Below are 57,671 nucleotides of genomic sequence, written 5' to 3'. Positions count from 1 at the left end.
CGCGCAGGATGGAAATGGTGTCCTCCACGCTAGGCTCTTCGATGAGTACTTCCTGGAAGCGGCGCACCAGGGCCTTGTCTTTTTCGAAGTACTTTTGGTATTCATCCAGGGTAGTGGCACCGATGGTGCGCAGTTCCCCACGCGCCAGGGCCGGTTTGAGGATGTTGGCGGCGTCCATGGCACCATTGCCACCACCTGCACCAATGAGGGTATGGATCTCATCCACAAACAGGATGATGGTGTCGTTGGAGTCGGTGACCTCCTGAATAACTCCCTTAAGGCGTTCTTCAAATTCCCCTTTGTACTTCGCTCCAGCAATCAGTGCGGCAATATCCAGGACGAAGATTTTTTTGCTCTGCAAACTTTCGGGTACATCCCCTTTCACGATGCGCCAGGCCAGACCTTCCACAATGGCGGTTTTACCTACCCCCGCTTCCCCGATGAGGATGGGGTTGTTCTTTTTGCGGCGCGAAAGGATGTGCAGTACGCGGCGAATTTCTTCATCGCGACCCACGATAGGGTCGAGTTTCCCGGTTTCCGCGCGTTCGTTGAGGTTGATGGCGTATTTGGCCAGGGCGTTGTAGCTGTCATCCGAACTTTGGTCGGTCACTTTGCGGCCTTTGCGTAGCTCAGTGATGGCACCGCGCATCAATTGTTCGTTGGCACCGAGTTCTTTGAGCAATTTGGCACCGGAGTCCTCTCCTTGCAAGACGCCCATCAACACCAGTTCCACGGAGATGTATTGATCTCCAAATTCTTTGAGCAGGACTTTGGCTCTGCTGAGGGATTTGTTGGCGTCGTTGGTCAAAAACTGTTTGTCCGAACCTTCTACCTTGGGATACTTGAGCACTGCCTCGTCCAACTTGCGGCGCAGCATGTCGAGGTTTACGTCGGATTTCCCGAGTAAAAATCCGGCTACACTCTCGTCGGTTTCAAGGATACCCTTGATGAGGTGCACGGTATCCACCTGCTGCTGGTCCAATCCTGCTGCGATTTGCTGGGCTTTCAGGATGGATTCCTGCGCTTTTATGGTGAAATTGTCGTAGGTCATTTCGTTTTGTGCTTTTTATTTGGCTAATATCTGATGTTTTTGTCAGTATCGGGTAGAATAGCAAAAGATTTGCCAAGGTGATTTTAGGAAAATTTGGCAGAGCGCATTTAAAAAAACCGACAAAATGACTTAGGAATAAGACTTATTCCATTTTTGGCAAAAAATCCCTAGCTTAGCTCCTCATTCAATACCGCAAAACAATGCAGACCACCCATACCTCCACCAAAGCCGAACTCCTCGCCAAGCAACAACAATACCTCTGGCCAAATCACCTCCTTTATTACACCGAGCCGCTCCCACTTGAGCGTGGCGAAGGCCTGCGCGTATGGGATGTAGAGGGCAAAGAATACCTCGATTTTTTTGGCGGCATCCTCACCACTAGTGTAGGGCACAATCGCCCAGAAATTGTGGAAGCCGTAAAAAACCAAACGGAGAAGATGATTCATTCTTCTACGCTTTACCCCAATGAAGCCCATGTCAACTTGGCGGAAAAAATGGCGCAAATCACTCCTGGCAAATTGCAGGTCTCTTTTTTCACTCCCTCGGGTACTGATGCGGATGAAACGGCGGTTTTTTTAGCCAAAATTTATACAGGTCGACAAGAAATAGTGGCACTTCGACATGGTTACAGTGGGCGCTCGGCCATCGGCATGACGCTTACCGGGCATAGCTCCTGGCGCTTGACAGGCGCGCAAGTACCGGGCATCACTCATGCGGTGAACCCATACTGCTACCGCTGCCCTTACAAAATGACCTATCCTTCCTGTGGGGTAGCCTGTGCGCAGGACATTGAGGACGTGATCAGAACGACCACGAGTGGGAAAATCGCCGCCTTTATTGCCGAGCCCATCCAAGGTGTGGGTGGATTCATCACGGCCCCGAAGGAATACTTCAAAATTGCGCAAGAGATTGTCAAACACTACGGTGGTTTGATGATCATTGATGAGGTGCAAACTGCTTTTGGCCGGACGGGAGACAAGTGGTTTGGCATCGAACATTATGACATCGAGCCAGATGTGATCACCATGGCCAAAGGCATCGCCAATGGGTTCCCCTTGGGCAATACGATCACCACCATGGAAATTGCCCAAAGCACCGTGGAGGCAGGCCTGAGCCTAAGTACTTTTGGTGGCAACCCCGTAGCCTGTGCTGCGTCGCTGGCCACCCTGGAAGTTTTGGAAAACTACGCCGACCCGCAGCATGTAGGCAGAGTAGGTAAATTGTTGCGCGAAGGACTGGAACGTTTGCAGGAAAAATACCCAGTCATCGGCGATGTACGCGGGATGGGTTTGATGCAAGGTTTGGAGCTAGTGAAAGACCGCCAAAGCAAAGAACCTTCAACCGAGGCGACCCGCCAGTTGTTTGAAGCTACAAAGGAACTGGGCTTGCTGATTGGCAAAGGGGGCTTGTACGGCAACGTGATCCGCATTGCTCCACCGCTTACGGCTCAAGAAGAGGATATTGCGGAAGCGCTGGATATTTTGGATCGGGCGTTTGCAAAAGTGAAGATTTAGGGTATATATTTGTAAAAACCGGATCAACATGCAGGCCGAACCACATACAATGAGTAATCTTCAATTGGAGTTGCTCAAACTTTATGCACACAATGTCGATGAACAAGATCTTCTCGCAATACGCCAACTCATTGGCCTGTATTTTGCTGAAAAAGCCAGTGCTGCAATGGATGCATTTATCGAAGAAAAAGAATTTACGCCTATAGACATCGCAAATTGGGCATATGAGCACTGGCGGAGTGAAACTCGTTCTTGATACCAATGTGATCGTTTCGATGATTGGTCGACGTTCTCCCAATCGTTGGATATTTGACAAAGTTCTTACTGGAGAATTTCGTCTATGTATATCCAATGAAATCTTGTTTGAGTACGAAGAAATTCTTGCCGCCAAAACCACACCTGAAGTAGCCTCTAATTTTACTGATTTTCTAATCTCCTTTCCCGGAGTTGAACACATTGAGATCTATTTTAAATGGGACCTAATTGCAGAGGATGTTGATGACAATAAATTTGTCGATTGTGCGGTAGCGGCGCAGGCAATTATTGTTTCTGAAGATCGTCATTTTCGCCCATATCGAACGAATGAACATCCTCCCTTGTTGGTTCTAACGATTGAAGAATTGAAAGCCAAGTATCAAAAAGGTTAACCATGTCAAACCATCAAAAACACGCCGCCATTACCCGTCCCACCTACGGTCACTTTGCCCGTCAGGAATGGGCCTTCATCGGCGCACCTTGTGGAGTGATCAAAAAACTGGCTTTTGCGCTGATTGGTCGCCTGAAATCCGATTACCAGCTTGGTTACGTGGATGCCGACCACGCGGGTGCAGATGCTGAAACGGAAGCTGGACGCGATGCCCAAAGTGCCATGGCGCATGGTGCCCGTCAGGAATATACCGATAAGATCAGTTTCCACCGTTTTGACCAGGAAGGGACGCTCAATCCCTTCTTTTTCCGCCAGCACTTCAATGCTCAGGATGCTGTGTTGGTCAATGGCAATCATTTTGAGGCCAAAAAGCAGATTGTCTTGATTGATCCTCGCAAGGAAGCTTCCCTACAAAAAAAGCTAGATCGACTTAAAGATGTCGCCTGTATTGTGCTGATGGATGATACAACGGCCATTTACTCCTTCTTGTTGGAGCATTTGGGAGGCGTTTTGCCACCAGTATTCCAACTGGAAGATGAAGCGGGAATTGCAGATTTTTTACTGGAAGAGCTGCAAAAAAAACAAGCTCCCCTTTACGGACTTGTACTTGCGGGCGGGCGCAGCACCCGAATGGGGCAAGACAAAAGTTTGATCAACTACCATGGCAAAGCGCAGCGCGAGTACATGGCCGACCTGTTGGGTCAGTGGTGCAGCCGTACCTTTATTTCTTGTCGGGGCGATCAGGTTGAAGAAATTGGAGGGGTTTATGCGCCGATACCAGATACTTTTTTAGGGTTGGGGCCTTATGGCGCAATCTTATCGGCTTTTCGGGAGCACCCGGATGCGGCATGGCTGGTGGTGGCTTGTGATTTGCCCCATTTGGATGAGCATACCTTGGAGCAATTGGTAGCGCAGCGGAATCCTTCCAAAGTGGCGACTACTTTCCGCAGCCCTTTTGACCAGTTTCCAGAGCCGCTGGTGACCATTTGGGAGCCGCGGAGCTATCCGGTTTTGTTGCAGTTTATGGCACAGGGTTATACTTGTCCACGCAAGGTGTTGCTCAATGCACCCATTGAATTATTGCTGGCAGAAAAAGAAGAGGCCTTGGAGAATGTGAATAAACCGGAGGAGTTGGAGAAGGCCTTGGGGAAACTCAAAAGCTGAGGCTAATGAATTAAATCATAAGTTAATGCACTAGCCTCAGCTTTTGCAGTAAGACTCCGTTCCTAAGATCAATTTGAATTTTTGGCCAGTTTGTTCCATTCCTTTGGCGAAAAATCAATGGAATACAAATCCTCGATCCTTTTGCCATCCTTTTCTTCTGTTCGACTGAAATACAGTTTTTTGCCCTTGGGCTGCATAAAAGGGCAAAAATCGCCTTGTTTGGAATTGATGTTGGGGCCAAGATTAAGAGGCTTGGTCCAGTTGCCTTTTTGTTTAAAACTGATGTACAAATCTGAATCACCATACCCGCTGGACTCTCGTCCCCAAAAAATGATGTAATCTTCCTTGGGCGAAATGAAAGGGTTGCTGTCGTGGTTTTCGGTATTGAGCAGGGCTCCCAGGTTTTTGGGGCTTTGATAAACGCCATTCTGGTATTCGCTCACATACAAGTCGAGTTTACCTTGGCCACCTGCCCGATTGGAGGAAAAATAGATGTTCCCGGATTTGGCAATGGTCGCATAAATATCGGAGCTATCGGTGTTGATGGCGGCCCCGAGGTGGAAGGGCTCACCCCAGCTGTTGCCATCGCGTTTTACGCCCCAAATGTCAAAATCTTCCTTAGCAGGACCCATACTTAGAGGCCGGGTCGAGTTAAAAAGCAACAGTTTTCCATCCGGTGAAAAGGCCGGATCGATGTCTTTCCAACTGGTACCTCGGGTAGAAAAGGGCGCAACTATGGGTTTGGTCCAGTTTCCATTCATCAGAGATGAAGTAAGAAGATGCAAACTATCCCGGCCACCGTAAGCTTTTACAAAAACCGCAGTTTGCCCGTCGGGAGAAAGGGTTAAACCAAAAACTTGCCCATCGGAGAGGATGCCTGGTGCGAAAATTGCAGCAGTTTGAGCGTGCAGATGAAGCTGAAAAGCCAAAAAGAGGATACATACAGTTAAAAAACGTGTAGTAAAAAGCGTGTACTTTTGCATGGTGATTGATCGTTTTGGAGCTTGTTTGAGCTTTTTAGGTGCAAAAATGCAGCTCGTTTTTGACCCTGTCTACCTGATTTATAAATCCATCAGTACAACTATGTATCAATTCGACAGTTTATTTGCGGCATTGAGCGGTTTGGGCATCGCCAATGGGATTTTGTTTGGCTTGTATCTCTTGCGCAAGGGGCAAGGGGAGGCTCAAACCACGAATCAGTACCTCGGCTACTTCATGCTTTTGTTGAGTTTGCGCTTTGCCATTACTACCATATCCTATTTTTACCGCAGCGCTGAGTGGTATGTAGTTGATGTGGGTTTGGTGCTCAATTTGGCGTTGGGACCTTGTTTTTTGGCTTATGTGTACAGTGTTTTTAGGGCTCCACTTCCCACTTTCTTTTGGCAGAAGCATTTTTTGCCCGCAATTTGCCTAGGTGCCCTGGCTTTGTTGGCCCGAACAGTCCTCCCATTGGGCACCTTTTTTGAGCCTTTTAAAAACGGCTGGTTTATGACCAATCAGCTGACTTTGTTGCACTGGATTCTGTATCTGGTGTATGCCTACCGATGGTCGAAGCTAAGGTTGGTCGAAAAAAAGGCACAAGGATGGAGTGTACAAAAAATACAGGAATGGTTGTCCGGCTTGTTGTTGTTCATGGGCATCTTGATTTTGGGCTACAGCTTCAACAATGCCAAGGTCCTTTGTGTGATTTTTTGCCCCTTGTTTTACACCATTATTGTTTACCTGATTCTGGCTTATTTTATCAAAAATTATACGTTGCTCCAAAAAACTCAGGTATGGGAAAAAGGCAAACCCTCAGCCATTAAACCCGAGCAAATTTCTCAACTCAAAGTGCAATTGCAAAGATTGATGGAGGAAGAGCAGGGTTTTCGCGACTCGGAACTGAGTCTGGATAAACTGGCTCAACAAATAGGCAGCAGTTCACACGCCCTTTCACACTACATCAATACCTATGAAGGTTGCAACTTCCCTGACTGGCTCAACCGTTTTCGGGTGGAGTATGCTTGTCAGTTGTTGCTCGATCCCCAATATGCCCAGTTAAAGATCGCAGCATTGGCATTTGAAAGTGGGTTCAATACCTTGTCGGTGTTTAATGGAGCGTTTAAGAAGGTGGTGGGGTGCACGCCGTCGGAGTTTAGGAAGCAGATGCTCAACTGTTAATCCTCCGCCAACAAATTAAACTCATACGCCACTCTCACCAGCCCCGCCGTATTCTTTACATTCAACTTGCGCAACAAACTCTTCCGGTGTGAAATCACCGTGGTGTCGCTGATGAACAACTTCGCGGCAATCTCATCGGTATTGCACTCGTCGATGATCAAGCGCAGGATCTCCTTTTCTCGGCGGGTAATTTTGGGGATGTACTGTGAGCGAGAAGTTTTTTTGGCCTGCATCCCTTCCAGAAGGCTATTGGTGACGGCTTTGCTGAAGTATTTTTCCCCTTGTTGAATGCTTTGAATGGCAGTGACGAGCTCGTCCTTACCCGCATTTTTCAGCACATAGCCATCTGCACCCGCTTTGACCATCTTGGTGATGAAGCCCGCTTCGCTGTGCATGGTCAGGCTGAGCACTTTTTTATCCGGAAAACGTTTTTTGATTTCCAGACAAACTTCAAAACCATTCATATCCGGCATGTTGATGTCCAGCAAAATGAGGTCGATCTCCGTGTGGTGCTTTTCCAGGGCCTCCAGAGCACCTTTGCCATTTAGGGCCTGGTGAACGATGCGGATGCCTTCAGCTTTCTCCAGCAGCGCCATGATGCCATCAATCAGCACCTGATGATCATCTACTACGAGGAGTTTAATGGTGTTTGGTGTGTCCATACTAGTTTTTAGGTGTTAATGGGATATCGATGGTAAAAGTTGCACCAGCCTGAGCAGAGGATTCCACCTCCATTTTACCATCCAATAAAGCTAAGCGGGACTGGATGCTTTGTAACCCAATCCCGGGGTTTTGCAATTTTTCAGCAGGATCAAAGCCCTGACCATTGTCTTCAACTACGATGTTTAAGGCATCATCTTCAACGCTGAGTTGTACAATCAATTCACTGGCTTCGGCATGTCTTAAGGTGTTTTTAACCAACTCCTGCACGATCCGGTAAACCGATATCGCCGTTTGATCATCAAAAGTATAATCCAGCCCGAAAGGAATAAAACTAACTTCGAGTCGTCCAGATCGATTGATGCCTTCGCATAAATCTTGTAAAGCGTATTCCAGCCCGTATTGCTGTAAAATAGCTGGCATCAAGTTGTACGAAATTTTGCGTACCTCCGTGCAGGCTTCATCCAGTAGGCTGTCTGCTTTTTGGTAGGATTTGACGGTGTCGATGTCTGGTCTTTCATTTTGCACCGCATTGAATTGCAACTTCACAGTAGCCAATAAAGTCCCCAATCCATCGTGCAACTCCTGGGCTATTCGCTTGCGTTCTTGCTCTTCCCCATTGATCATGGAGCGCAATTGCTCGGCCTCTCTTTGTTTCTCTAGGGCAGCCATGCGCTCCGCTTGAACCCGTTGTTCCACCCCTGAACGGTAGTTTCGAAACAACAAAAAAGCAATAAACGCGCCTGCCAACAGTGCGCCACCCAAAAGGTAATTGAGCAGGTTTTTCTGGCGCAACTCCGCCCGATTGCGGGCTATTTCGGTTTGTTGTAAACTGTCCCGCAAGGCCACATTGTCGAAACGAGCATTCATTTCGCTGATGATGCGGGATTGCTCCAGGTTGAAAATGGAATCTTTTAAGTGTTGGTGGCGCTCGGCAAAGGAATAGGCGGCATTAAAATTGCCTTGCAGGGCATGGGCCCGGGCCAGATTGTCCCATATGGCCAACAAGTGTTCGCGGCTGCCCGCAGTTTGGGCGAGTGTTACACTGGGCTGTAAACTGCGTAGTGCTCCGGCGGCATCCTTCAGGTCAATTTGGATCCTGGCCATGTCCAAACGAGTCTCTACTTCACCCAGGATTTCCCCGTTGCTAATTTTGGATTGTAGTGCTTTGCCAAAATAGCTCAGTGCTTTACGGGAGGAATCCACCTGTTGAAATAAAACCAAGGTGCGGCCAATTTCCAGGTCGTTGCCGATACTGGAGAAGCCATGCCGCGCTTTTTGATACCATTTTTGTGCTTGAGCTGGATTACCAACTTGAGCTTGATTGTCCCCCAAACTACGTTGAATTTCCGCCGCTTTGAAGGTGTTGTTTTTCATCAAGGCCAGCTTCAAACTTCGGTTGAGATAGGCATTGGAACTTTGGATTTGATTTTGCTGGCGGTAAGCCAGGCCAAGGCTATACAACAATTCCATTTGCTGCAAGGAATCTTGAATTGACTCCGCCAATTTTAAAGCCTTGAGTCGATGAGCTTGAGCTGTGGGGTAATCACCGGTTTGTTGCAACAATTCCGCCAACTCCTGGTGGTCGCCGATCAAATTGCGTTGATCCTGGGTTTTAGCGCGCAGGGCAATCAGTTCTTCCAGGTAAAGCTGTGCCTGAACGAGGGCTCCATCCTGGTTTTTATAATTGGTTGCCAATTGAGTGAGCAATTCAATCACCAGGGTTTTGTCGGGCAATTGCTGGGCGAGGTTTTTTCCTTTTTTTAGATAAAAATTGGCTTGATTCAATTGGCCTTGCTGACTGTATACTTTTGCCCACAAGTTGTAGGCGCGGGCAAGAACGGCCTGATCCTGGGCGGGGTTCGCCTTTTTTTCCAATTTAGCCAATAGTGCTTCGGCCTCTGGCCAACTGCCTTCAATAAAATGGACCTCTGCATGTTTCAACCAGGCCAGGAGCAAATGAGGGCGGTCGGCACGGGATTGAGCCAAGTTTGCACAGATTTCCAGTTGATCTTTGGTTCGGGCGTAATCCCCGATGTAAAAGCAGGACTCAGCCAAACCAAGTCCTGCATCGAGCTGCAACTGGTGCTGTCGCTTTAGTTTTGCTTGCTGAATGGCTTTATTAAAAAACCATTGCGCGGAATCGGGCTGATCCTGATCCAGGTGGGCTTGGGCTTTTTTAATGAGTTCAGGTGTAGACAGGGCAAGCGCAGGACATAGGTTGGGCAAAACCGCCAGAAGCAGTGCAAAAAGCGGCATTTTTATCCGGGCTTCTGGTCGCATCATTTGATTAAAAATATAAAGTCAAAGTGGTTCGCCAGGCATTAAAGCCCGTTTGGTTGCTATTTTGAACGGATTGAAAGCAATAGGCGCTGCGTAAGAGGATAAAATCTTTGATTTTAGCCCCTATTACCAAGGAATTGCGTAACACGCCCTGATCCCAATCATTCGAAAATTGTAGCGTTTCTATTCGCCAAGCTGCATAGGTGCCTACCAAAAAGGGAAATTCATATTTGGTGTCCAGCCAGGCGGAAAAAGCATTAAAGTTTTGATTTTGAATATATCGTTCGCTCAATGGGTTATACTTGGGTACTCGATAAAAACCAGCCGTCAATTCACCCGACCACTCAAAATGCCCGGTTCCGAGCACAAAATCGGTGCCTATTAGAGCTTGTCGATAGCCGCTTCGATCATTTAGTCGGTCATTCAAAGGGTGATTTTGTAAAAATTTACCGAAGCTAGCCGAAAAACCTTGTTTCCAAAAATATTTCGGTTGCAACTTAAGGCGAGCCATTGCGCCGTAGTTCAGGGGATTAAAATTGAAATTCCGTGGCAGGTTGGGGGATGCGGTAGTCAATGCGAATTCAAGCGAGGTTTTCCCAGGTTTGAGGTTCCAGCGCGCTTTAAGGCCGTTGGAATAGCCGTTGTAGTATTGGAGGGGCATGCCCCATTCATTGCGGCCATTGATGGGGATTTGGGTGCCGTTGCCAAGTCGGTCTACCTGCCCCAATTGTTCTGAAATATTGATAAAATACCCATAAGCCAAGGGAACATCTACAAAAGTGCGCGCGGTGGAAAGCTGCTGATTGGCAAACAAACCAAAGGGTGAAACAAAGCGCCCGACGGTGAACAACCAAGGGCTTTCTTTGGGTGCCCATTGTACATTGGCTTGTGCCAAGCGGACTTGATTGAATTTGAGCCCTTCGTCGCGTTCCATTTGCAGGCGAAAGTTGGCACTCCATTGGGGATTAAAACGGATTTTGGACAAGAGGTTCAATTCCAAAGGTCGTACCGCCCCGCTTTGGAGGTCTTTGTGCACTCCATTGAGGTAATAATGGGAACTCTGGCCACCTTGCAGGTACTCCAGGTCAGCAGTCCCATTGATCTCAATTTGGGGTTTCTCCTGTGCGGATAGTTTTACGAGGGTAAATAGGAGCAAAAAAACAAAGGTAATCGTGCGTTTCATACTTACCGTTTAAGGTTTGACCAGTGCAAGGTTTTTTGTAATCACACCACCACCTTTAATACTAATGTTGTCTTCTACCACACCCAAACTAAAATGGTAAACCTGTACGCGGTAATTGCCGTCGGGCAGACCATCTACTTCGTAGTTGCCACTGGTATTGGCTTTGGTGAAATAGGGGGTGTCCAGGCTTAAAATGGAGGCATTCATGCCGCAATGGATGTCGCATTTGAGATCAACTACCCCTGCTTTTTCGATCAATTGAGGCACCGATTTCCCGGGTTGCCTCCGACCGATGTTGAACGTCGCCCGAGGGGTCATGCTGAAGATGTTGTGTACTTCGGTATCACTGTTCAAAAACGCTACTGAACTGCCTTTGGTAATGGGCAATACTTTGGGCACAAAGGTTTTTTCCATCTGATTCATAATGGCATTGGCAGAAGGTTTTAATTCAGGGGTAAAATCAGTAGGGTGAAAACTGACTACGATGTGCCGATTGGGATGATTTTCTTGATCAATTTGTTTTTTGCGGGCACTGAGAGGTTCTTCTTCGCAGTACTTTTGGTTGCTGCCCCGTTTGAGCAGTGGTACATTTTCAGGAATGGTGATTTTGCCGACAACTTTGCCTTTGTTGAATGCAACATCTGCTTTAGTAGACAGTAGCAGGGTCGCAAAAAATAAAACAGACAGGATTCTCATTTTTCAGGGTTTTTAGGATAATTCTACAAATATACTCAACTTTCAAACAAGCACCAAGTGGCTAATAATTCACCCTGAGAATTCGTTATCTTACGGCAAAACCAAAGTCTATGTTGCGCCATATCTTGCTCTTTTACCTTGTATTGGCTTCTTTTGGAGGGATTAATGCCCAGACAAAAGACTACGCGGCCATAGACACCTACGCCCTAAATGCCCCAGTGGAAGCTTGCCAAAGCCCCAACGCTTTGGCCTATTACCTCAAAGGTGCCGGAAAATTCAGCGAGCGGGAGAAGGCCCGAGCCATCTACACTTGGATTACCCACAATATTCGCTACAACCACAGCATCATCGAACAAAACCTGTTGGGTACCAGGGAAAACACCTTGATGCAACAGGCCGAAAATGTGCTGGCCCAACGCAGCGGAGTATGTGAAGGGTATGCCAATTTGTACAAAACACTTGCCAATTCAATGGGCCTCAACGCCGAAATTGTCACGGGCAAAGTACGCCGGGAAGATGGTCAAATCCCCGAAATTGGCCATGCCTGGGTCTCCATCAAAATTGGTGGAGAATGGTCGCTCAGTGATCCAACCTGGGGCGCCGGGTATTTCGATCCAGATGCAGGTGTTCACTTTCCCCCCAGTGATGATTTGTACTTTCTGGTGCCTCCTGCCGAGATGATCCGCGACCACTATCCCTTTGACCCCATTTGGCAACTCAACCGTTACCCGATGACGCAGGCGCAATGGGAAGATTGGGATTTAAATTCCCCAGCACCTAAAAATGCCAGTACAATCGCTTTTTTTTATGCAGATTCCATTGCCCAAATGAGCATGTTGGACACTTTGCAGCGCACCCTGCGCACCTGTTCGCGCATCTTGCGCTTCAATCCCAACGACGATTACGCGCTGACTCAGTTGGGGTTAAAAATGTACGAACAGGGTTTAGTCGCCCTGGTGGATATTTACGAAAGTTTGTTTGTGCTGGAAGGTTCACCCAAACAAGCCATTGATACCTTGCGCTACAACCGTCAACTGCAATCCATTGAGCAGTATTTCAGCCAGGCCTGGGCTTACTTAAGCGCAGTAAAAACGGATCGTTTGCAGGTGGTTCAGCAGCAGGTTCAGCCCCTGGAGTACATGCAAGCCGAGCTTGTTTTTGTTCGTGGCCACATTCATTATACTTTGTTGAGCCGTTACAGCCGCGAAAACTTCAATCAATTCAACAATTCCAATCTTCAACTGTTCCTGCGCCGCATCAACCAGGAATGTGAACAAGCTGGCACTTACTACCAGCAAGCGCTGGATTTGTACGCCCAGGATACTACAGAAGCTATTGTGCAAAAACGCGGCGAGATCATTTTCTTTTGGGCCCGTAGCATGTACCTCAGCGCGATCAGTCACCTCAATGCCAGTGCCAACCGCAACAATGCCAATGAAGAGGCCTTAAATGCCAATCTTAACTTGATTTTGCGGGGCAAAAGTAACTTGCTGAACATGAAAAAGGCCTTGGATATGGGCAAGGCTACAAGTGCTGGGCTTAGTGGGTTTAGCGAAATGGGCAAGGACTATCCACTACTGATGGCGAAATTGTTGGCGAATGAAAGTCTAACCCGTTACGATTTGGTCAATCAGCGCTATCGCCTGGTTTTTGACAATCCCCTCCCTTTTTTGAACGGTAATTTTAGTACTGCTTTGGATGGCTATCGTGAAAGTGAACGTCGAGCCGTTGAAGGTTTAAAAGTGATCGGTGGCAGTAGCAACAACACGGAACGCCAAACCATCGTACAATTCCTAAATGCCGGGGGAGGATTGGCCAATGTACAAATAGGGGCGTATCAGGCACAAGTGGCCTATAAATTGCACGAAAAGCTGGTCAAAAACCCCAACCTGGGACCAAAAGACAAGTCCGAAGCCCTCTTGCGCATTCAACAAGCCAAGGCAGCTTACGTACGTGCCAAACCTTTCTTGGAACAATCGGGATCCAGCAGTCGCAACATGTTAAGTGACTTACAATCGCGGGAGAATAGGTTGGAAGAACTAAAAAAATGGTGGGACTTGCGGTAAATCAGTCGCGAGCTTGATTATTGTTCGTGCGGAGATTAGGTGAAAAGGTTTTATCTTGCTTTGAATTGAGCAAAATTTGTATCCATGTCGCCATTGTTATTTGACCTGAGTAAAAGTCCAAGCGTTGCGAGCCAATTTGTGGCAGAAATGCGCAACATCAATACCCAAAACGATCGAATGCGTTTTCGGCGCAATATGGAGCGTGTCGGCGAAATTTTGGCGTACGAACTAAGCAAACATTTGCCTTACGATACGGTAGAAGTGGAAACACCAATGGGGATAGCGAGCAGCAAAGCAGTGGCCAAACCCATTGTATTGGCTACTATCCTGCGCGCAGGTTTGCCTCTGCATCAGGGGCTGTTGAATTATTTTGACAATGCTGAAAATGCTTTTGTCTCCGCTTACCGCAAACACCACAAGGATGGTACTTTTGAAATCAAGTTGGAGTATTTATCCTGCCCCAATTTGGAGGGTAAAATCCTGGTGATTGCCGATCCGATGATGGCTACCGGAGCATCCATGGTGATTGCTGCCAAGCAGTTGATGGAACATGGCACTCCTGCCGAATTGCATTTTGTGACAGCTATTGCCGCTGTACCCGGATTGGAGTATGTACGGAGGATGTATCCCAAGGCGGGGATTTGGATGGGGGCTCTGGATGAGGAGTTGACTGCGAAATCTTATATCGTGCCGGGTTTGGGGGATGCGGGGGATTTGGCTTATGGGGAGAAGACGCAGTACTGAGGGGCATGGACATCATCCCACGGATTTATCCGTGGGTTGGCGGGGTACTTGAGGGAATGGAAGGCCAACACACCCACACGATCACACTTCACACCCACACCCATTCTTGCGGGCCAACACACCCACACGATCACACTTCACACCCACACCCATTCTTGCGGGCCCACACGATCACACTTCACACCCACACCCATTCTTGCGGATAAATCCGTGGGTTGGCGAGGTTTTTAGGCGATGGAAGCCTAGCATACCCACACGATCACACACCACTCTTCATACTTTAAAGAATATCCTTTCTTGCTGATCGATTTTCACAACCATCATTTGTCTTCTTCACCGGATGTTTTGAGCATACGCTCATTTCATCAGCGGGAGCAGGAGTTGTTTGCGCAGTGGGCAGGCCCTTGTTCGGTGGGCCTGCATCCCTGGTTTGTATCTGAGGTGGATGGGGTGCAGGATGAGCAGTGGGATTGGCTGGTGAGGGTGGCTCGGGAAGAAAAAGTGTTGTTGCTAGGCGAATGTGGGCTGGATAAATTGCAGGGGCCGGATTTGGTTTACCAGCAGTTTGTTTTTGAGCATTGTTTGTCTTTGGCAGAGCAATTGCAAAAGCCAATGGTCATTCACTGTGTACGTGCTTATGAGGAATTGTTTACTTCCGTTCAAAAAATAAAACCTACGGTTCCGCTCGTCATTCACGGATTTGCCCGCAAAGTTACTGTGTTGAAACCGCTGCTGGAACGGGGTTTTTATGTTTCTTACGGTGCGGCCATTTTACATCCCAACAGCGCCGCCGCCCAAAGTTTGGCCCAAACCCCGTTGGAAAAGCTTTTTTTGGAAAGCGATGATAAAATGCTGCCAATTGCCGACCTTTACGCCCGCGCCGCCCAAATCAAAGGCATGTCAATCCAGGAACTGGAAATCGCGCTGCAAAACAACTTAAATAGACTTTTAAGGCAATCAAAACAATGAGCACAGACAATTGGCTGATCAGAACTGAATTGTTGATCGGGACGGAAAAAATTGAAAGTTTGCGCCAGGCCAACGTTTTGGTGGTCGGATTAGGCGGGGTTGGGAGTTTTGCTGCCGAGTTTTTGTGTCGGGCTGGAATAGGAAGGATGACCATTGTTGATGGCGATGTGGTAGATGTGAGCAACAAAAATCGCCAGTTGCCAGCGCTCAATTCTACCCTTGGTCAGCCCAAAGCAGAGGTGATGGCACAACGCATGTTGGACATCAATCCTGAACTAGAACTACGGGTAGTCCAGGCTTTTCAGCAACCCGATTTTATGGAAGAGCTGGTTCGAGGTGGCTTCGATTATGTCCTGGATTGTATTGACAGTTTTCAACCCAAAATCAATCTGCTGGTGCAATGCCTGGATGCCAAGGTAAACCTGATCAGTTCGATGGGGGCAGGTGGAAGGGTGGATCCTTCTAAAGTGAAAATTGACGACGTTTTCCGCTCTTACAATTGCCCTTTTGCCCAACAAACCCGCAAATTTTTGCGCCAAAGAGGCATCAAAAAAGGATTCCCGGTGGTGTTTTCAAGCGAACTCGTCATGCCCAATTCCCTGCAACTCACCGCAGGAAGTGCCTATAAAAAATCCTATTACGGCACTATTTCGTATCTGCCAGCACTGTTTGGCATCCACATGGCGAGTTATGTCATTCGGAAATTGAGCGGCCTGCTTTAATCTTCGTCGGAATATCCTCCAAACAAGCGGCTGATGTTGAACCAACTTTGGAAGTAAGGTCCAAAATAGGGAATAATGGTACGGTAGCTTTGTACCGCCCCCATAAATCCAACCACCCACAAAAAGAAACAGAGGATCAGGCCCATTAGCCAAAGCAACCAACCCATGTAGGGAATGGTGCTCAAAAACAACAATAGTGCCAAGGTAAGGTAAATGCCTCCTGCCTGGCGAAGATGAAATGCAGCATACTCTTCTTTGCGCACAATGTGAATCACAAAAGCCAATACCCACCCAATCGGCGTGAGGTAAGCGAGTACACCCGTTAGAGCAGCTAGTGTAGTAATCGAATGACTTCGATGGTCCATGAACGATTGTATTTGGTGATTTTGGAGTTTCAGGGCGTAAATATACCGGATATTTTGTAGTCCGATGCGCTAATGCGTTCAAGAATCTACAAAATAAAATTTCGCTACTCGCCTTCATTCAGAATTTACTCCCTAGATTGGCTTATACACCTAACCTAATGCCTAATTAAATAAGGAAGGCAGAATAAAACCTTTTTTCGATCAAAAAAAGACCTTGGTCGGATAAATAATCATGTTAGTCGATAAAAATAAGCGTTTGGTCGATGTCAAATCGATCGTCGGTCGACCATTTGATCTAGCCCATTGCTTTTGTGGATCAGAAGGGGGCACTTTTGCGTTGTATTTGAGGATCTAAAAACAAATCAGTCCTAGACCCAAATTAAATTTTAATCGCAATCCCTGATATCATGAAACACAAAATCAAATTTGGATTTTCAACTCTACTCGTTTTGGCCATTTCAATGAATTTTGCCTTGGCACAACAATCCAACCAACCAGAAAAACCAAATGCTTCCAGTGCTTCGGAAGAATACCAGGCTTTGAAAAAGGATTGGGACAGCTTCCAGGCTAAGGCTGAAGTTAAAGCGGTTGACCCTGCTCAAAAACCAGCGCTGGAAAAAGCGTACAATGGCTTGGTAGAAAGATTGGAGTACATCTGTGAAGGCATCAAACCCGCTCCAAACAAGGCTCCAGTAAAAGTCGCTACTTCAGCCACGCCAAGTGACAAACCTAAAAAAGAACAGGTTTCAGCGATGAAATAATGGTTCTTTGCGGGTTTCCCACTGGGATCAATTCGAAAGGGTGCAAAGATCAAATAAAGTACATTCAGTAATTTCCTGGTTTTTAATGATCTTTGCGCCCCAACCCACGGATAAACTCCTGGGATCACCAACTCATGCGCGAACGTTACCTCATCATCGCTGCCTTTGCCACGGTATACCTCGTGTGGGGCTCCACTTATTTGGTCAACTACCTGGCCATCCTCGAGATTCCACCTTTTTTGATGTCGGGCACTCGCTTTTTGACGGCGGGACTGCTTTTGTTGGGCGTAGCCGCCTTGCGCAAAATCCCTTTGCCTACTCTGGCACAATGGAAAAATGCGGCCTGGATCGGTTTGATGTTTATGGCGCTCGGCACTGGCTTAGTGGTATGGGCGGAACAATGGGTGGACAGTGGCATGGCCGCGCTATTGGTATCCTTTGAACCGCTCATTGTGGTGCTGCTGTTGTGGATCATGCGAGGACAAAATCCTCAGTTGCACAGCCTGCTGGGAGTTGCTTTGGGCGTAGTGGGTATGTTTTTGTTGGTCGGGCAGCCTCAAATCTCGGCAGATCGTGAAACCCTCATTGGCGTAGGGGTGATTGCCATTGCGCTGTTTGCCTGGGGTTATGCGTCTATTTACATCGGTCGTGCCAATTTGCCCAATTCCAAAATGCAATCGGCAGGTATGCAAATGACCTGTGGCGGGATTTGGTTGCTGATCATGAGTTTAATTTTTGGCGATTACAAGCAATTCGTGTGGGAAAAACTAACTGCACAAGGCATTTTTTCCTTCTTCTACCTGATCGTGATGGGCTCTCTGCTCGCTTTTTCGGCGTTTAATTATTTGTTGACCAAAGTTTCACCCGAAAAAGTCGCGACCACCAATTATGTCAACCCAGTGGTGGCAATGTTCCTCGGCTGGAGTTTGAACAATGAACAAGTGACCACCCGCTCCCTCATCGCTGCCGCGATTATGCTAACCGGGGTGTTTTTTATCAATGGGAACTTTGGGAAAAAGAACGTTTAGCTCCTCTTTTTTCCTTACACTTGTTGTCTAAAATACACCTACATGCACATCAGATACCAAATACTGAGTGGCATTCTGCTGCTCTTTTCCCTCAGCCTGCAAGCCCAAATCCAGTGCTGGACGACCCACCCGGCTAGCCGACAATTTTTACAACAATCTACCATCACGAGCAGCCCGGCTCAAGGCAGCGAAACCCTGCCCGCCATCTTTATCGATAGCCTCAAAATCTACCAATCCATGGATGGTTTTGGTTGCACCCTCACGGGTGGCAGCACCCAATTATTGGCCAAAATGAGTGCCGAAAAACGGGGGGCTTTGCTCAAGGAATTATTCGACCCCAGAGCACCTGGCAGCATTGGCATCAGCTATTTGCGCATCAGTGTTGGTGCTTCGGATTTGAGCGATCGGGTGTTCTCTTACAACGATCTTCCGAAGGGTCAAATCGACACACTCCTGGAAAAATTCAGTCTCGACCCCGAGCGCAAAGATTTTTTGCCGATGCTCAAAGAAATCCTGCGCATCAACCCGACCATCAAAATCATGGCTTCACCCTGGTCGCCACCTACCTGGATGAAAACGAACGGCAACTCCAAAGGCGGCGGCCTCAAACCAGAATACTACGCAGCCTATGCCCTCTACCTGGTCAAATACATCCAAGCGATGCAGAGTGAGGGCATCGTCATCGACGCCCTCACCATACAAAACGAACCCTTACACCCCGGCAATAACCCCTCCTTATTGATGTACCCGCACGAACAGGCGAATTTTGTCAAAAACCACCTGGGCCCGACTTTTGGCGAAAACTGCCTTAAAACCAAAATCATCATTTACGACCACAATGCGGATCGCCCTGATTATCCCATTGCCATCCTGAATGATACAGCGGCCAAAAAATTCATCGATGGTTCGGCTTTTCACTTGTACGGCGGCACTATTGATGCCCTGTCGGAAGTACACGCGGCCCACCCCGATAAAAACCTCTACTTCACCGAACAGTGGATTGGCGCCCCCGGCAACATGGAGGGCGACCTCAAATGGCACATCAAAAACCTGATGATTGGCGCCTCCCGCAACTGGGCCAAAACGGTGCTGGAATGGAACCTGGCCGCCGATCCCCAACAGAACCCACATACGGATGGAGGTTGCACCGAATGTTTAGGGGTAATTACCCTGAATCAGGATGAAGTGAAGCGCAACCCGGCCTATTACATTATTGCTCATGCTTCCAAATTTGTGAAGCCGGGGGCAAAACGGATTTATTCGAATACTACCCTGTCCCTGGCGAATGTGGCTTTTAAAAACCCGGATGGCAAAACGGTGCTGCTGGTGGTGAATGAAGGTGGGAATGAAGTGCGCTTTAGAGTGAATGTGGGAACAAAGGGGTTTACACATACTTTGGCGGCGGGGGCAGTGGCGACGCTGGTGTGGTGATGTGATTTCGATCACACTATTGTACATTTTGCTCGGAGGACATCAATTGCCCCTGGCTTCAGCCTGGGGGTATAGGAATACCCTCGGATTTGGGCTTTAGCCCTGTCTTGGAAATTAAGGCTTGGGCTAAAGCCCGAACAAAATGAAAATCCTAACCACGCGCTAAAGCACGTGGCAATTGATGTCCTCCGAATCTCTAAACAAAAATGTCCATTAGCATAGATTTCGATCTATGCCAAAAAAATTCACTTCAATTCTGCGCCACCCGTGCCATGTTGAAATAATTATAATCCGTCATCGGTGCATCCGTCAACCCTAGTACCCGCCCAATGGTAACGACCTGCCCCCGATGGTAAGTGCTGTGATTGAGCACATGCTGAAGGAACTCAAAGCGGGGCATTTCACCCGACACCCAAGGCGTCTCCAAATGTACTTTTTGCAATAGATCTGCTTCAGAAAGGTTACTCACATAGTGGTGCAAAACCTGAGACTCGATGATGATCCCAGCACAAACGGCATCAATTTCCAGATTTTCATTGCCATAGCGGCTGCCATTGGGTGCTTCTTCGGCAACCACCGAGTGCCAAAACTCTTCGACCGCCCAAATGTGGTTCAAAGTTTTTAAAATGCTGGGGAAACTGGAAGGAACTTCTGCCTGAAAAATGTCTTGAGGTTTGGTTTTTAGCCAGTCTACCAGGGTTTGATTGGCCCATACATTGTACGCTGCGTAATTGGTCACTAAGTGTTGTAAGCTCATCGGTGTTGATGTTTTTAATGTACATCAAAGTTAAGGGTGGGCTGTGTCAACAGTATGTCAGGGGTAGAAAGCGCTTGTGATTTTTTATCAAAATAAACTAAGCATAAGCAAAAAACCATACTCCAGGATATTTTTGTATTCTGGAAGCGAAGGACATGAATTGCCTCCAGCTTCAGCTGGTGGATACGAGGATACCCTTTGTTTTGGGCTTTAGCCCCAGCCTTAATCTTTAAGCTAGGGCTAAAGCCCAAAACTAGAGTCCACTACTTATCCACCAGCTGAAGCTGGAGGCAATTCATGTCCTCCGAGCAAAAGACCGGTAAAATAAACTTAGTCCTTTGTGCCCTCTATTTTTTTCTTTGTGCTAAAAAAATGTCGCTGTGGTCTTAATAAACCGCGATGTTTACTTCATCCCCGGAATCCCCATCGGCTGTGCCGCATTCCACTCCGGTGCCGGAGCAGCCTGCACCTTTGGATAGACCTCATTCAAAGTATCCCCTTCGTACAAGCGACCATTTTTCATGACGTACTTAATGGTATTGGTGTTGCGGATATTCTCCAGCGGGTTTTTGTCCAAAATGAGCAAGTCGGCCAGTTTCCCGGTTTCCAGTGAGCCTAGGTCTTTGCTCAAGCCAATCGCCTGCGCGCCAAGAATGGTAGCTACCCGCAGCGCATCGTGGGTTTTCATCCCCCCGGACTGTACCGCCCACAACTCCCAGTGGTAACCCAAACCCTGCAGCTGACCATGTGAGCCAATCCCGGCAATGCCTCCAGCTTCCACCAGCGCTTTGGCAAACTCAGCATGGCGGCTGAAAATGTGCTCCTCTGGCAAAAACCAACCTGGCCGACGCCGCGCTTTTTCGTCCAATTCTGCCTTTGGGGTAAAGTGATTGAGCTTTTTGTCACCCACTACATTTTCGGTAGCGTAGTAGTAGTTTTCAGCCCAAGGGCCACCGTAAGCCACCAACAAAGTAGGTGTATACGCCATTTTGGATTCTGCTACCAGCTTCACCACATCCTTGTAAATGGGGTAAATCGGGAAAGCGTGCTCATGTCCGGAGTAGCCATCCAACAATTGGCTCATATTGAGTTTAAAATCCAAACCACCTTCCGTAGTCGGCATCAATCCCTGCTCTTTGGCCGCCTGGATGATCCACTGGCGGTGCTGGCGGTTGCCGGTCAGGTACATCTTGATGGTCTTGGTGTTGTAGTACTCAGAGTATTGTTTGAGTACGTTGCGGGTTTGCTCCATACTTTCGAGGCGGTAAGCCCAAAAGCCGACTCCGGGGCCAGTTGAATAAATCCGTGGGCCCAGAATTTGTCCACTTTCCACCATGTCGCCGTAGGTGAGTACGTCGGTAGTGGCGGTTTGTGGGTCACGCGTGGTGGTTACGCCGTAAGCGAGGTTGGCATTGTACATCCAGGCCTGGCTTTTGTGCAAGCCCCAGTAAGGCCACATGTGCGCGTGGGTATCAACGAAGCCGGGAACGATGGTTTTGCCAGCCATGTCCATCACCTTGGCACCTGCCGGAGCTTTGATGGAACCCGCTTTACCCACCGATTTGATGCGGTTGTTTTCGATCAGGATGTCCCCTTTTTCAAATACCTCAGTGCCTTTCATGGTGATGATGCGGGCATTGCGCAACAAGACAACGCCAGTGGGTACATCGCGGGGTACGGTCACTTTCACCCGAATTTCACCGGCTTTGTAGGACTTGTCTTCTTCTTTCTTTTCGTCCTTTTTCTCTTCTGGCTTTTTACCTTCCGCTTCAGCCTTGGCTTTTTCCTTCTCCTGAGCCTTCTTTTCTGCCTTTAGTTGGTCTTCAACCACTTTGGCCTGGGCCAAATCATAGGAGAAATAGGCGTTGCCAATCGACCAGTTCACCCGTTTGGCGTCGGCAGTCCACTGCGGGAATTGGCCGCCGATTGTGGTCAATTTGCGCGCGGGAAATTGAGCACTTTCAGCTTTGGCCACCGAAATACTGGGCACTTCACCCCCGGTTTTAGGGACGGTTACTACATAAATTTCATTGTTGATTTGCACCAGGGCTTGGTCTCCTTCGGGTGCCATGGTAATCATTTCTGCTTCGGATGGTTTGGGCGTTGGTTCTGTTTCGCTGTTTACCATCAGGCAGTGGGTATGCCCCATTTCAGCCGGAAAAGTTGTGATGCCACTCACTTTAAGGTGTACTTTTTCATCGGTACCGTCCCAGCGAATGGACACCAGACCTTTGGTTCCACTGAACAGGTAAATGCGTTCATCAGCTTTTACGAAGTGAGGATTGCCCCGGCCGTTGGCGTTTTCAATGCGGGTGATCTCGCCACCATCGGCAGCGATCCAGCCCAAATTAGCGGCTGCACCGGCAAAGAAGGGGCTATAAGCGTCTTCAAATACTTGTGCAGGCCCGTAGTTGAACACAATGCGGTTGGTTTTGGCGTCCCAGGCCAAATCGGAATAAATTGCTCCAGATCGGGTCAGCTTGGTAGGGGTGCCGCTGGCTACATTCACCTTATAAATATGCCCTTCCTTGTTTTCCCAGGTGACGTAGGCAATGCTGTTGCCATCGGGCGACCATACGGGCATAGCTTCGGTGACATTGGCCGTGGTCAAGCGACGGGCAGTTCCTGCTGGGTAATCCATCACATACAAGCGATTGAGCACGGTAAAGGCCAGTTTTTTGCCGTCGGGCGAGATTTTTGGATCGCGGATTTGATTGGCGATCATCGTTTTTTCGTCCGAAATCGGGAAATCAAATTTTACTGCCGGGCCCATGCCGATTTCTGCATCCACTTCAAAAGGAATGTTCGTGGCATCCCCACCCTCGATGGGCAATTTCCAAATTTTGCCACCATAAGAAGCGATGACAAACTTCGAGTCGGGTGTAAAAGACATGGCCGGATAAACCCCCAATGGTGCTATCGATTCCTGCTCATCGCGCTGAACCGGATAGGCGAGCCAGGCTTCTTCACCAGTGAGCAGGTTGCGCTTCACCAGACCAGTTTGTTCGTTGAAACGGGTGCCGTACACCAGCCATTTGCCATCGGCGGAAAGGGTAGGGGTGAAGGCGGAGCCCACGCGCTCGGTGCGGGTTTCCAACTGTCCGGTTTCCCGATCATAAGTAGCCAATTGGTATTGGGGCAAAATGGCGTTGTAATTCCAGGCTCCGGTACGGCGCGAAAACCAGATGTAACGACTGTCTTTGCCAAAGGCTTGTTCGATGCATTTTAAGGTTTCGGGCGTTTTGATGAGTTGGGTGCCGCCACCGCCGTCTTTGTGGAACATGAAGAGTTTGAGGTTGCGACCACCTTTGGACACAATCAGGTAATTGCCGTCGGGCGTCCATTCCACCGATTGGTAGTTTTGGTCACTGTCTTTGGTCACTTGTACGGTGTCCTGTTTTTCAAAATCGATGTACCAGGCATTTTCGGAACCACTGCGGTCGGAGGTGAAGGCGATTTTTTTGCCATCGGGACTCCAACGTGGGTGGGTGTCGTAAGCCATCCCATTGGTCAGCTGTTTGGCTTTGCCACCCGCCATGGGGATGCTGTAAATGTCGCCCATGAGGTCAAAAGCGATGCTTTGCCCATCCGGGCTAACGTCGAGTGACATCCAGGTGCCTTCGTTGACCTGGAGTTTGATTTTGCGCTCAGGCTCCAGTGGTAGTGGTTTTTTGGAGTCCTTTTTAACGGCCACTTTGCTCGTGTCCTTTTTGGCTCCGGTTTCTTGTGCCTGCACGGCACTGTACCCCAGGCTGAGTAATCCCAGTAGAAGAGTAAATCGGGTGATGTAATTTGGTTTCATGTGTTGAATCAGTGTGTGTTAAAAAAGATAAAATTAGGGAAAGAAAATTTTTTTCAAAGTTTTTATGCATTCCGATATAGGACTGCATCCTAGAGAAAAATCACAAAGCCATGTTCAAAAAAAACATTCTCCTTGCCCTCTCTGTCCTACTCCTTGGATTTGTAAGTTTCCGGGGTACCGACAAAACCTATGAACTAAAAGGTAAAGTCACCGATGAAACCGGGCAAGGATTGCCCGGAGTAAGGGTATTGCTCAAAGGCCATGCGGCTGGTGCAACGACCGAACTTGACGGTTCTTTCAAATTAAATAGCCCCGATTCTTGCGCTACACTGGAAATCAGCTACATCGGCTATGAGGTTAAAGAAGCCAAAGCCTGCGCTGGCAAATCAGTAAATGTCAAGTTGAAAGCAAGTGAAACAAGGCTAGAAGAAATGGTGGTAGTCGCAGAAGATCGGAAATCGCGGGAACAAGAAAAGCCCATATTATCCAGAGCCAAAAAAGAAATGAGTATGGCCTCCCCAGGCATCGTGGGCTATACCCATAAAATGAGTGCCCCCCAACCCAACTTCAACACCGAAGATTACGACCGCATTCAAGAAAACCGCTTCCACCGCGCTACCCAGGAGCCTCAATCGACTTTTTCTATTGATGTGGACGCAGCTAGCTACAGCAATTTGCGCCGTTTCATTAACAATGGTCAGCGCCCACCAGAAGATGTGGTGCGCATCGAGGAAATGATCAATTATTTTGATTACGAATATCCAGAGCCTACAGGCAAACACCCATTCTCAATCACCACCGAAGTGAGCGATTGCCCTTGGCAGCCTAAGCATCGCCTGGTACACATCGGTTTGCAAGGCAAACATACCCCGGCTGAAAATTTACCTGCGGCCAACCTGGTTTTCCTGATCGACGTATCTGGCAGTATGAATGCCGCCAATAAACTCCCCCTGGTACAGACTTCCTTCAAACTCCTGGCTGAACAATTGCGTCCACAAGACCGCGTAGCAATCGTAGTCTACGCTGGCGCAGCTGGTCTGGTATTGGAATCCACTACGGGCAACAACAAAACCAAAATCAAAGAAGCCATCGACAAACTTGAAGCTGGCGGTTCTACTGCAGGTGGCGAAGGCATCCGTTTGGCTTACCAAACTGCCAAAGAACATTTCATCAAAGGTGGCAACAACCGCGTGATCCTAGCCTCCGACGGGGACTTCAACGTAGGAGTAAGTAGCGATGGCGAGCTGGTGCGCATCGTGGAAGAAGAACGCAAAAGTGGCGTGTACCTGACCGTGTTGGGTTACGGCATGGGCAACTACAAGGACAATAAATTGCAAAAACTGGCCGATAGTGGCAACGGCAACCACGCTTACATCGACAACCTGGATGAGGCCCGCCGTGTACTCGTGAGCGAATTCGGAGGCACCATGTACACCATCGCTAAAGACGTCAAGTTGCAACTGGAATTCAACCCGGCCGTGGTACAAGGTTACCGCCTGATCGGCTACGAAAACCGGGTGCTGAACAACGCAGATTTTGACGATGATCAAAAAGACGCGGGTGAATTGGGTGCAGGCCATAGCGTTACAGCCCTTTACGAAATCATCCCCGTAGGCATCGAAAGCAAATTCCTGGCTGCCGACAAAGACCTCAAGTACCAACAACGCGACCTGACGCCAACGGCCAACCGCTCGAATGAACTATTAACCGTAAAATTCCGCTACAAAGCTCCCGAGGCCGACAACAGCCAATTGATGGAAGAAGTGGTGATGGACAAAAAAACCAACCTGGACAAATCGAGTGATAACTTCCGTTGGTCGGCTGCAGTGGCCACCTTTGGCATGCTGCTGCGCAAATCCGAATTCAAAGGAGACGCAAACTATGAGCAGTGTAAAAAACTGGCCGCTGGTGCCCGTGGCAAAGACACCGAAGGGTATCGCGCTGAAATGATCCGCATGATCGAGTCCGTGGGCCTGATGGGCAAAACGGAAACGGCAGAGAAATAAATTGTAGAACTTATATCTTTTCTTTTAGCACGCTTAATATTGTGAAGGGTCAACATGGTTTCATGTTGGCCTTTTTTTATGCTTCAATCTCTCCACATGGGAACGTTCCCGATAACGATTGCGTAAAAAAATGAATGGAGGCATCATCAATCTGATCTTAGTATTCCCAACTTTGCACAAGTAAATTGTAGTTTTGATAAAATAAAATTTCCACTACTTGTGAGAAGGTAGTTTTTTTATTGGAAATTCCATCTCATCAGCTATCGCCTAAAACCTACACATGGATCCAATCATTATTGTACTCCTCGGCATTGGACTGGTTTTGTTTTGCATCATTGCACTGCGCCTCAATGCAGTAGTTGCTCTTTTGTTGGCTGCGATAGTGACCAGTTTGTTGACGGCTAAGGAACACATCTACAACTTTGCCATCAACAAAGGGTTATCGCCCGAAAAAGCTGAAGCACTGGCCAGCCAAGCTCTGGGTGAGCGCCTGGCCGATGCCTTTGGCAGTACCGCCGGAAAAATTAGCATTTTAATTGCTTTGGGATCCATCATTGGGGTAGCGCTGATACGCAGTGGGGGAGCGGAGCGCATCATCCGCAGCTTGTTGAATGTAGTTGGCAAAAAAAACACCTCGTTGGCCTTTTTAACGGGAAGTTTCACCCTGGCCATTCCGGTATTTTTTGATACTGTTTTTTACCTCATGATTCCACTGGTCAAATCCCTGAGCATCCGCAACCCGCGCAAGTACAGCCTTTACCTGATGGTGGTGATTGCGGGGGGCGTAATGGCGCATTCCCTGGTGCCACCCACTCCGGGGCCTCTGTTTGTAGCCAAAGAAATGGGCATTGACCTGGGTTTGATGATGGTGGTGGGGATCATTTTTGGGATCATCACCAGCTTCGCAGGGTATTTATATGCCCTTTGGGCCAATCACAAATGGGATTTGCCGATGCGCGATACCCCCGACATCAGCATCGAAGAGCTGAAGGAAATTGCCGATAAAAAACAGGAAGATTTACCTTCCCTCTGGTTGTCTTTGCTCCCGATTGTATTGCCAATTTTGCTGATTACCGGAAATTCATTTTTGGAGATGTTCCTGGACTCCAATCTAGACGGCTTAACTGCGTTTCAATTGCAATTGGTTAAACTTTTGAATATTGTAGGAGACAGCAATATTGCCTTATTCATCGCTGCCCTGATTGCCATGTATTTGTTGTGGAGCAGGCTGAAAAATGTGGAGTTGTTCAACCAACAAATTCAGGAGTCGCTGATGAGTGCCGGGATGATCATTTTGATCACTTGTGCTGGTGGTGCCTTTGGCCAAATGTTGCAACAAACCAATATTGGCATGCGCATTACCGATTTTACGGGGAGCGCTCAATCTGCCATTTTACCCCTGGCTTTTTTCCTCACGGCAGCAATTCGCACGGCGCAAGGCTCGGCCACCGTGGCGATGGTGACCACCATTGGGATTGTCAACGGGTTTGGAGGTGAAAATGCCTACCCCTTTCACCCAGTTTATTTGGCGATCGTCATCGGTTGTGGTTCCAAAATTTTCCCCTGGATGAACGACAGTGGCTTTTGGATCATCTCCAAAATGAGTGGCATGACCAACAAAGAAAGCATCCAGCATTTTTCTTACCTACTCACAGTGATGGGTTTTGCTGGTTTGATTTCGGTGATGATTCTGGCGCGCCTGTTTCCCATGGTTTAACCTACGAGTATGAGCGCAACCATTCAGACCATCATTCAAACTACGCCCCTGGACAATGTGGGGATCGTGCCCAATTTGGAAGGCATCCCAGAAGGAACGACGCTTGAAAAAGGGCTTGTAGCGCGCCAGCACATCCCGATGGGCCACAAAATTGCCTTGAATGATATTCCGACGGGCGCAGCCATCATCCGCTATGGTGAAACCATTGGACTAGCCAGCGCCTTAATCCAGGCCGGCGAATGGGTAGACCATACCCGGATGTTGCTCCCAGAAGCCCCCCGGCTTGAAGATATTTCTCTCGATATCAGCCCCAAATCCATTCCAGAACCTTTGGAGGGCTACACCTTTCAAGGGTTTAAAAATCCCGATGGCAGTGTGGGCACCAAAAACGTACTCGCCATTGCCACCAGTGTACAATGTGTGGGTGGCCTGGCTCAGTACGTTGAGAAAAAAATTCGCCAGGAATTGCTGCCCAAATACCCCAATGTAGATGATGTGGTTGCGCTCAATCACAGTTACGGTTGCGGCATTGCCATTGATGCTCCGGCCGCGATGGTGCCCATTCGAACCTTGCAAAACATCATCCACAATCCCAATTTTGGCGGCGAAGTGATGATGATTGGGCTGGGCTGCGAGAAGTTGCGCCCGGAACGATTAATGGCTGAAACCAGCGATTCTGGTCAAGGGCACATCCTGTACCTGCAAGACGAAGCTTTTCAGGGGTTTGCGGGCATGGTAGCTGGCATCATGGAAATGGCCGAAGCCCATTTGCAAAAACTGAACCGTCGCCAACGGGAAACCTGTCCTGCCTCCGATCTGGTGGTGGGCATGCAATGCGGCGGCAGCGACGCCTTTTCGGGTCTGACGGGCAATCCCGCCTCCGGATTTGCCGCTGATCTGATTGTACGTGCTGGTGGGACGGTTATGTTCTCGGAAGTGACCGAAGTGCGCGACGCCTGCCATCTCCTGGCTGCCCGTGCCATCGATGCCGATGTGGCAAAAGCCCTGCTAGAAGAAATGCGCTGGTACGATGAATACCTAACCCTGGGGCAGGCCGATCGCAGCGCCAATCCCACGCCAGGAAACAAACTGGGTGGACTGAGCAATGTGGTGGAAAAAGCGCTCGGGTCGATTGCCAAATCGGGCCGTAGCCCCATTGTCGATGTATTAAAACCGGGCGAAAAAATCCGCCGCAAGGGCCTTAATTTTGTCGCTACTCCGGCCAGTGACTTTGTTTGTGGTACCTTGCAACTGGCCGCCGGGATGAACGTGCACGTGTTCATCACCGGGCGGGGTACGCCATACGGATTGTCGATGGTGCCGGTCATCAAGGTAAGTTCCAATTCCAAGCTGGGCAATCGTTGGTTTGATTTGATTGATTTTGATGCAGGGCCGATTGCTTTTGGTGAAAAAAGCATTGAAGAAATGGGCTGGGAACTATTCCACCTGATTTTGGAAGTGGCGAGTGGCCGCACCCAGGTGGCGTGCGATAAATTGGGGATACACAATGAGTTGGTCTTGTTCAACCCGGGGCCATTGACGTAAAGTGATTTTTCGAACTGCAACCATAAATTTAGGCTGTACGGCCACCCTTAGGTGATAACTAAGGTGCCTAAGGTTTCTTAGGTGGCGAAGAAAGAAAAAACACTCGTTCTATTTATTCAACAAGTTCAAAAACACATGGCACTTTCTCTGGATAAAATTAAATCGGCCCTGGAAGACGGCCTCTTGTCCTTCCCCATCACCGATATGGATGAACAAGGAGCCTTCAAAGCCGATAGCTACGCCGAAAGGCTGAGCTGGTTCGTCTCGCACGGCGTTTCCAGCGTATTTGTAGCGGGCGGCACGGGAGAATTTTTTTCCCTATCCAATGCCGAATATCAAGAGTTGGTCGAAGTAGCCGCAGATACAATACAAGGTGCAACCCCAGTCATTGCTGGGGCCGGACGCAGCATCACCGACGCGGTGGCTTGTGCAAAAATGGCCGAAAAAGCAGGCATCGATGCCCTGTTGCTCTTTCCCCCTTACCTTACGGAATGCCCAGCCGATGGAGTGGTGCAGTACGCCACAGCAATCATGGAGCAAACGAGTTTGCCCGTCATCTATTACAATCGGGGCAATGGCGTCCTGCAAGCCGAGCACGTTGCTCGACTAGCCGAAGCCTGCCCCAACCTGATCGGCCTCAAAGATGGCACCAGCAACATGCAGGATTTGAACATGATCATCCGCACGGTGGGCGATCGCTTGTCCTACATCGGTGGCGCACCAACGGCGGAGATCATTTCAGAGGCGTATTTATCGGTTGGGGTGAATACTTATTCCTCAGCAGTGTTCAATTTTGTACCCGAACTGGCCAATCATTTTTACAAAAGTCTGCGCGCGGGAGACAATGCGATGGTGGAAAAAATCCTGCAAGTTTTTTTCATTCCCTTTGTACAATTGCGGAATAAGAAGAACGGTTATGCAGTGAGTTTGATCAAGGCGGGAGCGCAAATTGTAGGGCGTAGTGCGGGCAAGGTCAGAGCGCCACTAGTCATGCCGACTGCGCAGGAAATGGCAGAATTAGAAAAATTGATTGAAAGGGGCCTGGCTTTGGTGGCCTAAAAAATGGGATGAGTCAAGTGCTGGTGCAACACATCCTTTCAAATCACCTTCCCCAAATGATAACAAGTCCGGCACCTTGGCTCATAAACATTTTTTTCTCCCAGCACCACCGTCGCTTCCTCTTCTGACAAGCGATACGAGTGCGTAGCCAGGTTGCCACAATGGGGGCAAATGGCGTGTACTTTGGTGATGTATTCTGCAATGGCCAACAAATCCGGCACTGGACCAAAGGGCATTCCCCGGAAGTCCATGTCCAGGCCTGCCGCGATCACCCGGATGCCACGCATAGCCAGCTTTTCACAATTGCGGGGCAAGTCCATGTCGAAAAATTGCGCTTCATCAATCCCTACTACACTTACCCTTTCCGACAAGGCCAACAACTGATCCGAATGTTCAATGGGCGTGGAATGAATCGAATTGGCATCGTGTGAAACCACTTTTGATTCATCGTAGCGGGTATCTACTTTGGGTTTAAAAATTTCTACTTGTTGGTTGGCAATTTTTGCCCTGCGCAAACGGCGGATCAATTCTTCGGTTTTTCCGGAAAACATGGAGCCGCAAATGACTTCAATCCAACCGCTGCGGTGCCCTTTGAAATGTGGTTCGAGAAACATAGTGCTTGTACTTTCTGTAGTGTTGGTTTGTTTTGCAGGAAAAATAAACAAATATCATCAGAACAATCAAAAGATTAGTCAAATCAGAAAAAACAAACCAGGCAGTAAAAGCTACAAGGCGGAATAGCATCTACAAAATCCACTTTTTCCCCACCAAGACCACCAACTGTTGCCCATAAAACACATAAGGCGCAAATGCGGTATTTTCATTGTTGTCGTCACTCAAACTAAACATACTGATCAAGGGCGTATTTTCATTGAACAAGTGATCCGCCAGGTAAGGGACCAAACGATTCAGCACACGAGTCCGGCGAGTAAGGAATTGTTGTTCTGGATCACGTTCGGTATAGGTTTCATCGCGCATGAACAATCCGCGGAAAAAAGCTGGAAACTTCCGACGGCTGAGTTCTTTGCTTTGGCGATAAATGGTGAGTGCATCCCAATAATAGTCGTCCAATTCGAGGTATTGAGTATCCTCGGGCCAAAGGTTTTTTACGGCGGTAAACAATGCTTTGATGTCTCCCACCCGCACATTTTCGTAAGGCATTAAGCCCAAGGACTCGGGACGATCGTAAATATGTAGGTAATTTACAAACCCGGGACCATAAGCTTCCGCTCCAAATTCTCGCTCTGTGGCAAGGATGGCAGCAACGTCTTCTTGCAAATTCTGGTTGGACATTTGGTGTAGCAGTAGTTCAATGTCATTGAGCAAAAAAGGCAGTGGCGTCATGGTGGGTATTTTTGTAAAAAAACGACTTTATCCCGGACATTTTATTAAAATTCAGGTTAAAGAATGGTGAAATTTGGGACAAATGGAAACAAAATTACCGCTGACACTAATTTAGCCTACCTCCGAATCTATTTTACCCCCTTTAGTCTACAAATTGGATTTTACTTCCAGACTTATTTTATTTTACAGCATTAAATCTAATTTTTACAATGCCCCCAATGGCGTGAGTGATCGGGGGCATCACCATTTAAAACCGGAGTATGATTATGAAAAAGCTCTCCTTACTGTTGTTATTGGTCATTGCAACCAGTTTCAGCCTCCTGGCACAGGATGCGCCCAATCCAACCCTCAACACCGCCATTCGCAAGCATGGTATGGAAAAAAGCCAGGTGATGGACATTGCCTCCTGGGTTTGTGATGTATATGGACCACGTTTGACGGGTTCTCCGATGCTGGACAAAGCCACGGATTGGGCACAAAAAACGCTCAAAGATTGGGGCATGAGCAATGTACACCTCGAAGCCTGGGGCCCATTTGGCCGGGGTTGGGAGTTCTCCCATTTCGAAATGCACGCCACTGCGCCTAGCTATTTCCCGATCATTGCTTATCCCAAAGCCTGGTCGCCCAGCACCAAGGGACTCGTAAGTGGCGAGGTAATTTATTTGCAAGCCGACGACGAAGCCGACCTCGAAAAGTACAAGGGCAAACTGAAGGGAAAATTCGTATTCCTGGACACCATCCGCACCATCAATGAATGGTTTGATGCACCAGCCAAACGTTTGGTAGCTGAAGACCTGCTGAACATGGCTAATGCCCCAGCTCCAGGTCGCCGCCCCGACCGCGATTTTAACCGCTTGGGTGGTTTTTCTTTCAACCAAAAGTTGTTCAAATTCATCGTTGCAGAAGATCCGTTGGCAGTGATCGATCGTGGCTTCAAAGGTGATTTGGGTACTGTGTTTGTTTCCGGTGCACGCGCAGATGAAGGCCGGGTACAAGACCCCAAAGCCAAGGTAATTCCTCAGGCCACCATGTCGGTTGAGCATTACAACCGCATTTTCCGCCTGATGCAAAAGGGCATTCCAGTGACTTTGTCGATGGAATTGAAGGCCACCTATACCAACCCCGACGGGATGGAGCACAACATCATTGCCGAGATTCCTGGTTCTGACCTCAAAGATGAAGTGGTGATGCTGGGTGCCCACTTTGATTCCTGGCACACGGGTACGGGTGCTACCGACAACGGTGCAGGCTCTGCGGTGATGATGGAGGCTTCCCGGATCATTCTGGAAACCATCAAAGAAACCGGGATCAAACCTCGCCGGACCATTCGCCTGGCACTGTGGACAGGCGAAGAGCAAGGTCTGCTTGGTTCAAGAGGTTATGTAAAAGACCACTATGCCAATACCAGCCCCGAAGGTACCATTCAAAGCCTCAAAGAGGCCGAACAAAGCAAAATATCGGGTTATTTCAACCTGGACAACGGCACCGGAAAAGTGCGTGGGGTTTACCTACAAGGCAATCCAGGGGTAATGCCAATCTTTCGGGCCTGGTTAGATCCATTCAAAGATCTGGGCGCTACTACCTTGACCATGCAAAACACAGGCGGCACCGACCACCAGTCTTTTGATGCGGCGGGTATCCCTGGCTTCCAGTTCATTCAGGAGCCAGTGGCTTATTCCACCCGCACTCACCACTCCAATATGGACAACTGGGATCACCTCGTTGCAGATGACCTGAAGCAGGCTGCTACCGTGATTGCTTCTTTTGTATTGCATACTGCGATGCGGGATGAAAAATTGCCTCGTAAGGCTACTGAATTGAAGGCTGGAAGTAATTAATGTGTGATGGATGGAACTTTTTGAGGTGTATCACAATTGATAGAACTCAATTGGATCACAAAAGTGACATTTTATTAGCACAAAGAAAACACAAAGGGGCACAAAGAACACAAAGTTAGACGTAGACGACGCTTCGCTTTGTGTTCTTTGTGCCCCTTTGTGTTTTCTTTGTGAAAAAGAATGTCGCTTTGGGTAATTCGCTTTCATCACTAATTAAGTTGCAAACAAATGGACACTTCTACCACTATTGCGGTATCTCCAACCGAGATTGAAGAACTTGTTGCCGGATTCCAAAACCACAGCCTACCTGCCGAACGCTGGACCCACCAGGCGCACCTGATTGTCGGTACCTATTTCGCCTATCATTTTCCACTCGAACAAGCCATTTATTACCTGCGCTCCGGCATCATCACCTACAATATAGCCACCGGGGGCAAAAACACCCACGAGCGGGGTTACCATGAAACGGTCACCCAACTGTGGGCCAAACTGTTGAAAGCTTTTGTGCAAAAAAAATGTGCGGGCCTTTCTTTGGCTGAATCTTGCACGGTATTTTTGAATAGCCCTTATGCGGCACAGGAAATCATGTTCAGGTTTTACTCTAAAGACCTGTTGTTCTCTACCCAGGCCAGAGCCTTGTGGGTAGAGCCCGATTTGGCCCCCATCGATTGCGATTAGCAAAGATTACTTATTACAGGTTGTCGAATTCTACCAGCACCGGACAATGGTCGGAGTGCTCGGCTTCATTCATTTGGTGGGCGGAGTGCAAGTGGTCAAGCAGGTTGTTGCTCACCGATTGGTAGTCGATCCGCCAGCCCTTGTTGTTTTTGCGGGCACCAGCGCGGTAGCTCCACCAGCTGTATTCCACTTTGTCGGGATTCAAAAAACGGAAGGCATCCGTAAACCCGCTGTCGAACCACTTGCTGAGCCATGCACGTTCAGCTGGCAAAAAGCCCGAGGAGTTTTTGTTGCCTTTGGGGTCGTGGATGTCGCGTTCGGTGTGGGCAATGTTGTAGTCGCCCACGATGATGAGTTTTTTGCGCTCTTGTTGCAATTCATGCGCCCAACGGAAAAAATCATCCAGGAAAATCATCTTGAAATCCTGGCGTATATCGCCAGTGGTGCCGGAGGGAAAATAACAGTTGAGGACAGTTAGATCTCCGAAGTCGCTGCGGAGGATTCGGCCTTCGTCATCGTATTTGGACATGCCACAGCCAACCTCCACCAGATCGGGTTCGCGTTTGCTGAAGGTGGCGACTCCACTGTAGCCTTTTTTCTGGGCAGAATGCCAATAGGTGTAGTACCCTAAATCGACAATAGGGGAGAGGTCGACTTGATCTGGATTGGCTTTGGTTTCTTGCACACAGATGATGTCGAATTGGTGTTCGCGCACCCAGTCGGCCCAACCCTTGGTGAGGGCGGAGCGGATGCCATTGAGGTTGTAGGAGACGAGTTTCATAGATGCTGGTATGTTCCACGACATATGCCATGGGATTCCCACGGCTAGAGCCATGCTGTTCCCACGGCTAAAGCCATGGGGTGGTTTTGTATGGTTGCCTCCCACGGATAAATCCATGGGTTGGCGGAATTTATGCAAGAATTTTGGAGGCAACGGACAAACACACCCACTTTTTCACACTCACACCTCACATTTTTACTTATCACCTTTAGCCATAGAGTTCGGTGATGATTTGGCGCTTGTCGTAGCCGATTTTGTCGAACAGGTTGAGGACGGCTTCGTCCACCATATTCTGCCAACCACAAAGGTAAAATTTTACATCGGAACGTAGTGTGGCGTATTCATTTAGGTAAAAAGAATGGACGTAGCCAGATTGTACTTCAAAGGGAAATTGCGTAGGATCAAGTCCCGGTTCGCGCGAAAGGGCAACGGAGAAGCGGAAATTGGGCAAGAGTTTTTGCAACTCAATGAATTCCTGCTGATAGAGAATCCCTTCCACATGGCGGGTGCCAAAAATCAGGTGCAACTTGCGGTGGGGAATGTTTTCTTGCTGAATGTGTTGCAACATGCTGCGGAAAGGGGCAACACCTGTACCCGTGCAGACCATCACCATGTCGTGATCGATGGTTTCGGGCAATACAAAACCACCATCCGGGCCCTTAAACCGTAGGGTAGAACCAACCTGCACATCATCAAACAAGTACTCGGTGGCTTTGCCTCCGTCCAGGCGCACAATACAAAATTCCAATTGATTGCTTTCCGCCGGGGCGCTGGCAATGGAATAACTCCGCCAACGTTGCAGGCGTTTATCCCCAATGGGCAAATCCATGGTCACGAATTGACCAGGTTTGAAACTAAAGGCTTCTACATTGGGAATTTCTACCCAAAAACGGCGGGTATTTGGGCTGGCAGTTTGGATGTTGATGACGTTGGCGTCGTACCAGGTGGTTGGCATTGTTTGGCGTATTTCTTTACAAAACGGTGTAAAGATATAGTTTGTTTAGATTGTTTCTAAATAAAATCAAAGGATCATCTTCCCATAACTAAGGATTACCTCAAATCCCTTTTGCTGAAAATAGTTTTTTGTACTTGTTGCGTCCCGATCACTGGTCACCAGCACAAAATCTCCCCCCCAGGCTCCCAAAGACTTTACCTGCCCCCAATAATCCGAAAAATAAAGGTCTTGTGCACGGGGTAAGTCCAGTATTGAGCTTACAATCATTTCATGTCGAAGCATCAGCTCTTCAAATTCAGAGAGCGAAGTGCAGGCTATCACGTCCAAGGTCAATTGATTGATTTGGCCTGAACTGGCTTTTACTTGTTCACCCAACGCCCGGTACCGCAGAATACCATCTCTGCTGTTCTGTTTTTTTCCTAAATACACAAAGTAAAGTTGGTCGACAAAAGATGGGTGAAAAGCTACTAGTTGAGCAACCTGATTTTGATAAATAATGGGCCCTTTGGCCAGGGCACACGCCAAATCATAACCAGAACCCCCAAAGGTAGCGGCGAGTAAAACATATGGATTCACTTGTGCCAAATGTGCCACAAAACTGATGAGGGTAGAACTACTTCCTAAGCCCCAATGCCGAGAAAAATCCAGCTGGGTCGTAATCGCACAACCCGCCAAGCTGTTCAGGGGGATTTCCGACAATAAAAATGCCTGCTCCAATACTTGGATAAGCCGTTGGGTAGCTTCGGAAGGTTCGCCCGATAAAATCTTTAAGTTGGGAATTTCCAAAGTGGTATTAAACCAACAAGTACCATCGGCATCATAACTCTGCCAACTCAGTACGCCCGATTTTCCATGCTCAAGCTTAAAATGCTGCCCCAAACGAGTCGGCAATGCCAGTGCCATGGCCCCGTCTAATACAAAGTACTCTCCGGTCAGCAACAATTTGCCTTGCGTATGGTATGTTTCTTCTTGGAATGGCGACATGGGCATTTACATTGCGTTCACAGCGGGTTTGGTTTTTCCCTCTTCCCGTCGATCCAAAAACTCTCGCACTGCCGAGAAAGAAACCACCCGATCCTGAAAGTACTCCGCTGCGGCCTTACAAGCATCGGCATCGCCACCCAAATGGTTGAGGATGTTCATCAAGTGCATTTTCATGTGCCCTTTTTGAATGCCTGTAGTTACGAGGGATCGTACGGCTGCAAAGTTTTGTGCCAGGCCAGTGGCCGCTATGATCGACATCAATTCAGGTGCGGAGGGCTGCCCCAGAATTTCAAGGGATAAATTAGCCAGAGGGTGTAATTTGGTCAAACCACCTACAGTGCCAAGCGCAATGGGCAAATCCAGCCAAAATTTAAAAATTCCGTTTTCAACCCGACAATGGCTCAAACTCCGGTATTGCCCATCGCGGGCAGCGTAGGTATGGCCGCAGGCTTCGGTTGCCCTGAAATCATTGCCAGTAGCAATGACGACGGCATCCACACCATTGTAGATGCCTTTGTTGTGGGTGGTGGCGCGGTAAGGGTCAATCTCGGCAATGCGTACTGCTTTCGCAAATTTTTCGGCAAAGCCCAGCCCATCCAAATTGATACAAGCATCGTCCAGTTGCTCTACTGGGCAACTCACTTCGGCGCGTACGATACAATTCGGTGTATAGTTGGACAAAATGGCCATGATGACCTCTACCTCGCGTTCGCTTGCACTGAAACTTGGTTGAGCGCTGATGAAATGCTGTAAGCTGCGGCCAAACTCTTCCAATACCGAGTTGATAAAATTGGCACCCATCGAATCGCAGGTTTCAAAACCTACCTTCAACTGGTAATAATCCGCTTCCAGATGGCACATGTTCTGCAACTCAATCGATGAAATGCCACCACCTCGTTTTTCCATATTGCTGGTGATGTGCTGCACATCGCTGAGCAGGGTACGGCAGAGTTCAGGCATTAATGCCTCCAGTTTTGCGCTGTGGCCTTTCCAACTGAAGTGCAATTGACCCAATTTAGTGGTGCCTAACACGGTTGTTTTGAAGCCACCTTTGGGCAACCAAAATTTGGCAGCACTGGCGGCGGCGGCCACCACCGAACTTTCTTCGATGACCATCGGCACAGCGTACATTTGGCCATCCACTAAAAAATTGGGAGCAATACCGTAGGGAAAGACAAAATTGCTCAAGGTATTTTCACTGAATCCGTCCAGGATGCGCTGTATCTCGGCGTCTTCATGCCAAAAACTGTGGAGCGACTCCGTGGTAGTCCCCTCATCGGCTGAAAAGTTTTTGGCCAGCCAATTTATTTTTTCTGCTTTGCTCAGCTTATGGAGTCCCGATATTGATTTTTCGTGCATTCTTGTGTTATCTGACCTTTAAAAATGCTTGTGCCAGTTCCAAACCTTCAATTTGTGTGGCGATGTAGGCACGAAGGGGCTCGTATTCGCCCTGTGCGTGTTTCAAAAAACCAGAGGCTTGCCCATAAATGGCGGGGAAGTGCAATTTTTTAATGAGGTGATAGCCGTCCAAAAAGTTTTGCACCCCACCTGAAACAATTACTGCCGGGCATTGTACTTTATCGCCCAATTCTTGGAGCAATTGATTGACAAATCCTACCATTTCTGTCGCGCTATGGCCTACTTTGGCCAATTGTCCATAAATTAGTTGTTTGGCTTCCGAGTCACGCAGCAATTCCAATTTGGCAAAATTGGTGCCGCCTGCTGCTGCAAAATCGATTGCAGCTAAAGGCAGCTGCAATAAAGCTTTTAAACTATCCGGCCCCATACCTTGCCCTACTTCTTTGACGATAAGGGGTACCTCAAGATACTCCAAGACTTTTTCTATGGTGATTAGCGGCGCCTGCTGAAAACGGTCTCCCTCCGGCTGAAGCCATTCTTGGAAGGGATTGACGTGGATGATCAGACCATCTGCATCAAGTTTATCAAGCATTACATTGATGCGGTACAATTCGTTGCGTTCAATGAGTTGTTCCAATTGTGCGATCCCCAAATTGGCAAAAAGTGGTTGGTCTTTCATCAAGGGCTTTACGGCGAAATCAGCCAAGACATCGTCACTGTACAAGAGCGAGCGACAAGAGCCCAAACCCATACCCATGCCAAATTCGCCACAGGCTCGAGCCAGATTTTGATTGATGGTTCGCGCCATGGCTGTCCCTCCCGTCATACTGGACACCCAAAGTGGTGCTTTGAAGGTATGGCCTAAAAAAGAAAAAGGAGTCCAAGAACCTGGCTGAGGATGCGGACTTTGCAGCGGCTCATAGTAAAAACGCTGATCCAGTTCTTCTGACTTTACTTGTGAGTTGAAAGCCAGTTGAATGTGATCACGTTTGCGTTCTTCCGCGGTGGGATCATCCTCGGTTGGGGTCAACATGGCAGTTTGGTTTGGCTTCTTCATCAAAAGCGAGTATTCATCCAGCAAAATTAAAGAATTAGGGCGATAAAAAAATAAGTACTCGTTTTGACAAAGGATTAGATGAGTAAACGCTTAATTTAAAGTGTCTTAGCTAATCCTTTGGCTCAAGAAAAATGAGCACTTATTTTTGCCCCACTACTTATGCGGATGCAATGACGTAAAATCAATTTCGGGACTGAAACAAGATATGTGATGGAAAGTTTTGTGGGTAGAAAAGAAAGAAAAAAGGAGAGAAAAATAAATTTTACCTAATTTTGACAAATATGAAAAAGTGGAAGACAAGTCCGAACGAATTTTTGCTTGAGTAGCGTACGTTCGGACTTGGAGCTTCCTGCTCAAAATTAGAAACGCTTATTTACATAGAGGTAATCGCAATGTTGGTGGTGGAGCGCTTAAAAATGCCCCACAAGTGAATTCGTCAAAAACACACCATTGTGTGATTGTGACACAATGATAAGAATAATTATCTTTGTGTCCAAATCACACTAAGTTTTTTTTCTAACTTTTTTCAAATGGAAGAATTAATTACGGTACTAGGAGAAATCAAAGCGTTGTTTAATCGATCACTGGGCGAATTATCCATAGATTGTGTGGTTTTTGGCTTTCACGATGACCAACTTAAAGTGCTCTTGCTGAGGGCGAAAGGTACTGACGCCTGGAGTTTGCCGGGAGGTTGGATTTTTAAAACCGAACACCTCGAAGATGCTGCCTATCGCATCCTGAAAGAAAGAACTGGGTTAGACTCGATTTTCCTTCAGCAGTTCCACACCTTTGGTGCAAACAACCGTTACAACGGCAAAGAAATTATGGCTCGATTGGGTTTGCCAACTGAACATAATTTTTTCCCAGAAAGAGCAGTTTCCATCGGCTACTATGCATTGGTGGAATATTCGCTAGTAGAGCCCAAAATGGATTACATGACGGAAGAGTGTCGCTGGTGGGATGTCAATGAAATCCCTGAACTACTTTTTGATCACAATGAGATTGCTGCCAGAGCTTTAAAAGCCTTGCGCAAGCAATTTGATAACGAAGCATTGGGTTTCAACTTATTGCCAGAAAAATTCACCTTAATAGAATTACAAAGATTGTATGAAACCATTCTTGGATTGGAAAAAAACAAACTAGATCGCCGAAATTTTCAGAAAAAAATATTGAGTTACGGCTTTTTGGAGCGTTTGGAAGAACGCAAAACTGGAGGGGCCCACAAAGCGCCTTATTTGTATCGTTTTGATCCAGAAAAATACGCCACTTACCAGCATGAAAATGAAGTATAGTTATCCATTTTTTTTGCGCTGGCGAATAAAATAAATGCCTAAAAAGAAGCCAATCAAAGTGAGTAGCTCACTTTGGTTGGTTTCTTCATACAATTCTATTTCCCCACTTTCCTGCACGAAACGATATATGTATTGGTAGTTGACCGAAATGGGATCGTCGTCGGTACCTGGTAAATCATGGATGAGCTGCCAACGGGTATTAAAAATATTCTTGCGTTTCCACAGATAAACTTCTCCACTATTCAGGTTAATGATGGATTTGCCAAACATCTTTAATTGAATGGTACCGATTGGTTCCTGGTCTTCATTCGTAATGAGCACAGAGCGGATAAAGAGACCTTGCAAGAAAAAATTGACCACCACACCATTTAATTCAGACTGGATTTTTTGCCCAAAGGTGGAGAATTCCATTTTCCCCATGTATTGGCCCCCTTCATCTACAAATTGATACCCTTTTTTAAAGGCATTGGCCATCCATTTTAAACGGGAAGGGAAAGGGTAATGGTACAACATCTGAATTGGTATTTGACCTTCAAATAAAGCACTGGTTCTTTTGCTAAAAAAAGATCCCACCGGTTGGGTTAGATTCATCCGGTGGGTTGGTCTCAAGTGTTTTTGAGGCGTATGTCAGAAAGAAAAATTCACGTTTGAAGTTTTAAAGATAACATTTTTCACAAACAAGGGGAAAAAAGCGAGCGAAAATCCGCTACTTCCATTGATTGGGTACGTCTAAAGGTGGTATTTGGTTAATTTTTTCAAAAACCATCAAAAAAAAGCCATTGGAAATTGCATTCCATGTTGCGAACTCCTACTTTTGCTTTCACAATGAACGAACTGACTTTACATATTACCTTTACGCCTTACCGTCGTCGTTTCGTACGTCGCCCTTAGGGGGCGCAACTGTTTTTCTATACCCACCGGGGTAGGATGTACTTCCCTACCAAATACTACCAGAAATTGTATCTGCCAAGTTGAAAGTGATTGATGGTCAATTGCAGGGGTGTTACCAACACTTTTACCAAAAGATCATCACCTCCTCAATACACAGATTTGTGCGTGTTCTTTTGTTTTGTTCACCCAAATCCAGGCCTTAAAGACCTGTAAAACCATTAATGACTGAAATGGAATTTATCGTTGAGGTAGCCCAACCCGAGCATGAAAAGTACGCAGAAGCCATCTGCAATGAAATGCGTGAATCTGCCAAAGCCCGCGGTACTGGTATTGCTGAACGCAAGCCGGAGTACATCGTGAAAAAAATTCAGGAGGGTAAAGCAGTGATCGCCTTGCAGGGGGATACTTTTGCGGGCTTTTGCTACATCGAAACCTGGGGTCACGGCAAATACGTGGCCAATTCTGGTTTGATCGTTGCCCCCGATTTCCGCCGCTATGGGCTGGCTACCCGCATCAAAGAGCGCATCTTCGGATTGTCACGCGACAAATACCCGGATGCCCGCATTTTTGGGATTACAACCAGCCTGGCTGTGATGAAAATCAACTCTTCCTTGGGCTATGAGCCAGTCACTTTTTCGGAACTGACTCAAGAAGAGGCCTTTTGGGCGGGCTGCAAAAGCTGCCCCAATTACGATATTTTGGAGCGCAACCAACGCCGCATGTGCCTTTGTACCGCCATGCTTGCGCCTTCCAAAAACGAATTGGAGCAAATGAAACACGATTTATCTGACCTAATTGTTGTTGCAAATGTCTAATCATAAAGTTGTGCTAGCCTACAGTGGCGGGCTGGACACCTCGTTTTGTATCCTGCACCTTACCAGAGACAAAGGATTGGAAGTGCATGCCCTGACCGTAGATACCGGGGGCTTTAGTGCCGAGCAGTTGAAAACCATGGAAGAACGCGCCCTGGCTTTGGGCGCTAAAAGTTTCCGGGTGGCCAATGCACTGCAAGATTATTACGACCAGTGTATCCGCTACATGGTGTTTGGCAACGTGTTACGCAATAACACTTACCCCTTATCGGTAAGTGCCGAACGGATGTTCCAGGCTATCGAAACTGCCAAATACGCCCAGGAAATTGGTGCGGGTGCAGTGGCCCACGGCAGTACAGGAGCTGGAAACGACCAGGTGCGTTTTGATTTGGCTTTCAATGTATTGGGGCAAAACCTGGAAATCATCACCCCCATTCGCGACCTTCAACTTTCGCGCCAGGCCGAGATCGATTACCTGATCGAAGGTGGCTTCAACTGGAACTGGGAAAAAGCCAAATATTCCATCAACCAAGGCATTTGGGGAACCAGTGTGGGTGGTGCCGAAACCTTGACTTCACAAAAAGCACTGCCAGAGGAAGCTTACCCCACTCAATTGAGTGAAAAAGAGCCCAGCGTAGTGGAATTGCAGTTTGAAAAAGGGGAATTGCAGGCCGTCAATGGTCAAACTTTTGCGCACCCTACCGAGGCCATTCAAGCGCTGAGCAAATTGGCTGGACCATATGCGATTGGTCGGGACATCCACGTAGGCGATACCATCATTGGCATCAAAGGCCGGGTAGGTTTTGAAGCGGCTGCGCCACTGATCATCATCAAGGCACACCATTTGTTGGAAAAACATACCCTCACCAAGTGGCAACAATACTGGAAAGACCAAATGGGCAACTGGTACGGCATGATGCTGCACGAAGCCCAATTCCTCGATCCAGTGATGCGCAACATCGAAACCTTCTTGCTGGATACCCAGGAGTACGTGTCAGGCAAGGTTTGGGTAAAACTAATGCCTTACCGCTTCGAACTCCAGGGTATTGAATCGCCCAACGATCTGATGAACTCCGCCTTCGGTCATTACGGCGAGATGAACAAGGGTTGGACAGGGGAAGAAGTGAAGGGTTTCACTAAGATTTTGGGCAACCAGACGAAGATATTTCATTCAATCCATGGGAAAGGTTGAGAAAGTTGAGGAGGTTGAGGCTGCCGCAGCGACTTAGACATAGCCATTGTCTAAATCGCTGCGGCAGCCTCAACCTTTCTCAACCTTCCTCAACCTCTCTCAACCTTCCTCAACCATGCTAAAAGTAGGCATCATCGGCGGCGGCGGCTATACCGCAGGCGAACTCATTCGCATTCTGCAATACCATCCTGAAGTAGAAATCAGCTTTGTACAAAGCGTCAGCCAGGCGGGCAAATATGTACACGAAACCCACGATGACCTCGTAGGCGAATGCGACCTAAAATTCAGCGCAGAGCTGTCTACAGATGTCGATGCGCTGTTTTTGTGCATGGGGCACGGGCAGTCGCCAGCCTTTATGGCACAAAACAACATTCCCGATGAGGTCGCCGTGATCGATTTGGGCAATGATTATCGGCTCGATGACACCTGGGTATATGGTTTGCCCGAGTTGAACCGTGCAGCCATCCAGCAAAGCAAACGTATCGCCAATCCGGGCTGTTTTGCTACCGCTATTCAATTGGGTTTGTTGCCCCTTGCCCTGAAAGGATTGTTGAGCGCTGAAGTACACATCAATGCCATTACAGGGTCGACTGGAGCTGGTCAAGCGCCTAGTCCGAACACCCATTTTAGCTGGCGTGCCAACAACCTTTCAGTCTACAAAGCCTTTAATCACCAACATCTTGCAGAAATCCGACGAAGTCTCGTTCAGGCACAAACCAACTTTGTTGGCGACTTGAACTTCATCCCTTTGCGGGGAGATTTCACCCGAGGTATTTTTGCTACGCTTTACCTCGATTGTGACCTGAACGAAACGGAATTGCAAGTGCTCTACAGCCAAACCTATGCCGCAGAGCCTTTTACGTTTGTAACTACAGCCAATCCACACCTCAAACAGGTTGTCAATACCAACAAGTGTTTGGTGCACGTGGAAAAACACGGCAACAAAGTCTTCATCATCAGTGCCATCGACAACCTCACCAAAGGTGCCTCTGGCCAGGCTGTGCAAAACCTGAATTTGATTTTTGGCTTGCCGGAAAAAACCGGACTGAACCTGAAATCGCTGGCGTTTTAATCCATGCACCCACAAGTCCCACGAATAAATTCGTGGGCGGGATCATGGTTACATATACCCACGGCTAAAGCCATGGGTTATCCACAAACTACCCTGCCACCCCACGGGAATCCCACGATTTAAATCGTGGGTTACATCCGTGGGAGGCCATATATAGCCTCAACCCACGAATTTATTCGTGGGATATAAGCGAGCAGGGGATATCATCAAGCAATATGAAACTCTTCGACGTATATCCACTCTACAACCTCAAGCCCGTCAAAGGACAGGGCAACTACGTTTACGATGAAAAAGGCCAGGCTTACCTGGATCTTTACGGCGGCCACGCGGTGATCTCCATCGGCCACGCCCATCCGCACTACGTAGCAAAATTGACGGAGCAACTCAACGCACTGGGCTTTTACTCCAATTCCATCCAGAACGACCTGCAAATTGAGCTGGCGCAAAAACTGGGTGCCCTCTCTGGTTGTGACCAATACAACCTGTTTTTGTGCAACTCGGGCGCCGAAGCCAATGAGAATGCCCTCAAAATGGCCTCCTTTCACAATGGCCGTACCAAGGTGCTCGCCTTCAAAAAAGGCTTCCACGGGCGGACTTCTGCCGCGGTAAACGTAACTGACAGCCCCTACATCCAGGCCCCCATCAACAAAACTTTTCCTGTTGAACTCGTGGCCTGGAATGATTTAGAGGCGGTGCAAAAAAGCCTGTCCAAGGGCGACGTAGCGGCTGTAATCATTGAAGGCATCCAGGGAATTGGCGGCATTTACGTGCCCGATCCCCATTTGTTGCAGGAGATGCAAGCGCTTTGCCACCAGTACGATACGGTGCTGATTTTGGATGAAATCCAGTCAGGATATGGCCGCAGTGGTGAGTTTTTTGCCTTTCAACACGTGCCTGGAATTGAGCCTGATCTGATCACCATCGCCAAAGGGATGGGCAATGGTTTCCCGGTTGGTGGCGTACTGATTCACCCAAAATTCCAGGCCAAGCACGGTCTCTTGGGCACTACTTTTGGGGGGAGTCACCTGGCTTGTGCCGCTTCCATCGCCGTACTGGAGGTGATGTACCAGGAAAGACTGGTACAAAACGCCGCTGAAGTAGGTAGTTATTTGTTGGATGAGTTGGCAAAAGTGGAATTAATTAAAGAAATTCGTGGGGAAGGTCTGATGGTCGGGATGGAATTTGATTTCAATACCACGGAGCTCCGCAAGAGTCTTTTATTTGACGAAAAGGTTTTTGTGGGTTCTTCCTCTAATCCCAATGTCATTCGTTTGTTGCCAGCGCTTTGCCTGGGCATCAAGGAAGTAGACCTATTTATGGAAAAACTGGATCAGGCATTGAATAAACTGGAGCTTGAGTAGGAACGGAAACGAAATAGCGTCCCGTTCTAAAACCTGAATAACCCAAGCATTAGTAGTGGGGCAAAAATAAGTGTTCATTTTTTTTAGGCCAAAGGATTAGCTAAGGCACTTGAAATGAACCGTTTCCTTACGCTAATCCCTTGGCAAAATGAACATTTATTTTTTTATCGCCCCTTAAGCATACAGCATGAAAGACTTCACATCCGCTAAAGACGCAACTGACCTGGCTGAGCTGGTTCAATTGGCCCGCGACATCAAAGCTGACCCTTTCAAATACCGCGATGCAGGCAAGGACAAAACCATGGTTTTGTTGTTCTTCAACCCGAGCTTGCGCACCCGCTTGAGCACCGAAAAAGCGGCGCTCAACCTGGGCATGCAAGTAATCAGCATGAATGCCGACCAGGGCTGGACCCTGGAGTTTGAAGAGGGTGCCATTATGAACGCAGGTAGCGCCGAGCACGTCAAAGAAGCCGCAGCCGTAGTGAGCCAATACGCCGACATCATCGGTATCCGTACTTTCCCCGGCTTGAAAGACCGCGAGAAGGACTATTCGGAGCAGGTGATCGAAGCCTTCAAACGTTACGCCAGTGTGCCGATCATCAGTTTGGAATCGGCTACGCGCCACCCTTTGCAGTCTTTAGCGGATGTGATTACAATAGAGGAGTTTAAAAAGAAAGATCGCCCCAAGGTGGTATTAAGTTGGGCACCCCACGTACGGGCGCTCCCGCAGGCGGTTCCCAATTCATTTGTGGAATGGATGAAAATCGCCAATGTTGATCTAGTGGTGACCAACCCCGAAGGTTACGAACTGGCCGATGAATTTATGGAGGGCGTCCAGCTGGAATACGACCAAAAGAAGGCTTTTGAAGGCGCTGATTTTGTTTACGCCAAAAACTGGTCCTCTTACCGAGAATACGGCCAAATCCTGAATCAAGACCCTGCCTGGACCATCACGCAGGACAAACTAGTGAACTGGGCCAATGACGCCCGCTTTATGCATTGCCTCCCCGTACGCCGAAATGTGGTGGTGGAAGATGCCGTGCTGGATGGGCCAAATTCGATTGTGATTGCTCAAGCGAACAACCGGACTTGGGCGGCGCAGGCGGTGGTGAAGAAGGTGCTGGAGGGGTTGTAAATTTGCACAAAAAAAGCCAACCGGATTCCTCCGATTGGCTCCTCTTAACTTGTTTCCACAAGCAAGAATGTGTCTTAGTAGTTATTTACCAGCTACCAGATTCACTTCCAGTTCAAACTCATCATAGATCAGCTTGTCGCCCAAATCAGGGAAGAATTTGCCGGAACGGAACTTGATGTCGTAATCGGTACGGTCCAATTTAATGGTTGCTTTGCCGGTTGCTTTGCCACCAACCATAACTATATTGGCGTCAAAAGTGATCGATTTTGTCATGTTTTTGATGGTCATGTCACCAACCAGAGTATAGTTGCCAAGCTTATCCTTTGCAGTAACCTTCGTTGATTTGAAGGAAGCAGTTGGGTGCTTGTCCACTGCAAAAAAGTCGTCATTGGTCAAGTGTCCACGCAGACGCTCGTTGCCACCGCCATCTTCTACTGTAAGTGCTGCCATGTTGACTTCGAAACTAGTACCTACGAGTTTGTTCTTGTTCAATTCCAGGGTACCTACTTTGATCGGAACTTTACCGAAGTGTTTGCCCGTTACTTTTGCTGCAGTCCACTTTACGGAACTTGCGCTAGTATCTACTTTGTAAACAACTACTGCATTGCTGGCTGGGTTGGTAAAGGCCATGCCCATAAACGCTGCGCAGAGTAGGAGAAAAGTCAGATGCTTCATTGAAATCTATTTTAATGAATGAGACAATAGTGTTTTAGTGTTCGAGTGTGCTTTGGGAATGTAGCACTCCCCTATACAACTTCATCAAATATAAGGTTGCCTGTAAAGGAAAAAAAATAATCACAGGCGTTTTGCAGATCATTAACAGCTTACATCGAAATACTGGAGATTTTCCATATCTGTAGATTTAGGTGAGGGAGAGCGCAGCACTCTCCCCTCCTAAATTAACAATCATATTTAACCAAAACTATCATTTCTGCCGATTGTTGCGGCCACCGCCACCTTGCTGCATTCCGCCGCCATTGTTGCCACCGTTGTTGTCGTCGCCTGCTTTTAGGTCGTCGTTTTCAACTGATTTGGCTTTTTTACGTGGTGCATCGAAACTCATTTTGCCAATGCGATAGTTGAAGTTCACCTTGAATCCCCGGTTCAATCTTTGGGTATCCATCAATTGAGTAAAGGTTGGAGAACTCAATTCTGTTTGCATGCGAATCCCTTTGGTCAGGAAGTTTTCTGCACCAAAGCCGATGCTTCCTTTTTTGTTCTTGAAGTCCTTGCGAATGCCAAGTGAATACATCCCAAAGCCAGCCTGACGTCCTTGCAATTGCACCTGAGAACCCCGCATGAAGCTGAACCCTTGGATACCCCAACCTTTAGGCAGGGTAACCTGAGTCATCAAACGGCCGTTGATGTTGACACCTTCGTTGGTAACCACTTCAGACAAGCCATTCAAGCCTGTAGTGCGGCCTTCCATAAAGGCATATACAATATCGATGCCCCCGTTGATGGTCCACTTTGGGGTGATTTGGAAGTTGCCAAACAAGTTGGTTCCCCAAGCTCTTTGTACCCCTACGTTTTCAAAAGTAGTAATTACAGCACCCGAAGTATCAAATGGTTTGCGGATTTGTGAGATGGCATTGTCGGTAATGCGGCGAAAAACTGACATGTTCAAGTAGGTCTTTTTGATGTTTCCACTCACGCCTACTTCAAAATTATCGGTCAATTCTGGGCTCAAGCCAGGGTTACCTACGGAGATGTTCTGTGGGTTGGCGTTATTGAAGTTGGGGTTCAATTGTTGCAAACCTGGTCTTTGAATCCGGCGGTTGTAACCCGCTTTGACGATGAAGCCACCCTTGATGTTTTTAGACACGTTCAAGCTAGGTACGAAGTTGCCGTAAGCTGGCAAATCGATGTTGCCATTTTCAACCGTTTGAGCGTTGATGTCAGTATACTCATAACGGCCACCCAATTTGAAGGTATACTTGTTTTTGGTTTGTAAGGTATAAGCCAGGTAACCAGCTGCTACATTTTGCTGATAATCCAGTGCACCAGCTGGACGGTTTGGGTCTATAGTATATACGCCAGAACTGCCTTGTGCCAGGAAGTAGCTGTAATCACTATCTACATCCCGCAAGATGGTTTTGCCACCAAATTCCACCAATTGGCGTTCGCCAATGGGTGTTTGGTAATCGGTTTGGAAGGTCATTTCCTGATTCAGGTTGCCGTTCAGGTTGCGGGTACTGCTAAGCAGGTTGATTTCATCAGCAGCGAAAATGTCTGAATCGAAATTGTTGGTCAGGTCGTTGCGGCTGTACTGAGCAGACATACTCCATTCGCGTCGAGGCTTGAAGGTATGCAGGTAATCGATGTTAAAATCAATGGAACCCGAGTTGTTTTTGCTGTCCACTTTGCGGAACGAGCTGGATTGCAACAGTTGATCTCTGAACGAAGAAATAGCAATGTCCTGCTCATTGTTGAAGTTGCGGGCACCCAAGCGAGCGCTCGCAGAAAGGGATTGTGTTTTAGAAATGTCGTAATCCCAGGACAAGCTATAGTTTCCAAAACCACCCCGGTCAAAAGACTCGGTATTTTGCAGCGTGCGACTGCTGAAGCTGGGGTTAATGGTGGTTTGTTCCAAAGTGGTGAGGGCCGGATTGTAAAACAAACGACCGTGCCCTCCCAGATTAAAGCCCATTTTACCTTTTCTATAGCTGCCGTTCAAACCTAAATTGGAACCACGGTTGCCGGTACCAATGTCTACATTCAGGGTCAAACCTTGCAGCGTATTTTTCTTTGTGACGATGTTGATGATCCCGCCTGAACCTTCTGCATCATAACGTGCAGATGGAGAAGTGATGACTTCTACCGTTTTGATCATGTCGGCAGGAATTTGTTTGAGGGCGTCTGCAACACTAGCTGCCATAATGGTAGATGGCTTGTTGTTGATCAGTACCCGTACATTGGAGCTTCCACGGAGAGAAACATTCCCATCCAGGTCTACGGAAAGCATTGGTACTTTGCGCAATACCTCGGATGCATCACCACCTTTGGAGGTGAGATCTTTTTCAGCGTTGTAAACGGTACGGTCTACCTTTTCTTCAATCAAGGCGGTAGTTCCGATAATTTCTACTTCTTTCAAAGTGCTGATACTTTGAGCAAAACTGATATTACCCAAGTTTTTGGTATCATTTTTAGTCAAGCGCAAATCGGTAAGTGATTTGTCGCGGTAACCAATAAAGGAAATTACCAAACGATAATCACCTGTGGCGATACCATTGATTTCAAATTTTCCTTTGTCATCGGAGGTTGTACCATCAACAGGTGTAGCTGAATTCTTAAGGTACAAAGCAACCGTAGCAAATTCTACGGGTTGTTTGCTTAAAGAATCAATTACTACACCGAGGATTTTGTTGTTGCCTTTGGGCGCAGTGTTGAGCGCAGGTGCATCGTTGTCAGGCATTGGAGGGCGGTTGCCGCTAGGAGGTGTTTGTTGGCCGGTGGCCGTCACTGCCCAAATTAGAGCTACGAACAGTGGTAAAAATGTGCTTATATTTTTCATTTTGTGCCGGTTTGCAATCCGTTTTTTTGATTGCTTGATTTCATGACACAAAGTAACGGCGAAAAAAACTGTCGTGTATAAGCATTCGATGATTCGGCTACTTCTTTCGGCAGGTCGGAGAGATGATCGACAAAAAGGCTTATATTAAATGTGAAATAGTATTTTCATCCCACAACTCGGCACAATTCGACTACCGTTTGCTCATTCGATTGCCTGAAATGATGCGCTGTTGTTTGGATTTGAAGCGCAAAACGTCTTCTTCCCGCTTGGCAGCGTGCTTGGTGGACCGTCCTTGTACCCGCGCCCGCCATTTTTTCCAATTGTTTGGGTGCATTTCAAACTTCATCAGCTCGATGACTTCCTTTTCACTCAAACCAAATTGAATGGTGATGGCATCGAAAGGAGTACGGTCTTCCCAGGCCATTTCGATGATCCGGTCAATATCGGCACTTTGCAATTGGTATTTGTCAATGATTTTCATACCTTGAATTCAGTCTAGTGATAGAGCAGTGTTAAAACTTTCTGGCTTCAAGAAGGTTTACCTCAATCCCAAATTGAGCTTAATTTCTTTACTCCCTTGAGTCAAAAGCACGGTGTAATCCCCGTAATCTGACGAGAATCGCAATTGTTGCGGGCCAGGCGTGAATGCCTTTTTATCCGCTAACACCTGCGTCTGCCCAGTTTTGTTGTGGGTCAGGCTCACACTCACTGCTTCAGTGCCTGCCGTGTAAAAATCCAAGATGTATTTCCCTTCATCGGCGTGTTTCATGATGTGCACCATGCCAGATCGCACTTCTGGAGTGTAGATGTAGAAGCCTGTGGGGTAATCCGGCCGTTTGATGCCCATTTTGGGCAGTGCGGTTTGGATTTCCTGAATTTTTGCCCCCATTTTCCAAATCAAGCCTGAGCGGTAATTTTCAATCATGATCACAATCGGGCCCTGATCAATGGCCAGGTATTGGTTGGAATACCAGTTTTCCTTGGCGTTGTAGGCATCATAAAAGCCCAGGTCGCCAAAAAGTCGGTTGCCCTGTTGGCGATACAAATAAATCATGGCCTGATAAGAATAATAAGGTGTGTAGGGAAAAGAAGAGAGCGCTGCCGAGGGCGTGATGGTGCCATTGTCTTCGGTAGGTTGGTGCGCACCATAAAATTCGTGGTTGTCGCTGGCCGTCAAACCCCAGTTGCGCTCGGAATAACCATACGCTTTCGGGGCCCTTTCGATACAATGTGCGCGGTTGATCATGGTTTGGTTCAGGTTGAGCGTCCAATAATTGGTATGTTCATCCTCCATCCAACGCGGATCCAGACTCAGGTAGGAATAATGTGCAAAAAATAGCGGGCCGCCCCAGTCAAATCCCAGTGGCAATGTATAGCCCAAATATTCTTTACCATTGATAAAATGGCTGGCTTCCTTTTTTTTCCAAGTATCGTCGTACACCTGACGAGTAATCGGGTGGGTAGGGGAGGCCATGGCCAGAATGTAGGTGATGAAACACTCGTTGTAGCCACCAATCGGGTGGTTCATTTTCCAGCCATGATTGGCGCTCCAATGCCAGTGTAAGAGGCCGTTATGGGCGTACCAATCCCATTCCACACTTTTCCACAGGCTATTGATGCGGTTGCGCAACTCGATTTCGGCCTTGGAGTTTTGATCAAAATAGGAGCGTGCCACCAGCAAGCCATTGACCAAATAGGCCGTTTCGACCAAATCGCCCCCATCGTCGTAGCGGCTAAAAGGAACCGCTTTGCCCGTGTTTCCATCGAGCCAGTGCGACCAGGCCCCATGAAACCGCTCTGCTTTTTCCAAAAAGCGGGTGATTTTTAACATGCGCTCTACCGCCTGGTTGCGGCTGATCCAGCCCCGGTAAGTACCCACTACAATGGCCATGATGCCAAAGCCGCTGCCCCCGCTGGTCACCACATTCGGAGTGGCGTTGCGCTCGGCAGCCAGGCCGGAAACCGGGTGGGCAAAATCCCAGAAGTACTTAAAAGTTTGGCGTTGAACGGTGCCGATGTACTCACTGGCTTCGGTGGGTGGAAGTTGGGGTGCCTGGGCCTGGCCCAGGGCAAAATGTACCACGCAGCAAAACAGCAGCGTGCTGATGCAGGTTCTCATGTCGTGCGAAATTTATGGGCGATAAAAAACAAGTGTTCATTTTGCCAAATGATTAGATAAGTAAACGATCCATTTCAAGTGCCTTATTTAATCCTTTGGTTCAAGAAAAATGAATACTTGTTTTTGCCCCACTACTTATGGAGGCTAAAGTAGGTTTTTTGGGATAAAAAATGGATTAAAGTTTTTTACCTGTTTATTCTGCCTTGATGAACTTCAAAACAGCCCAGGCACTTTCGTCGATTTTTTGTAAACGCAACAAATACAAGCCATTGCTGAGCCTTTCTGTGTTGAATTCATTTTCGGCATTCAACCATTTTTTTTCAACCTGAATCACTTTCCCGGTACTGTTGATCCAAGTCAAGTGGTAATGACCCGTCAAATCACTGGGGAGTTTTAAATGCAGCTCGCTGCTGCTGGGATTAGGATAATACTGGATTTGTTGAGAAAAATCGAGCTGCCGAATGGCCGTGCTGACTTGTACGGTATGACAGCCGGAAGTATACACACAAGTATCGGTATACAAACGAACGGCATAACGGCCATTGCTTTCAGGCAGAAAGAAAGGGCTCGACAGTGGCGAAACCACTTTTTGCGTCGCACAATCCAGCCATTCATAACGCCGAATGTTGCTGGCAATGGCGGCGCTCAATAGTAGGCCGCCTTGTTTTACCGTCGTATCGATGGGTTCCAGGTTCAACTGTAGGGTGACTACGGAATCACAGCCTGCCTGGGTACGGAATGTTTCGGTATAACTCCCAGTACGAGTCAATATTTGTTTGCCAAAACGTATAACTCTGCCTTCACAAGCTTGCTGGCTCACCTGAAGTTGAAAGCGGGGATGGCTGGTGACCTGGATGTACAGGGTAGAATCACAGGAATTGCGGTCGCGTAAGGCGATGGGGTACATACCCGTTTGGTGAAACTTCAAACGCCCCAGCCGAAAGGTATCACCCGCACATAGGGAAACTGGAAAGGTATCGCGTTGGATGGGATAATGTACAATTTTGACCACTAAAATCGAATCACAACCATTGCGGGTATTGAAACGAATGGGGTAAGCGCCCTCTTTGTATAGTTTGAGTTGCCCAAAGCGGAAGGTATCGCCCACACAGATCGCGGTGCGCATGGTATCCCGATAGCTTGGCAATACGTTGAGTTGCAACTGGATGGTTGAATCACAACCCAGAGCACTTTTGAGGCGATTGGTGTACGATCCGGCTTTGGTATAGAGTGTAGAGCCAATTTGATAACTACTGCCCTGGCAAATGTTTGCTTGAACGTTTTGCTGAAAAACGGGATTTACTTTAAGGTGCAGTTCAAATACGACGGGACAATCCCCCGGACTACGCAAGGTATCTACATAAACACCCGGATTGCGCAAACTTCTATTGTCAAAGGCATAACTCTGCCCCTGGCAAATTGCGGCATTGATGACCTTACTTTCAAAAGATGCCATTTCGAGATCCAAAAGTACGATCGAATCACAACCCGTAATGCGAGAACTCAAGGTATCAAAATAGATGCCTGGTTGACCCAATCTACGTGCTCCAAAAAGATAAGTATCCCCATTGCAAATTACCTCAGACAGAATGGTGCGAACTCGAAAAAGTACCTTCAAGTTTAAATTGATGATGGAATCACAACCCTCATTGGTTTTTAAGCCAATCAAATAGGTGCCAGCGCGGGAAATTTTTTCCAGACCAATTTTTAAGGTGTCCCCTTCACATATTTCTCGCTGGAGATTAATCTCCTGACGAGGCAGGATGCTTAAATCCAGGAGTACCGTAGAATCGCAACGCCGTTGATTGGGCGGAAAAGTATAACGAAAAAGCCCTGTAGTATTTATTCGTAAAGGCCCCAATTGACGGGTTTGGCCCGGGCAAATTCGTTCTTTCACCTGGGTCAAAAAAGTATCACGTACTTGCAATTTTAATTCAATCAGCGAATCACAACGCAAGTCGGTAGGGCCGTAATTGTAAAAATACGCACCACTAGTGCCAGCGATAAAACTGTTGTTCCCGACTTTTACTTTTTCCCCTTTACAAACTATAGTATCTAGCTGAGTCCGAAAGGTATCCAACATTTGGATGTCGTATTGCACCACCGAGTCGCAGCCATTTCTGGAGCTATAACGGAGCGTAGCCAGGGTAGGGTAGTAGTATTGCTCGGTGCCCAACCGCATGGTATCACCCATACACAGGGGCACACTCAGCCGCTGGGTGTAGATGGGTAAAATGTACAAATGGAGTTTTACCAGTGAATCACAGCGCCGTTTATTGGCTGGGAAAACAATAGTGTAAGTGCCTGCTCCCGAAAATTGCTGGGCGCCAATTACAACTTGTTCGCCTTGACAAAGCGTATCAAAACGTTCGGTCAGGTAGCGGGCGCGCATCAATAAATTGATGATGACCACGGTATCTTGAGTGGGTTTGATGGGGGGCTTTCTGTAACGGTACTTTCCAGTTTGGGTATATATTCGGCCAAAAAGTTTTAAAGTATCGCCCTGGCATAAGGTATCGTAGCGCTGCACAAAAACGGTATCCGCAAGAGCATTGGCCGTTTTGGCAAACCCCACAGTAACAAACCCTAAAAAAAATGTTAGTAGTAATAATCGGTTCATGGGTTCTTAGTTTGCAAGAGCGAAGTTAAATAAAAACGAAAGTTTTAGCTACTTACTTAGTATTTTCGCGGCAAATAAACGCTGAGCGAATGATGGTACGACTAATCCGCATTTTGGGCATTCTTTGGGTCGTTTTGTACAGTTGTGCAACCCCTCAGCCCCCGCTTGGTGGGCCCAGAGATGAAACCCCACCCCGAATCGATACGACCCGCAGCACGCCCAACTATCAGGTGAATTTTAAAAAACAGCCCATCGAAATAGTTTTTAACGAGTGGATTCAACAGCCGCAGGATGTGGCCAAACAGGTAGTGGTTTCCCCACCCATTCGCTACATGGGAACCTTGTTGAAATTGAAAGGAAAAGTTCTGGTCATCGAATTTGACGATCGGGAAGAACTGCAGGAAAATGTAACCTATACCATCAACCTGGGTGAAGCCATCAAAGACCTTACGGAAGGCAATGCGGCCAAAGATTTGCGCTTCGTGTTTTCGACCGGCCCGATTCTGGATTCCCTCGGGATGCAGGGGGAGGTACGCGATTTCATCACCCAAAAGCCGCTGGAGAACATCCTGGTGATGGTGTACAGCAAACTCAACGATTCGATTGTCAAAAAAGAGCGCCCGCTGTATTTTGGCAAAACCAATAAAGAAGGCAGGTTCAGCATCAAAAACATGCGCGAGGGCGAGTTCAAAGTATTTGCCCTCGAAGACGCCAACCAACCTTTCTTGTATGATGCAGCTACTGAAAAAATCGCTTTTGCGGACTCCCTGGTTCGTACTGGTATAGATACCAACTCCCAGCTTAGCTTGCGGATTTTTACAGAGACACCTACTTTACGTCTGCTCAATACGGATGCCAAACGGTATGGCCTGGTCAATTTGCAATTCAATCAACCTCCCAAAGATGTGCAAATTGCGGCAGTAACGCCTGGTTTTCAATTGCGTACCGAGATTGTACGCGATACCCTCAAGGTCTGGTACGCCGGGACAAGTACTGCAGCCAACTGGTCGCTGGATGTGCGCAGAGACAGCACCTTCAAAGACACCCTACGCATCAAAACCTTTGCCCCCGAGACTTACCTCCGCACCGCAAAACTAACCTTGCAAAATGCCGACCTGAAAGAATTTCAGCGATTGAATCCCGAAAAGCCGCTGATCCTTACTTTTAATCACCCATTGAGTAGTTTCGACATCAGTAAATTGGTGGTGGTGGAGGACAGTTTGCGGCAGATCAGCCCCTCGATGATCGAGATTGACAGCCTCAATTCCCGCAAGCTCATCTTGCAATACCGATGGGTCGAATCCAGCAAATACCAATTGCGCTTTGCGCCCGGAGCCGTAAGGGACATTTACGCTCTGGGCTTTCGAGATACGGTGCGTTACAATTTTCAGGCCATGCCGCGCAAAAACTACGGCAACATCGACCTCAAAGTTGAAAACCTGGACTCCACCCGCCACTACGTGATGGAGCTGGTGCTGGGTGAAAATACCGAACCCGCACAGCGCGAGTTGATTGATCTGAAAACCAATGCTCGATTTATTTACAAAGTCATGGAGCCCTCTACCTACAAAATTCGCCTATTCGAAGACCAAAACCGCAATGGGGAGTGGGATACGGGCAACTATTTTAAACACAGCCAACCAGAGCCGATCTACATCCGCGATCTGGAAGCCTTGCGCCCCAACTGGGACTTGGAAGCGACGGTGGATTGGGAAGAGCGGAAGAAATTGCCGAAGAATTGAGCGCCGATTCCTATCGCTAACTTGTCCAAGATTCCTTAAACAAACCAAATCATTTGTGTGAAAAAGGCAAATGATTTGGCTTGTTTTCGGTTAAAACAGTATATTTGCCTCCATTAATCAGCCACTGGAACAAGATCATCTTTGCATGCCATCTCAGGCCAAATGTATCGCCTGAAATCGGTATAATCTCATAAACCTGTAAAGATGAAAATGTTCTCCCTCTTCATAGCCAAACCATTCTGGTGGACCACCTTTTTCCTTTTTTTTCAACTTGTCCTGCGCGCACAGCAAGAAACGTATCCCTGTGCAGCTTCTGAAATGCAGCGCCTCCTTTTTGAAAAAGACCCCACGCTATTGCAACGCCAACTGGCGCTCGACCAAGTCATTCACCAACACATCCAACGGCAAAATACCCAAACCGACTTGCGTCATTCCGCCGTCTTTACCATCCCGGTAGTAGTGCACATCATCCATCAAAATGGCAACGAAAACATCAGCGACGCTCAGGTGCAAAGCGCCATTCAGCACCTTAATGATGCTTTTGCCCACCAGGGGTATTATGGGACTGCTGGCCAGGGTACCAATATTCCCATTCA

At 47.9% G+C, this 57,671-nt stretch carries 48 protein-coding genes (2 of these 48 cut by a window edge); 26 read left to right on the top strand and 22 right to left on the bottom strand.

The window, feature by feature from the left end; translation table 11 throughout:
- Nucleotides 1-1,051, bottom strand: the beginning of a protein-coding gene (locus ACEW9O_RS22865) for an ATP-dependent Clp protease ATP-binding subunit (protein ID WP_373552533.1). It extends 1,649 nt beyond the left edge of the window; the window shows 1,051 of its 2,700 coding nt (coding positions 1-1,051); its start codon is at nucleotides 1,049-1,051; the stop codon falls past the left edge of the window.
- Between the two features lie 200 nt (nucleotides 1,052-1,251).
- Between ACEW9O_RS22865 and ACEW9O_RS22860 the strand changes: the two genes are divergently transcribed.
- Genes ACEW9O_RS22860 through ACEW9O_RS22845 form a run of 4 tightly spaced genes read left to right on the top strand, consistent with a single transcriptional unit; the run spans nucleotide 1,252 to nucleotide 4,375 of the window.
- The gene (locus ACEW9O_RS22860) at nucleotides 1,252-2,565 is read left to right on the top strand and encodes an aspartate aminotransferase family protein (RefSeq protein ID WP_373552532.1); all 1,314 of its coding nucleotides are present in this window, start codon (nucleotides 1,252-1,254) and stop codon (nucleotides 2,563-2,565) included.
- A 28-nt stretch (nucleotides 2,566-2,593) separates the two neighbouring features.
- Nucleotides 2,594-2,821 (top strand): hypothetical protein, encoded by a 228-nt coding sequence (locus ACEW9O_RS22855; protein ID WP_373552531.1) that lies wholly within the window; start codon nucleotides 2,594-2,596, stop codon nucleotides 2,819-2,821.
- Complete coding sequence (locus ACEW9O_RS22850) at nucleotides 2,790-3,212, top strand: putative toxin-antitoxin system toxin component, PIN family (RefSeq protein ID WP_373552530.1); 423 nt, start codon at nucleotides 2,790-2,792, stop codon at nucleotides 3,210-3,212. Before ACEW9O_RS22855 ends, ACEW9O_RS22850 begins: the two co-directional genes overlap by 32 nt.
- A 2-nt stretch (nucleotides 3,213-3,214) precedes the next feature.
- A complete protein-coding gene (locus tag ACEW9O_RS22845; protein ID WP_373552529.1) occupies nucleotides 3,215-4,375 on the top strand; it encodes an NTP transferase domain-containing protein in 1,161 nt (386 codons plus the stop codon).
- 68 nt (nucleotides 4,376-4,443) lie between these two features.
- Here the strand turns inward: ACEW9O_RS22845 and ACEW9O_RS22840 are convergent, their stop codons facing one another.
- Nucleotides 4,444-5,358, bottom strand: a complete 915-nt coding sequence (locus ACEW9O_RS22840; RefSeq protein ID WP_373552528.1) for a hypothetical protein — start codon at nucleotides 5,356-5,358, stop codon at nucleotides 4,444-4,446.
- On the opposite strand from ACEW9O_RS22840, the gene ACEW9O_RS22835 reads away from it, so the two are divergent.
- On the top strand, nucleotides 5,357-6,535 hold the full coding sequence (locus tag ACEW9O_RS22835; RefSeq protein ID WP_373552527.1) for a helix-turn-helix domain-containing protein: 1,179 nt from the start codon (nucleotides 5,357-5,359) through the stop codon (nucleotides 6,533-6,535). The two genes, ACEW9O_RS22840 and ACEW9O_RS22835, sit on opposite strands and share 2 nt — an antisense overlap.
- Here ACEW9O_RS22835 and ACEW9O_RS22830 read toward each other — a convergent pair.
- From ACEW9O_RS22830 to ACEW9O_RS22815, 4 genes are read right to left on the bottom strand one after another with little or no spacing between them, the layout of a single operon-like run.
- Nucleotides 6,532-7,197 (bottom strand): response regulator, encoded by a 666-nt coding sequence (locus ACEW9O_RS22830; protein ID WP_373552526.1) that lies wholly within the window; start codon nucleotides 7,195-7,197, stop codon nucleotides 6,532-6,534. The genes ACEW9O_RS22835 and ACEW9O_RS22830 overlap by 4 nt on opposite strands.
- Before the next feature lies 1 nt (nucleotide 7,198).
- Nucleotides 7,199-9,481, bottom strand: coding sequence for a tetratricopeptide repeat protein (locus tag ACEW9O_RS22825; protein ID WP_373552525.1), 2,283 nt, complete (start codon nucleotides 9,479-9,481; stop codon nucleotides 7,199-7,201).
- A 4-nt stretch (nucleotides 9,482-9,485) separates the two neighbouring features.
- Nucleotides 9,486-10,661 carry a hypothetical protein gene (locus ACEW9O_RS22820; protein WP_373552524.1) on the bottom strand — a complete coding sequence of 392 codons (1,176 nt, stop codon included), beginning with the start codon at nucleotides 10,659-10,661 and terminating at the stop codon, nucleotides 9,486-9,488.
- Nucleotides 10,662-10,670: 9 nt separating this feature from the next.
- The gene (locus ACEW9O_RS22815) at nucleotides 10,671-11,357 is read right to left on the bottom strand and encodes a hypothetical protein (RefSeq protein ID WP_373552523.1); all 687 of its coding nucleotides are present in this window, start codon (nucleotides 11,355-11,357) and stop codon (nucleotides 10,671-10,673) included.
- Between the two features lie 110 nt (nucleotides 11,358-11,467).
- On the opposite strand from ACEW9O_RS22815, the gene ACEW9O_RS22810 reads away from it, so the two are divergent.
- The 4 genes from ACEW9O_RS22810 to ACEW9O_RS22795 all read left to right on the top strand — a co-directional run bounded on the left by ACEW9O_RS22810 (nucleotide 11,468) and on the right by ACEW9O_RS22795 (nucleotide 15,858).
- The gene (locus ACEW9O_RS22810) at nucleotides 11,468-13,423 is read left to right on the top strand and encodes a transglutaminase domain-containing protein (protein WP_373552522.1); all 1,956 of its coding nucleotides are present in this window, start codon (nucleotides 11,468-11,470) and stop codon (nucleotides 13,421-13,423) included.
- 84 nt (nucleotides 13,424-13,507) lie between these two features.
- Nucleotides 13,508-14,167 (top strand): uracil phosphoribosyltransferase, encoded by a 660-nt coding sequence (upp, locus tag ACEW9O_RS22805; RefSeq protein WP_373552521.1) that lies wholly within the window; start codon nucleotides 13,508-13,510, stop codon nucleotides 14,165-14,167.
- Between the two features lie 297 nt (nucleotides 14,168-14,464).
- Nucleotides 14,465-15,136, top strand: coding sequence for a TatD family hydrolase (locus ACEW9O_RS22800; RefSeq protein ID WP_373552520.1), 672 nt, complete (start codon nucleotides 14,465-14,467; stop codon nucleotides 15,134-15,136).
- The gene (locus tag ACEW9O_RS22795) at nucleotides 15,133-15,858 is read left to right on the top strand and encodes a ThiF family adenylyltransferase (protein WP_373552519.1); all 726 of its coding nucleotides are present in this window, start codon (nucleotides 15,133-15,135) and stop codon (nucleotides 15,856-15,858) included. Before ACEW9O_RS22800 ends, ACEW9O_RS22795 begins: the two co-directional genes overlap by 4 nt.
- On the opposite strand, the gene ACEW9O_RS22790 is transcribed toward ACEW9O_RS22795, so the two are convergent.
- Entirely contained in the window at nucleotides 15,855-16,223 is a 369-nt protein-coding gene (locus ACEW9O_RS22790) for a DUF4870 domain-containing protein (protein WP_373552518.1), read from the bottom strand. The two genes, ACEW9O_RS22795 and ACEW9O_RS22790, sit on opposite strands and share 4 nt — an antisense overlap.
- Nucleotides 16,224-16,630: 407 nt before the next feature.
- Here ACEW9O_RS22790 and ACEW9O_RS22785 point away from each other — a divergent pair, with 407 nt between their 5' ends.
- From ACEW9O_RS22785 to ACEW9O_RS22775, 3 genes are all read left to right on the top strand, one after another.
- Nucleotides 16,631-16,984: a hypothetical protein gene (locus tag ACEW9O_RS22785; protein WP_373552517.1), complete on the top strand. Its 354-nt coding sequence runs from the start codon at nucleotides 16,631-16,633 to the stop codon at nucleotides 16,982-16,984.
- Nucleotides 16,985-17,118: 134 nt separating this feature from the next.
- Nucleotides 17,119-18,012, top strand: coding sequence for an EamA family transporter (locus tag ACEW9O_RS22780; RefSeq protein ID WP_373552516.1), 894 nt, complete (start codon nucleotides 17,119-17,121; stop codon nucleotides 18,010-18,012).
- A 42-nt stretch (nucleotides 18,013-18,054) separates the two neighbouring features.
- Complete coding sequence (locus ACEW9O_RS22775; RefSeq protein ID WP_373552515.1) at nucleotides 18,055-19,443, top strand: glycoside hydrolase family 30 beta sandwich domain-containing protein; 1,389 nt, start codon at nucleotides 18,055-18,057, stop codon at nucleotides 19,441-19,443.
- A 250-nt stretch (nucleotides 19,444-19,693) separates the two neighbouring features.
- Here ACEW9O_RS22775 and ACEW9O_RS22770 read toward each other — a convergent pair whose 3' ends face one another.
- Together ACEW9O_RS22770 and ACEW9O_RS22765 are read right to left on the bottom strand one after the other, a co-directional pair.
- The gene (locus ACEW9O_RS22770; protein WP_373552514.1) at nucleotides 19,694-20,200 is read right to left on the bottom strand and encodes a DinB family protein; all 507 of its coding nucleotides are present in this window, start codon (nucleotides 20,198-20,200) and stop codon (nucleotides 19,694-19,696) included.
- A gap of 403 nt (nucleotides 20,201-20,603) precedes the next feature.
- Nucleotides 20,604-24,002: an amidohydrolase family protein gene (locus ACEW9O_RS22765; protein ID WP_373552513.1), complete on the bottom strand. Its 3,399-nt coding sequence runs from the start codon at nucleotides 24,000-24,002 to the stop codon at nucleotides 20,604-20,606.
- A gap of 110 nt (nucleotides 24,003-24,112) precedes the next feature.
- On the opposite strand from ACEW9O_RS22765, the gene ACEW9O_RS22760 reads away from it, so the two are divergent.
- The 4 genes from ACEW9O_RS22760 to kdgD all read left to right on the top strand — a co-directional run bounded on the left by ACEW9O_RS22760 (nucleotide 24,113) and on the right by kdgD (nucleotide 30,329).
- Entirely contained in the window at nucleotides 24,113-26,008 is a 1,896-nt protein-coding gene (locus tag ACEW9O_RS22760; protein WP_373552512.1) for a von Willebrand factor type A domain-containing protein, read from the top strand.
- Between the two features lie 280 nt (nucleotides 26,009-26,288).
- Nucleotides 26,289-27,725: a GntP family permease gene (locus tag ACEW9O_RS22755; protein WP_373552511.1), complete on the top strand. Its 1,437-nt coding sequence runs from the start codon at nucleotides 26,289-26,291 to the stop codon at nucleotides 27,723-27,725.
- Nucleotides 27,726-27,734: 9 nt separating this feature from the next.
- Complete coding sequence (gene garD, locus ACEW9O_RS22750) at nucleotides 27,735-29,270, top strand: galactarate dehydratase (RefSeq protein ID WP_373552510.1); 1,536 nt, start codon at nucleotides 27,735-27,737, stop codon at nucleotides 29,268-29,270.
- Nucleotides 29,271-29,405: 135 nt separating this feature from the next.
- Nucleotides 29,406-30,329 (top strand): 5-dehydro-4-deoxyglucarate dehydratase, encoded by a 924-nt coding sequence (gene kdgD / locus ACEW9O_RS22745; protein ID WP_373552509.1) that lies wholly within the window; start codon nucleotides 29,406-29,408, stop codon nucleotides 30,327-30,329.
- A gap of 38 nt (nucleotides 30,330-30,367) precedes the next feature.
- Here kdgD and ACEW9O_RS22740 read toward each other — a convergent pair whose 3' ends face one another.
- The gene (locus ACEW9O_RS22740; protein ID WP_373552508.1) at nucleotides 30,368-30,943 is read right to left on the bottom strand and encodes a thymidine kinase; all 576 of its coding nucleotides are present in this window, start codon (nucleotides 30,941-30,943) and stop codon (nucleotides 30,368-30,370) included.
- Between the two features lie 130 nt (nucleotides 30,944-31,073).
- Complete coding sequence (locus tag ACEW9O_RS22735) at nucleotides 31,074-31,673, bottom strand: hypothetical protein (protein WP_373552507.1); 600 nt, start codon at nucleotides 31,671-31,673, stop codon at nucleotides 31,074-31,076.
- A 266-nt stretch (nucleotides 31,674-31,939) separates the two neighbouring features.
- Here ACEW9O_RS22735 and ACEW9O_RS22730 point away from each other — a divergent pair, with 266 nt between their 5' ends.
- Both ACEW9O_RS22730 and ACEW9O_RS22725 read left to right on the top strand, forming a co-directional pair.
- On the top strand, nucleotides 31,940-33,511 hold the full coding sequence (locus ACEW9O_RS22730) for a M20/M25/M40 family metallo-hydrolase (protein WP_373552506.1): 1,572 nt from the start codon (nucleotides 31,940-31,942) through the stop codon (nucleotides 33,509-33,511).
- A gap of 228 nt (nucleotides 33,512-33,739) precedes the next feature.
- Nucleotides 33,740-34,189, top strand: coding sequence for a hypothetical protein (locus ACEW9O_RS22725; protein ID WP_373552505.1), 450 nt, complete (start codon nucleotides 33,740-33,742; stop codon nucleotides 34,187-34,189).
- Between the two features lie 13 nt (nucleotides 34,190-34,202).
- On the opposite strand, the gene ACEW9O_RS22720 is transcribed toward ACEW9O_RS22725, so the two are convergent.
- From ACEW9O_RS22720 to ACEW9O_RS22700, 5 genes are all read right to left on the bottom strand, one after another.
- Nucleotides 34,203-34,970, bottom strand: a complete 768-nt coding sequence (locus ACEW9O_RS22720; protein WP_373552504.1) for an exodeoxyribonuclease III — start codon at nucleotides 34,968-34,970, stop codon at nucleotides 34,203-34,205.
- A gap of 208 nt (nucleotides 34,971-35,178) precedes the next feature.
- Nucleotides 35,179-35,925 carry a ferredoxin--NADP reductase gene (locus ACEW9O_RS22715; RefSeq protein WP_373552503.1) on the bottom strand — a complete coding sequence of 249 codons (747 nt, stop codon included), beginning with the start codon at nucleotides 35,923-35,925 and terminating at the stop codon, nucleotides 35,179-35,181.
- Between the two features lie 66 nt (nucleotides 35,926-35,991).
- On the bottom strand, nucleotides 35,992-36,909 hold the full coding sequence (locus tag ACEW9O_RS22710) for a GYDIA family GHMP kinase (protein ID WP_373552502.1): 918 nt from the start codon (nucleotides 36,907-36,909) through the stop codon (nucleotides 35,992-35,994).
- A 6-nt stretch (nucleotides 36,910-36,915) separates the two neighbouring features.
- Entirely contained in the window at nucleotides 36,916-38,268 is a 1,353-nt protein-coding gene (locus ACEW9O_RS22705; RefSeq protein ID WP_373552501.1) for a hydroxymethylglutaryl-CoA reductase, read from the bottom strand.
- Nucleotides 38,269-38,275: 7 nt separating this feature from the next.
- A complete protein-coding gene (locus ACEW9O_RS22700) occupies nucleotides 38,276-39,301 on the bottom strand; it encodes an isopentenyl-diphosphate delta-isomerase (RefSeq protein WP_373552500.1) in 1,026 nt (341 codons plus the stop codon).
- A gap of 554 nt (nucleotides 39,302-39,855) precedes the next feature.
- Between ACEW9O_RS22700 and ACEW9O_RS22695 the strand changes: the two genes are divergently transcribed.
- Nucleotides 39,856-40,617, top strand: coding sequence for an NUDIX domain-containing protein (locus ACEW9O_RS22695; protein WP_373552499.1), 762 nt, complete (start codon nucleotides 39,856-39,858; stop codon nucleotides 40,615-40,617).
- Here the strand turns inward: ACEW9O_RS22695 and ACEW9O_RS22690 are convergent, their stop codons facing one another.
- A complete protein-coding gene (locus ACEW9O_RS22690) occupies nucleotides 40,618-41,130 on the bottom strand; it encodes a hypothetical protein (RefSeq protein ID WP_373552498.1) in 513 nt (170 codons plus the stop codon).
- 608 nt (nucleotides 41,131-41,738) lie between these two features.
- On the opposite strand from ACEW9O_RS22690, the gene ACEW9O_RS22685 reads away from it, so the two are divergent.
- From ACEW9O_RS22685 to ACEW9O_RS22665, 5 genes are all read left to right on the top strand, one after another.
- A complete protein-coding gene (locus ACEW9O_RS22685; protein ID WP_373552497.1) occupies nucleotides 41,739-42,323 on the top strand; it encodes a GNAT family N-acetyltransferase in 585 nt (194 codons plus the stop codon).
- Nucleotides 42,316-43,512 carry an argininosuccinate synthase gene (locus ACEW9O_RS22680; RefSeq protein WP_373552496.1) on the top strand — a complete coding sequence of 399 codons (1,197 nt, stop codon included), beginning with the start codon at nucleotides 42,316-42,318 and terminating at the stop codon, nucleotides 43,510-43,512. Before ACEW9O_RS22685 ends, ACEW9O_RS22680 begins: the two co-directional genes overlap by 8 nt.
- Nucleotides 43,513-43,627: 115 nt before the next feature.
- Nucleotides 43,628-44,584, top strand: coding sequence for an N-acetyl-gamma-glutamyl-phosphate reductase (gene argC / locus ACEW9O_RS22675; protein ID WP_373552495.1), 957 nt, complete (start codon nucleotides 43,628-43,630; stop codon nucleotides 44,582-44,584).
- A 215-nt stretch (nucleotides 44,585-44,799) separates the two neighbouring features.
- A complete protein-coding gene (locus tag ACEW9O_RS22670; protein WP_373552494.1) occupies nucleotides 44,800-45,945 on the top strand; it encodes an aspartate aminotransferase family protein in 1,146 nt (381 codons plus the stop codon).
- A 187-nt stretch (nucleotides 45,946-46,132) separates the two neighbouring features.
- Nucleotides 46,133-47,080 (top strand): N-acetylornithine carbamoyltransferase, encoded by a 948-nt coding sequence (locus ACEW9O_RS22665; RefSeq protein WP_373552493.1) that lies wholly within the window; start codon nucleotides 46,133-46,135, stop codon nucleotides 47,078-47,080.
- A gap of 81 nt (nucleotides 47,081-47,161) precedes the next feature.
- On the opposite strand, the gene ACEW9O_RS22660 is transcribed toward ACEW9O_RS22665, so the two are convergent.
- The 5 genes from ACEW9O_RS22660 to ACEW9O_RS22640 form a co-directional block, all read right to left on the bottom strand.
- Nucleotides 47,162-47,755, bottom strand: a complete 594-nt coding sequence (locus tag ACEW9O_RS22660; protein ID WP_373552492.1) for a YceI family protein — start codon at nucleotides 47,753-47,755, stop codon at nucleotides 47,162-47,164.
- 250 nt (nucleotides 47,756-48,005) lie between these two features.
- Complete coding sequence (locus tag ACEW9O_RS22655; protein WP_373552491.1) at nucleotides 48,006-50,594, bottom strand: TonB-dependent receptor domain-containing protein; 2,589 nt, start codon at nucleotides 50,592-50,594, stop codon at nucleotides 48,006-48,008.
- A gap of 190 nt (nucleotides 50,595-50,784) precedes the next feature.
- Nucleotides 50,785-51,075 (bottom strand): TIGR03643 family protein, encoded by a 291-nt coding sequence (locus ACEW9O_RS22650; RefSeq protein ID WP_373552490.1) that lies wholly within the window; start codon nucleotides 51,073-51,075, stop codon nucleotides 50,785-50,787.
- Nucleotides 51,076-51,132: 57 nt separating this feature from the next.
- Nucleotides 51,133-52,713: a glucoamylase family protein gene (locus tag ACEW9O_RS22645; protein ID WP_373552489.1), complete on the bottom strand. Its 1,581-nt coding sequence runs from the start codon at nucleotides 52,711-52,713 to the stop codon at nucleotides 51,133-51,135.
- Between the two features lie 193 nt (nucleotides 52,714-52,906).
- On the bottom strand, nucleotides 52,907-55,333 hold the full coding sequence (locus ACEW9O_RS22640; RefSeq protein WP_373552488.1) for a T9SS type A sorting domain-containing protein: 2,427 nt from the start codon (nucleotides 55,331-55,333) through the stop codon (nucleotides 52,907-52,909).
- 89 nt (nucleotides 55,334-55,422) lie between these two features.
- Between ACEW9O_RS22640 and ACEW9O_RS22635 the strand changes: the two genes are divergently transcribed.
- On the top strand, nucleotides 55,423-57,075 hold the full coding sequence (locus ACEW9O_RS22635) for an Ig-like domain-containing protein (protein ID WP_373552487.1): 1,653 nt from the start codon (nucleotides 55,423-55,425) through the stop codon (nucleotides 57,073-57,075).
- Nucleotides 57,076-57,279: 204 nt separating this feature from the next.
- Nucleotides 57,280-57,671, top strand: partial view of a M43 family zinc metalloprotease gene (locus ACEW9O_RS22630; protein ID WP_373552486.1) — the beginning only. The gene runs 4,153 nt beyond the window's last position; 392 of the gene's 4,545 nt are visible here — the first part of the coding sequence; it begins with the start codon at nucleotides 57,280-57,282; its stop codon lies off the right edge, out of view.

Origin of the sequence: Haliscomenobacter sp. (assembly GCF_041740695.1) — a bacterium.
Lineage (GTDB): Bacteria > Bacteroidota > Bacteroidia > Chitinophagales > Saprospiraceae > Haliscomenobacter.
This window is presented reverse-complemented; position numbering and strand designations above follow the sequence as displayed.

Bases quoted from the DNA above. Each gene is read 5' to 3' on its own strand.
- ACEW9O_RS22780 (WP_373552516.1), top strand. From the start codon at position 17,119: ATGCGCGAACGTTACCTCATCATCGCTGCCTTTGCCACGGTATACCTC.
- ACEW9O_RS22775 (WP_373552515.1), top strand. From the start codon at position 18,055: ATGCACATCAGATACCAAATACTGAGTGGCATTCTGCTGCTCTTTTCC.
- ACEW9O_RS22825 (WP_373552525.1), bottom strand. From the start codon at position 9,481: ATGATGCGACCAGAAGCCCGGATAAAAATGCCGCTTTTTGCACTGCTT.
- ACEW9O_RS22650 (WP_373552490.1), bottom strand. From the start codon at position 51,075: ATGAAAATCATTGACAAATACCAATTGCAAAGTGCCGATATTGACCGG.
- ACEW9O_RS22815 (WP_373552523.1), bottom strand. From the start codon at position 11,357: ATGAGAATCCTGTCTGTTTTATTTTTTGCGACCCTGCTACTGTCTACT.
- argC (WP_373552495.1), top strand. From the start codon at position 43,628: ATGCTAAAAGTAGGCATCATCGGCGGCGGCGGCTATACCGCAGGCGAA.
- ACEW9O_RS22670 (WP_373552494.1), top strand. From the start codon at position 44,800: ATGAAACTCTTCGACGTATATCCACTCTACAACCTCAAGCCCGTCAAA.
- ACEW9O_RS22660 (WP_373552492.1), bottom strand. From the start codon at position 47,755: ATGAAGCATCTGACTTTTCTCCTACTCTGCGCAGCGTTTATGGGCATG.
- ACEW9O_RS22795 (WP_373552519.1), top strand. From the start codon at position 15,133: ATGAGCACAGACAATTGGCTGATCAGAACTGAATTGTTGATCGGGACG.
- ACEW9O_RS22645 (WP_373552489.1), bottom strand. From the start codon at position 52,713: ATGAGAACCTGCATCAGCACGCTGCTGTTTTGCTGCGTGGTACATTTT.
- ACEW9O_RS22845 (WP_373552529.1), top strand. From the start codon at position 3,215: ATGTCAAACCATCAAAAACACGCCGCCATTACCCGTCCCACCTACGGT.
- ACEW9O_RS22860 (WP_373552532.1), top strand. From the start codon at position 1,252: ATGCAGACCACCCATACCTCCACCAAAGCCGAACTCCTCGCCAAGCAA.
- ACEW9O_RS22740 (WP_373552508.1), bottom strand. From the start codon at position 30,943: ATGTTTCTCGAACCACATTTCAAAGGGCACCGCAGCGGTTGGATTGAA.
- ACEW9O_RS22820 (WP_373552524.1), bottom strand. From the start codon at position 10,661: ATGAAACGCACGATTACCTTTGTTTTTTTGCTCCTATTTACCCTCGTA.
- ACEW9O_RS22705 (WP_373552501.1), bottom strand. From the start codon at position 38,268: ATGCACGAAAAATCAATATCGGGACTCCATAAGCTGAGCAAAGCAGAA.
- ACEW9O_RS22635 (WP_373552487.1), top strand. From the start codon at position 55,423: ATGATGGTACGACTAATCCGCATTTTGGGCATTCTTTGGGTCGTTTTG.
- ACEW9O_RS22830 (WP_373552526.1), bottom strand. From the start codon at position 7,197: ATGGACACACCAAACACCATTAAACTCCTCGTAGTAGATGATCATCAG.
- ACEW9O_RS22680 (WP_373552496.1), top strand. From the start codon at position 42,316: ATGTCTAATCATAAAGTTGTGCTAGCCTACAGTGGCGGGCTGGACACC.
- ACEW9O_RS22790 (WP_373552518.1), bottom strand. From the start codon at position 16,223: ATGGACCATCGAAGTCATTCGATTACTACACTAGCTGCTCTAACGGGT.
- ACEW9O_RS22730 (WP_373552506.1), top strand. From the start codon at position 31,940: ATGAAAAAGCTCTCCTTACTGTTGTTATTGGTCATTGCAACCAGTTTC.
- ACEW9O_RS22810 (WP_373552522.1), top strand. From the start codon at position 11,468: ATGTTGCGCCATATCTTGCTCTTTTACCTTGTATTGGCTTCTTTTGGA.
- ACEW9O_RS22765 (WP_373552513.1), bottom strand. From the start codon at position 24,002: ATGAAACCAAATTACATCACCCGATTTACTCTTCTACTGGGATTACTC.
- ACEW9O_RS22785 (WP_373552517.1), top strand. From the start codon at position 16,631: ATGAAACACAAAATCAAATTTGGATTTTCAACTCTACTCGTTTTGGCC.
- ACEW9O_RS22760 (WP_373552512.1), top strand. From the start codon at position 24,113: ATGTTCAAAAAAAACATTCTCCTTGCCCTCTCTGTCCTACTCCTTGGA.
- ACEW9O_RS22720 (WP_373552504.1), bottom strand. From the start codon at position 34,970: ATGAAACTCGTCTCCTACAACCTCAATGGCATCCGCTCCGCCCTCACC.
- ACEW9O_RS22710 (WP_373552502.1), bottom strand. From the start codon at position 36,909: ATGTCGCCATTCCAAGAAGAAACATACCATACGCAAGGCAAATTGTTG.
- ACEW9O_RS22690 (WP_373552498.1), bottom strand. From the start codon at position 41,130: ATGTTGTACCATTACCCTTTCCCTTCCCGTTTAAAATGGATGGCCAAT.
- ACEW9O_RS22850 (WP_373552530.1), top strand. From the start codon at position 2,790: ATGAGCACTGGCGGAGTGAAACTCGTTCTTGATACCAATGTGATCGTT.
- ACEW9O_RS22735 (WP_373552507.1), bottom strand. From the start codon at position 31,673: ATGACGCCACTGCCTTTTTTGCTCAATGACATTGAACTACTGCTACAC.
- kdgD (WP_373552509.1), top strand. From the start codon at position 29,406: ATGGCACTTTCTCTGGATAAAATTAAATCGGCCCTGGAAGACGGCCTC.
- ACEW9O_RS22840 (WP_373552528.1), bottom strand. From the start codon at position 5,358: ATGCAAAAGTACACGCTTTTTACTACACGTTTTTTAACTGTATGTATC.
- ACEW9O_RS22755 (WP_373552511.1), top strand. From the start codon at position 26,289: ATGGATCCAATCATTATTGTACTCCTCGGCATTGGACTGGTTTTGTTT.
- ACEW9O_RS22695 (WP_373552499.1), top strand. From the start codon at position 39,856: ATGGAAGAATTAATTACGGTACTAGGAGAAATCAAAGCGTTGTTTAAT.
- ACEW9O_RS22855 (WP_373552531.1), top strand. From the start codon at position 2,594: ATGCAGGCCGAACCACATACAATGAGTAATCTTCAATTGGAGTTGCTC.
- ACEW9O_RS22725 (WP_373552505.1), top strand. From the start codon at position 33,740: ATGGACACTTCTACCACTATTGCGGTATCTCCAACCGAGATTGAAGAA.
- garD (WP_373552510.1), top strand. From the start codon at position 27,735: ATGAGCGCAACCATTCAGACCATCATTCAAACTACGCCCCTGGACAAT.
- ACEW9O_RS22655 (WP_373552491.1), bottom strand. From the start codon at position 50,594: ATGAAAAATATAAGCACATTTTTACCACTGTTCGTAGCTCTAATTTGG.
- ACEW9O_RS22715 (WP_373552503.1), bottom strand. From the start codon at position 35,925: ATGCCAACCACCTGGTACGACGCCAACGTCATCAACATCCAAACTGCC.
- ACEW9O_RS22770 (WP_373552514.1), bottom strand. From the start codon at position 20,200: ATGAGCTTACAACACTTAGTGACCAATTACGCAGCGTACAATGTATGG.
- upp (WP_373552521.1), top strand. From the start codon at position 13,508: ATGTCGCCATTGTTATTTGACCTGAGTAAAAGTCCAAGCGTTGCGAGC.
- ACEW9O_RS22685 (WP_373552497.1), top strand. From the start codon at position 41,739: ATGGAATTTATCGTTGAGGTAGCCCAACCCGAGCATGAAAAGTACGCA.
- ACEW9O_RS22700 (WP_373552500.1), bottom strand. From the start codon at position 39,301: ATGTTGACCCCAACCGAGGATGATCCCACCGCGGAAGAACGCAAACGT.
- ACEW9O_RS22640 (WP_373552488.1), bottom strand. From the start codon at position 55,333: ATGAACCGATTATTACTACTAACATTTTTTTTAGGGTTTGTTACTGTG.
- ACEW9O_RS22835 (WP_373552527.1), top strand. From the start codon at position 5,357: ATGGTGATTGATCGTTTTGGAGCTTGTTTGAGCTTTTTAGGTGCAAAA.
- ACEW9O_RS22665 (WP_373552493.1), top strand. From the start codon at position 46,133: ATGAAAGACTTCACATCCGCTAAAGACGCAACTGACCTGGCTGAGCTG.